Annotated in this window: 53 protein-coding genes (1 of these 53 only partly in view); 39 read left to right on the forward strand and 14 right to left on the reverse strand. The window is 57.0% G+C overall.

What is annotated here, in order from left to right; all coding sequences use genetic code 11:
* A protein-coding gene (gene mrcA, locus F3J31_RS20145) for a peptidoglycan glycosyltransferase/peptidoglycan DD-transpeptidase MrcA (RefSeq protein ID WP_045909338.1) crosses the window boundary here: on the reverse strand, positions 1 to 953 show its start. It extends 1,600 nt beyond the left edge of the window; only the first 953 of its 2,553 coding nucleotides appear in the window; the start codon lies at positions 951 to 953; the stop codon falls past the left edge of the window.
* Between the two features lie 120 nt (positions 954 to 1,073).
* On the opposite strand from mrcA, the gene pilM reads away from it, so the two are divergent.
* The 12 genes from pilM to trpS all read left to right on the forward strand — a co-directional run bounded on the left by pilM (position 1,074) and on the right by trpS (position 11,042).
* On the forward strand, positions 1,074 to 1,850 hold the full coding sequence (gene pilM, locus F3J31_RS20150) for a pilus assembly protein PilM (RefSeq protein WP_167214925.1): 777 nt from the start codon (positions 1,074 to 1,076) through the stop codon (positions 1,848 to 1,850).
* A complete protein-coding gene (locus F3J31_RS20155) occupies positions 1,847 to 2,341 on the forward strand; it encodes a PilN domain-containing protein (protein WP_167214928.1) in 495 nt (164 codons plus the stop codon). The genes pilM and F3J31_RS20155 overlap by 4 nt, the downstream gene beginning before the upstream one ends.
* A 3-nt stretch (positions 2,342 to 2,344) precedes the next feature.
* On the forward strand, positions 2,345 to 2,800 hold the full coding sequence (locus F3J31_RS20160) for a HofO (protein WP_167214931.1): 456 nt from the start codon (positions 2,345 to 2,347) through the stop codon (positions 2,798 to 2,800).
* Complete coding sequence (locus tag F3J31_RS20165; protein WP_167214934.1) at positions 2,790 to 3,194, forward strand: HofP DNA utilization family protein; 405 nt, start codon at positions 2,790 to 2,792, stop codon at positions 3,192 to 3,194. Before F3J31_RS20160 ends, F3J31_RS20165 begins: the two co-directional genes overlap by 11 nt.
* The gene (gene hofQ, locus F3J31_RS20170; protein ID WP_167214937.1) at positions 3,106 to 4,344 is read left to right on the forward strand and encodes a DNA uptake porin HofQ; all 1,239 of its coding nucleotides are present in this window, start codon (positions 3,106 to 3,108) and stop codon (positions 4,342 to 4,344) included. The genes F3J31_RS20165 and hofQ overlap by 89 nt, the downstream gene beginning before the upstream one ends.
* Before the next feature lie 286 nt (positions 4,345 to 4,630).
* Positions 4,631 to 5,152: a shikimate kinase AroK gene (gene aroK / locus F3J31_RS20175; RefSeq protein WP_003861630.1), complete on the forward strand. Its 522-nt coding sequence runs from the start codon at positions 4,631 to 4,633 to the stop codon at positions 5,150 to 5,152.
* A gap of 57 nt (positions 5,153 to 5,209) precedes the next feature.
* Positions 5,210 to 6,298, forward strand: coding sequence for a 3-dehydroquinate synthase (aroB, locus tag F3J31_RS20180; RefSeq protein ID WP_024907920.1), 1,089 nt, complete (start codon positions 5,210 to 5,212; stop codon positions 6,296 to 6,298).
* A 92-nt stretch (positions 6,299 to 6,390) separates the two neighbouring features.
* Complete coding sequence (damX, locus tag F3J31_RS20185; RefSeq protein WP_048027685.1) at positions 6,391 to 7,692, forward strand: cell division protein DamX; 1,302 nt, start codon at positions 6,391 to 6,393, stop codon at positions 7,690 to 7,692.
* 67 nt (positions 7,693 to 7,759) lie between these two features.
* Positions 7,760 to 8,572, forward strand: a complete 813-nt coding sequence (dam, locus tag F3J31_RS20190; protein WP_045909331.1) for an adenine-specific DNA-methyltransferase — start codon at positions 7,760 to 7,762, stop codon at positions 8,570 to 8,572.
* A gap of 41 nt (positions 8,573 to 8,613) precedes the next feature.
* On the forward strand, positions 8,614 to 9,291 hold the full coding sequence (gene rpe / locus F3J31_RS20195) for a ribulose-phosphate 3-epimerase (protein WP_167214940.1): 678 nt from the start codon (positions 8,614 to 8,616) through the stop codon (positions 9,289 to 9,291).
* Positions 9,284 to 10,045, forward strand: coding sequence for a phosphoglycolate phosphatase (gph, locus tag F3J31_RS20200; protein ID WP_167214943.1), 762 nt, complete (start codon positions 9,284 to 9,286; stop codon positions 10,043 to 10,045). The genes rpe and gph overlap by 8 nt, the downstream gene beginning before the upstream one ends.
* The gene (gene trpS, locus F3J31_RS20205; protein ID WP_045909329.1) at positions 10,038 to 11,042 is read left to right on the forward strand and encodes a tryptophan--tRNA ligase; all 1,005 of its coding nucleotides are present in this window, start codon (positions 10,038 to 10,040) and stop codon (positions 11,040 to 11,042) included. Before gph ends, trpS begins: the two co-directional genes overlap by 8 nt.
* 143 nt (positions 11,043 to 11,185) lie before the next feature.
* On the opposite strand, the gene F3J31_RS20210 is transcribed toward trpS, so the two are convergent.
* From F3J31_RS20210 to nirB, 4 genes are all read right to left on the reverse strand, one after another.
* Positions 11,186 to 11,356 carry a YhfL family protein gene (locus F3J31_RS20210; protein ID WP_008503029.1) on the reverse strand — a complete coding sequence of 57 codons (171 nt, stop codon included), beginning with the start codon at positions 11,354 to 11,356 and terminating at the stop codon, positions 11,186 to 11,188.
* 137 nt (positions 11,357 to 11,493) lie between these two features.
* The gene (gene cysG, locus F3J31_RS20215) at positions 11,494 to 12,867 is read right to left on the reverse strand and encodes a siroheme synthase CysG (RefSeq protein WP_167214946.1); all 1,374 of its coding nucleotides are present in this window, start codon (positions 12,865 to 12,867) and stop codon (positions 11,494 to 11,496) included.
* A 134-nt stretch (positions 12,868 to 13,001) separates the two neighbouring features.
* Positions 13,002 to 13,328, reverse strand: a complete 327-nt coding sequence (gene nirD, locus F3J31_RS20220; RefSeq protein ID WP_008503027.1) for a nitrite reductase small subunit NirD — start codon at positions 13,326 to 13,328, stop codon at positions 13,002 to 13,004.
* Positions 13,325 to 15,868 carry a nitrite reductase large subunit NirB gene (gene nirB, locus F3J31_RS20225; RefSeq protein ID WP_167214949.1) on the reverse strand — a complete coding sequence of 848 codons (2,544 nt, stop codon included), beginning with the start codon at positions 15,866 to 15,868 and terminating at the stop codon, positions 13,325 to 13,327. Before nirB ends, nirD begins: the two co-directional genes overlap by 4 nt.
* A 239-nt stretch (positions 15,869 to 16,107) precedes the next feature.
* On the opposite strand from nirB, the gene F3J31_RS20230 reads away from it, so the two are divergent.
* Positions 16,108 to 17,409, forward strand: coding sequence for a cytosine deaminase (locus F3J31_RS20230; RefSeq protein WP_167214952.1), 1,302 nt, complete (start codon positions 16,108 to 16,110; stop codon positions 17,407 to 17,409).
* An 18-nt stretch (positions 17,410 to 17,427) separates the two neighbouring features.
* Here the strand turns inward: F3J31_RS20230 and tsgA are convergent, their stop codons facing one another.
* Positions 17,428 to 18,612 (reverse strand): MFS transporter TsgA, encoded by a 1,185-nt coding sequence (gene tsgA / locus F3J31_RS20235; protein ID WP_021242206.1) that lies wholly within the window; start codon positions 18,610 to 18,612, stop codon positions 17,428 to 17,430.
* Positions 18,613 to 18,890: 278 nt separating this feature from the next.
* Between tsgA and ppiA the strand changes: the two genes are divergently transcribed.
* The 4 genes from ppiA to F3J31_RS20255 all read left to right on the forward strand — a co-directional run bounded on the left by ppiA (position 18,891) and on the right by F3J31_RS20255 (position 22,058).
* Positions 18,891 to 19,463, forward strand: coding sequence for a peptidylprolyl isomerase A (gene ppiA, locus F3J31_RS20240; RefSeq protein ID WP_014885514.1), 573 nt, complete (start codon positions 18,891 to 18,893; stop codon positions 19,461 to 19,463).
* 106 nt (positions 19,464 to 19,569) lie between these two features.
* The gene (locus tag F3J31_RS20245) at positions 19,570 to 20,154 is read left to right on the forward strand and encodes a putative adenosine monophosphate-protein transferase Fic (protein WP_167214954.1); all 585 of its coding nucleotides are present in this window, start codon (positions 19,570 to 19,572) and stop codon (positions 20,152 to 20,154) included.
* A 30-nt stretch (positions 20,155 to 20,184) separates the two neighbouring features.
* The gene (pabA, locus tag F3J31_RS20250) at positions 20,185 to 20,748 is read left to right on the forward strand and encodes an aminodeoxychorismate synthase component 2 (RefSeq protein WP_045909324.1); all 564 of its coding nucleotides are present in this window, start codon (positions 20,185 to 20,187) and stop codon (positions 20,746 to 20,748) included.
* Between the two features lie 86 nt (positions 20,749 to 20,834).
* Positions 20,835 to 22,058 (forward strand): aspartate aminotransferase family protein, encoded by a 1,224-nt coding sequence (locus tag F3J31_RS20255; protein WP_205246299.1) that lies wholly within the window; start codon positions 20,835 to 20,837, stop codon positions 22,056 to 22,058.
* Here the strand turns inward: F3J31_RS20255 and F3J31_RS20260 are convergent.
* Together F3J31_RS20260 and crp are read right to left on the reverse strand one after the other, a co-directional pair.
* Positions 22,055 to 24,142 carry a YccS/YhfK family putative transporter gene (locus F3J31_RS20260; protein ID WP_045909322.1) on the reverse strand — a complete coding sequence of 696 codons (2,088 nt, stop codon included), beginning with the start codon at positions 24,140 to 24,142 and terminating at the stop codon, positions 22,055 to 22,057. The two genes, F3J31_RS20255 and F3J31_RS20260, sit on opposite strands and share 4 nt — an antisense overlap.
* Before the next feature lie 57 nt (positions 24,143 to 24,199).
* Entirely contained in the window at positions 24,200 to 24,832 is a 633-nt protein-coding gene (gene crp, locus F3J31_RS20265) for a cAMP-activated global transcriptional regulator CRP (RefSeq protein WP_000242758.1), read from the reverse strand.
* A 311-nt stretch (positions 24,833 to 25,143) separates the two neighbouring features.
* Here crp and F3J31_RS20270 point away from each other — a divergent pair, with 311 nt between their 5' ends.
* Positions 25,144 to 25,548: an OsmC family protein gene (locus F3J31_RS20270; RefSeq protein WP_014885509.1), complete on the forward strand. Its 405-nt coding sequence runs from the start codon at positions 25,144 to 25,146 to the stop codon at positions 25,546 to 25,548.
* 87 nt (positions 25,549 to 25,635) lie between these two features.
* On the opposite strand, the gene F3J31_RS20275 is transcribed toward F3J31_RS20270, so the two are convergent.
* Genes F3J31_RS20275 through F3J31_RS20285 form a run of 3 tightly spaced genes read right to left on the reverse strand, consistent with a single transcriptional unit; the run spans position 25,636 to position 27,773 of the window.
* The gene (locus tag F3J31_RS20275; RefSeq protein WP_008503017.1) at positions 25,636 to 26,505 is read right to left on the reverse strand and encodes a phosphoribulokinase; all 870 of its coding nucleotides are present in this window, start codon (positions 26,503 to 26,505) and stop codon (positions 25,636 to 25,638) included.
* Positions 26,506 to 26,535: 30 nt separating this feature from the next.
* On the reverse strand, positions 26,536 to 26,754 hold the full coding sequence (locus F3J31_RS20280; RefSeq protein WP_008503016.1) for a YheU family protein: 219 nt from the start codon (positions 26,752 to 26,754) through the stop codon (positions 26,536 to 26,538).
* Complete coding sequence (locus tag F3J31_RS20285; protein WP_045909321.1) at positions 26,751 to 27,773, reverse strand: hydrolase; 1,023 nt, start codon at positions 27,771 to 27,773, stop codon at positions 26,751 to 26,753. Before F3J31_RS20285 ends, F3J31_RS20280 begins: the two co-directional genes overlap by 4 nt.
* A gap of 228 nt (positions 27,774 to 28,001) precedes the next feature.
* On the opposite strand from F3J31_RS20285, the gene mdcA reads away from it, so the two are divergent.
* The 8 genes from mdcA (at position 28,002) to mdcH (ending at position 35,047) form a co-directional block, all read left to right on the forward strand.
* A complete protein-coding gene (gene mdcA, locus F3J31_RS20290; RefSeq protein ID WP_167214961.1) occupies positions 28,002 to 29,657 on the forward strand; it encodes a malonate decarboxylase subunit alpha in 1,656 nt (551 codons plus the stop codon).
* Positions 29,657 to 30,514: a triphosphoribosyl-dephospho-CoA synthase gene (locus F3J31_RS20295; protein ID WP_047072445.1), complete on the forward strand. Its 858-nt coding sequence runs from the start codon at positions 29,657 to 29,659 to the stop codon at positions 30,512 to 30,514. Before mdcA ends, F3J31_RS20295 begins: the two co-directional genes overlap by 1 nt.
* 9 nt (positions 30,515 to 30,523) lie before the next feature.
* A complete protein-coding gene (gene mdcC / locus F3J31_RS20300) occupies positions 30,524 to 30,823 on the forward strand; it encodes a malonate decarboxylase acyl carrier protein (protein ID WP_023294711.1) in 300 nt (99 codons plus the stop codon).
* Complete coding sequence (locus F3J31_RS20305; RefSeq protein WP_167214963.1) at positions 30,816 to 31,649, forward strand: biotin-independent malonate decarboxylase subunit beta; 834 nt, start codon at positions 30,816 to 30,818, stop codon at positions 31,647 to 31,649. The genes mdcC and F3J31_RS20305 overlap by 8 nt, the downstream gene beginning before the upstream one ends.
* Positions 31,649 to 32,449 carry a biotin-independent malonate decarboxylase subunit gamma gene (gene mdcE / locus F3J31_RS20310; protein WP_167215004.1) on the forward strand — a complete coding sequence of 267 codons (801 nt, stop codon included), beginning with the start codon at positions 31,649 to 31,651 and terminating at the stop codon, positions 32,447 to 32,449. The genes F3J31_RS20305 and mdcE overlap by 1 nt, the downstream gene beginning before the upstream one ends.
* Before the next feature lie 122 nt (positions 32,450 to 32,571).
* Positions 32,572 to 33,531, forward strand: a complete 960-nt coding sequence (locus F3J31_RS20315; protein ID WP_021242215.1) for an AEC family transporter — start codon at positions 32,572 to 32,574, stop codon at positions 33,529 to 33,531.
* A gap of 2 nt (positions 33,532 to 33,533) precedes the next feature.
* The gene (locus tag F3J31_RS20320; protein ID WP_167214966.1) at positions 33,534 to 34,151 is read left to right on the forward strand and encodes a malonate decarboxylase holo-ACP synthase; all 618 of its coding nucleotides are present in this window, start codon (positions 33,534 to 33,536) and stop codon (positions 34,149 to 34,151) included.
* Positions 34,151 to 35,047 (forward strand): malonate decarboxylase subunit epsilon, encoded by an 897-nt coding sequence (mdcH, locus tag F3J31_RS20325; protein ID WP_167214968.1) that lies wholly within the window; start codon positions 34,151 to 34,153, stop codon positions 35,045 to 35,047. Before F3J31_RS20320 ends, mdcH begins: the two co-directional genes overlap by 1 nt.
* Before the next feature lie 93 nt (positions 35,048 to 35,140).
* On the opposite strand, the gene F3J31_RS20330 is transcribed toward mdcH, so the two are convergent.
* On the reverse strand, positions 35,141 to 36,073 hold the full coding sequence (locus F3J31_RS20330; RefSeq protein ID WP_167214971.1) for a LysR family transcriptional regulator: 933 nt from the start codon (positions 36,071 to 36,073) through the stop codon (positions 35,141 to 35,143).
* A gap of 15 nt (positions 36,074 to 36,088) precedes the next feature.
* On the reverse strand, positions 36,089 to 37,993 hold the full coding sequence (locus F3J31_RS20335) for an ABC transporter ATP-binding protein (protein WP_167214974.1): 1,905 nt from the start codon (positions 37,991 to 37,993) through the stop codon (positions 36,089 to 36,091).
* A 135-nt stretch (positions 37,994 to 38,128) separates the two neighbouring features.
* On the opposite strand from F3J31_RS20335, the gene kefG reads away from it, so the two are divergent.
* From kefG to slyD, 4 genes are all read left to right on the forward strand, one after another.
* On the forward strand, positions 38,129 to 38,683 hold the full coding sequence (gene kefG / locus F3J31_RS20340; protein ID WP_021242220.1) for a glutathione-regulated potassium-efflux system ancillary protein KefG: 555 nt from the start codon (positions 38,129 to 38,131) through the stop codon (positions 38,681 to 38,683).
* A complete protein-coding gene (kefB, locus tag F3J31_RS20345) occupies positions 38,683 to 40,488 on the forward strand; it encodes a glutathione-regulated potassium-efflux system protein KefB (protein WP_045909312.1) in 1,806 nt (601 codons plus the stop codon). Before kefG ends, kefB begins: the two co-directional genes overlap by 1 nt.
* A gap of 13 nt (positions 40,489 to 40,501) precedes the next feature.
* Complete coding sequence (locus tag F3J31_RS20350; RefSeq protein ID WP_010436300.1) at positions 40,502 to 40,702, forward strand: YheV family putative zinc ribbon protein; 201 nt, start codon at positions 40,502 to 40,504, stop codon at positions 40,700 to 40,702.
* A 94-nt stretch (positions 40,703 to 40,796) separates the two neighbouring features.
* Complete coding sequence (slyD, locus tag F3J31_RS20355; RefSeq protein WP_167214977.1) at positions 40,797 to 41,387, forward strand: peptidylprolyl isomerase; 591 nt, start codon at positions 40,797 to 40,799, stop codon at positions 41,385 to 41,387.
* Positions 41,388 to 41,438: 51 nt separating this feature from the next.
* Here the strand turns inward: slyD and F3J31_RS20360 are convergent, their stop codons facing one another.
* The gene (locus F3J31_RS20360) at positions 41,439 to 41,657 is read right to left on the reverse strand and encodes a protein SlyX (RefSeq protein WP_008503009.1); all 219 of its coding nucleotides are present in this window, start codon (positions 41,655 to 41,657) and stop codon (positions 41,439 to 41,441) included.
* A 238-nt stretch (positions 41,658 to 41,895) separates the two neighbouring features.
* Here F3J31_RS20360 and fkpA point away from each other — a divergent pair, with 238 nt between their 5' ends.
* The 9 genes from fkpA to F3J31_RS20405 all read left to right on the forward strand — a co-directional run.
* Complete coding sequence (gene fkpA, locus F3J31_RS20365) at positions 41,896 to 42,714, forward strand: FKBP-type peptidyl-prolyl cis-trans isomerase (RefSeq protein WP_008503008.1); 819 nt, start codon at positions 41,896 to 41,898, stop codon at positions 42,712 to 42,714.
* Between the two features lie 166 nt (positions 42,715 to 42,880).
* Positions 42,881 to 43,603, forward strand: coding sequence for a transcriptional regulator (locus tag F3J31_RS20370; RefSeq protein WP_045330517.1), 723 nt, complete (start codon positions 42,881 to 42,883; stop codon positions 43,601 to 43,603).
* Positions 43,603 to 43,989 carry a sulfurtransferase complex subunit TusD gene (gene tusD, locus F3J31_RS20375; RefSeq protein ID WP_023294706.1) on the forward strand — a complete coding sequence of 129 codons (387 nt, stop codon included), beginning with the start codon at positions 43,603 to 43,605 and terminating at the stop codon, positions 43,987 to 43,989. Before F3J31_RS20370 ends, tusD begins: the two co-directional genes overlap by 1 nt.
* Positions 43,989 to 44,348 carry a sulfurtransferase complex subunit TusC gene (gene tusC / locus F3J31_RS20380; RefSeq protein WP_032648384.1) on the forward strand — a complete coding sequence of 120 codons (360 nt, stop codon included), beginning with the start codon at positions 43,989 to 43,991 and terminating at the stop codon, positions 44,346 to 44,348. The genes tusD and tusC overlap by 1 nt, the downstream gene beginning before the upstream one ends.
* A gap of 7 nt (positions 44,349 to 44,355) precedes the next feature.
* On the forward strand, positions 44,356 to 44,643 hold the full coding sequence (tusB, locus tag F3J31_RS20385) for a sulfurtransferase complex subunit TusB (RefSeq protein WP_045909310.1): 288 nt from the start codon (positions 44,356 to 44,358) through the stop codon (positions 44,641 to 44,643).
* A 124-nt stretch (positions 44,644 to 44,767) separates the two neighbouring features.
* Entirely contained in the window at positions 44,768 to 45,142 is a 375-nt protein-coding gene (rpsL, locus tag F3J31_RS20390; RefSeq protein WP_000246815.1) for a 30S ribosomal protein S12, read from the forward strand.
* A gap of 96 nt (positions 45,143 to 45,238) precedes the next feature.
* Entirely contained in the window at positions 45,239 to 45,709 is a 471-nt protein-coding gene (rpsG, locus tag F3J31_RS20395) for a 30S ribosomal protein S7 (RefSeq protein ID WP_004106370.1), read from the forward strand.
* A gap of 96 nt (positions 45,710 to 45,805) precedes the next feature.
* Complete coding sequence (gene fusA / locus F3J31_RS20400) at positions 45,806 to 47,920, forward strand: elongation factor G (protein WP_008503004.1); 2,115 nt, start codon at positions 45,806 to 45,808, stop codon at positions 47,918 to 47,920.
* Positions 47,921 to 47,989: 69 nt separating this feature from the next.
* On the forward strand, positions 47,990 to 48,326 hold a 337-nt coding region (locus F3J31_RS20405; RefSeq protein ID WP_019725119.1), incomplete at its 3' end, for a GTP-binding protein.

Raw genomic sequence — 48,326 nt, forward strand, 5'->3', positions numbered from 1 at the left:
CCGCGATAGCCGTGACGCATATCGTAGTCCATCACGTTGTTGCGTACCGCTTCCTGCGCCGCCTGCTGCACTTTACGGGTGACGGTGGTGTACACGCGATAGCCATCTTCATAGGCCTTGTCGCCATAGCGATTCACCATCTCCTGGCGAACCATTTCGGTCAGGTAAGGCGCAGAGAAGGCGATCTCCGGGGCGTGGTAGTTAGCGTCAATGACGTCGTTGCGCGCCTGGTCATACTCGCTCTGGCTGATATAGCCTTCGCTCAGCATACGTGACAGAACGACGTTACGACGGGCAGTGGCGCGGTCGAGCGAGTAGAGCGGGTTAAATGTGGACGGCGCTTTTGGCAAACCGGCGATGGTGGCCATTTCGCTTAGGGTGAGCTGCTCAACAGGCTTACCGAAGTACACCTGCGCGGCCGCCCCCACGCCATAGGCACGGTAGCCCAGGTAGATTTTATTGAGGTACAGCTCAAGGATCTCGTCTTTGCTCAGCAGCTGCTCAATACGGATCGCAAGGAACACCTCTTTGATCTTACGGGTCAGCGTCTTTTCAGGGCTGAGGAAGAAGTTACGCGCCAGCTGCTGCGTAATGGTGCTCGCCCCCTGAGAGGCGTGACCTGAGAACAGCGCAATGCTCGCGGCACGGAAAATCCCCACCGGATCGACACCGTGGTGCTCGTAAAAACGGCTGTCCTCCGTGGCGATAAAGGCTTTCACCATCACCGGAGGGATTTGGTTTAAGGTCAACGGAATACGACGCTTCTCGCCATACTGCGCCATAAGCTCGCCATCGGCGCTATAGACCTGCATCGGGATCTGGAGACGCACATCGCGAAGCGTGGCGACATCAGGTAGCTGTGGCTCAATATATTTGTACAAACCGTAAATCGAGCCTGCTCCCAGCAGAATGCAACAGACTGCAAGGATGAATAAATACTTTACGAACTTCACCGGAGATTTCCCATTTGGTTTCACTTGGGCAGTTTCTAAACAATCGCGCGGTAGTATAAAGGCAAGCCTGATTCATTGATATAGCCGTCAGGGCGACGGGCGATAAGGAGATCGTGAAGCATGGCCTTCAAAACATGGCAAACGGGCGTTCATATTCAACAGGATAGGGTGCTGATCGTGGCGCTGGCCCGGGAGAAGACCGGCTGGCGTCTGCGGCGCTGGTGGGCAATCCCGCTGGCCAAAGACATCATTCGTGACGGCAAAATTTGTCAGCCAGAACAGCTGGTTGATGTGTTACGCGACTGGCGAAAAACGCTGCCGCACGCCCATCGGGTGTTCCTCTCTTTCCCGGCAGCACGCACCCTGCAGCGGTCACTTCCCCGTCCAACCGTTGCGCTGCGCGACAGCGAGCAGCTCTCATGGCTTGGCGCCGCGCTCGCCCGCGAACTGGAGATGTCTGCCGATACGCTCTGTTTCGATTACGCGCAGGATACTTTCAGCAATACCTTTCAGGTGACGGCCGCACAAAACAACGAGGTCGACACCCTTCTGGCGCTGGCGAAAACGCTGCGTTTGCGGCTGGTGACCATTACCCCGGATGCCAGCGCGCTGACGAATCTTCTTCCTGCGCTGGCACCGGCGCAGTGCGTCGCCTGGCGGGACGATCGGCAGTGGCTCTGGGCGATGCGCCACCAGTGGGGACGCCGCTTAACTACCGAAGCAGAAAACGTGGCCGCGCTGGCGGCGCTGCTGGCTCTGGAGCCAAATGACATCGCGCTGTTTGATCGCCAACGTGATCCGTGGGAAATCCTGGCGCGCTGCCAGGCTCCGCTGCCGGAATGCGGCGCTGATTATACCGTTGCGCTGGCGTTGGCCATGAGCGAGGTGCCCGAATGAGCATCCTGAACTTTCTGCCCTGGCGACAGCAGCGGCGCGCACGATGCCTGCGTTTCTGGGGCGCAATGTGTGTCGGCACAGTGCTGTTGCTGTTCGTGGTCTTTTTCTGTTTGCGGATGAACCATCTCGTGAGGCTGCGCGCGCTGCAAACGGATCTGACGGGAATGCAGTCCGTGCAGCACGCGCTTGTCGCCCGACAAAGACTGACCGCACAGGCGCAAATGCCCGTGCAGACCCTGCAACGACGCGCATGGCAACCGGTGCTGTCCTCCCTTTCCAGCGCCATTCCGGCACAGGTCTGGCTGACAGAGCTGCGCTATCAGCCGCCTGCGCTGATATTGACCGGTTATGCCATCACCCTGCCGGCCCTCTCTGCCCTGCGCGATGGGCTGGGACAACTCGCGGGCTTTACGTCCGGGACAGCGGGCGAGCTTCGACAGGATAGCCGGGGGCACTGGCTGTTTACGCTTCATCTCAAAAGCGAGGAGTAACGCGTGAATACCCTGGTAGAACGCTGGTGCGAAAGCCGTTCCCGGCATCGGGTACTCTGCTGGTGCCTGGGGAGTCTCCTGGCAGGACTGGTCGCGTGGGGGGCGTTGCTCAGACCGGTAGACAAGCAGTGTGCTGAACAACAACGCCAGTTGATTGAAGATGTGAGGACGAACGCAGCGTTATGGCCTGCCGTCAGAAAGATGCCGTTTCGTCCGGACGCTGTAAAAACACGGGCGATGACGCCGTTCTCCCCCCTCGATTTTCAGGGCGATAAAACGACGCTGGTTCACTGGAAGCCGCTGCAAAATGGAGGGGAGCTGGCGCTGGATGCGGAGTGGCAGGCCATTCCGGAACTTTTTTCCCGGCTGGCACAGCAGGATGTGCAGATCGCGGCTTTCACGATTTCGCCACAAGGTTCGGCGTTACGCCTGCGGCTGGAGCTGGAACATGCGAAATAGCGCGCGATTTTTGCTGGTTTGCTCAGTGCTGCTATTAACCGGTATGCGCGATCCGTTTCGTCCCCCGGACGATCCTTGCGCCATTGGCGAGCTGGCGCAGTGGCACTTTCGCGGCATGGTGGAAGGGCAGGAGACTATCGGCATTATACAGGATGGGCAAAAGCGCTGGTACCGGCTGAAAACGCATGAGCGCTTCCCGTCAGGCTGGAGGATAACAGCCATCAATGCAGCGGAGCTGGCAGTTGATGTGGGTGACACCTGTGACCCGGGAAAATGGACGTGGCAACGAGAAGGAACGGACAAAAATGAATTTACGGATAATGCTGTGGCTGCTGGCGTTCAGCCATCCTCTGTGGGCCGCCGAGCCAAAACCGGTCACGCTGGTGGTGGATGACGTTCCTGTGGTTCAGGTGTTACAGGCCCTGGTCGCACAGGAGAACCGTAATCTGGTGGTATCGCCTGATGTCAGCGGCACGCTTACGCTAAACCTGACGCGCGTCCCCTGGCGGCAGGCGTTACGGACGGTTGTCACCAATGCCGGACTCGTCTTGCGCGAGGAAGGCGGCATTTTTTATGTGCATACCGCGGCCTGGCAGCGTGAGCAGCGGGAGCGTTCAGAGCAGGAACAGGCGCGTCGACAGCTTGATGCCCCGCTGGTCACGCAGGGCATTCCCTTTTCCTATGCCGACGCCGGGGAGTTGCAAAAAGCCGCGGAAAAACTCCTGAGCCCAAAGGGGAGTTTGTCTGTCGACACGCGTACCAACCGTCTGCTGATCCGCGATAACCAGACGGTGGTGGAAACGCTGCAGCGCTGGGCCGCCCAGATGGATATTCCCATCGAGCAGGTCGAACTGGCGGCGCATATTGTGACCATTAACGAAAAAAGCCTGCGTGAGCTGGGGGTGAAGTGGAATCTCGCCGACGCTACCGACGCGGGCAAGGTTGGACAGCTCACGACGCTGGGCAGCGATCTTTCCGTCGCCAGCGCCGCCAGCCACGTGGGTTTTAATATCGGGAGGATCAATGGTCGGCTGCTGGATCTGGAGCTCTCAGCGCTGGAGCAAAAACAGCAGGTCGATATCATCGCCAGCCCGCGGCTGCTGGCCTCGCACGGGCAACCGGCCAGTATCAAACAGGGCAGCGAAATTCCGTATCAGGTCTCAAGCGGGGAAAGCGGCGCCACCTCCGTTGAGTTTAAAGAGGCGGTACTCGGAATGGAGGTCACACCGGTGGTCTTACCGGGGGGACGCGTGCGCCTGAAACTACACATCAGCGAAAATATGCCGGGACAGGTTCTGCAGCAGGCCGATGGCGAAACGCTGGCTATCGACAAGCAGGAGATAGAAACCCAGGTGGAGGTAAAAAGTGGAGAAACGCTGGCGTTGGGCGGAATTTTTTCCCAGAAGAACAAAACCGGCAGTGACAGCGTACCCGGTCTGGGAAGCATCCCCTGGATTGGGTCGCTTTTTCGTCATGACGGGAAAGACAACGAACGGCGTGAATTAGTGGTGTTTATTACACCACGTCTGGTCGGTATTCGCTGACGGGTAACGATCCCCGCAATGATTTTGCATTCAGTTTGTTGCAGATGTTTGACGTGGGGCATGAATTAGCATACAAGGAGTACCGATTTGAGTTGGACTTACGTCTTATTACCTTATGCGCCCGGCGCGGTGATTTAATCAGTTGCCAAACAAGCCGGAGTATTGAGATAATTTTTAGTCTGACTCTCGCTCTATTGCATATGAGGTTTCAGTTCATGTCCTGCTACGCCGGGTGTCTGCGAAGCGGGGATTACCATTAACGAATAGTCTTAGTAGTACCGATAAAATGGCAGAGAAACGCAATATCTTTCTGGTTGGGCCTATGGGTGCCGGCAAAAGCACTATTGGGCGTCAGTTAGCTCAACAACTCAATATGGAATTTTACGATTCTGATCAAGAGATTGAGAAACGAACCGGAGCTGATGTGGGCTGGGTTTTCGACGTAGAAGGCGAAGAAGGTTTCCGTGACCGAGAAGAAAAAGTGATCAACGAACTCACGGAAAAACAGGGCATCGTTCTGGCAACAGGCGGCGGCTCTGTGAAATCTCGCGAAACCCGCAACCGTCTCTCCGCCCGTGGCGTAGTGGTCTATCTTGAGACGACCATTGAGAAACAGCTGGCACGTACGCAGCGCGATAAAAAGCGCCCGCTGCTGCAGGTTGAAACGCCACCACGCGAAGTTCTGGAAGCGTTGGCCGATGAACGCAATCCGCTGTATGAAGAGATTGCTGATGTGACCATTCGTACTGACGACCAGAGCGCTAAAGTGGTTGCAAACCAGATTATTCATATGCTGGAAAGCAACTGATTCTGGCTTTATATACACTCGCCTGCGGGTAAAAGCATTAAAGGTGGATGTCGCGTCATGGAGAGGATTACAGTTACTCTCGGGGAACGTAGTTACCCTATCACCATCGCGGCTGGTTTGTTTAACGACCCAGCTTCCTTTTTACCACTGAAAGCGGGTGATCAGGCGATGCTGGTCACCAATGAGACGCTGGCTCCGCTTTATCTCGACCGTGTGCGCCACCTGCTTGAGCAGGCGGGCGTAAAAGTCGACAGTGTGATTCTCCCCGATGGCGAGCAGTATAAAAGCCTGACGGTACTGGATACCGTCTTTACCGCATTGCTGCAAAAACCGCATGGTCGCGATACAACACTGCTTGCCCTGGGCGGCGGTGTTGTGGGCGATCTGACCGGCTTTGCGGCCGCAAGTTATCAGCGTGGCGTCCGTTTTATTCAAATCCCAACCACGTTGCTGTCCCAGGTCGACTCCTCTGTCGGTGGCAAAACGGCAGTGAACCATCCGCTCGGTAAAAACATGATTGGCGCGTTCTACCAGCCCGCGTCGGTGGTGGTGGATCTCGACTGTCTGAAAACGCTGCCGAAGCGCGAACTGGCTTCGGGTCTGGCGGAAGTGATCAAATACGGCATTATTCTGGACGGTGAGTTCTTTAGCTGGCTTGAAGAGAATATGGATGCGTTGCTGGGCCTCGATGAGGCTAAACTGGCATACTGCATTCGTCGTTGCTGTGAGCTGAAAGCAGAAGTTGTTGCCGCAGACGAGCGTGAAACGGGCTTACGTGCTTTACTGAATCTTGGGCATACGTTTGGTCACGCGATTGAAGCCGAAATGGGCTACGGCAACTGGCTGCACGGTGAAGCCGTCGCGGCCGGCATGGTGATGGCTGCCCGCACCTCTGAACGTCTCGGACAGTTCAAACCGGAAGAGACGGCACGTATCATTGCGCTACTTGAGCGTGCTGGTTTGCCGGTGACCGGGCCGCAGGAGATGTCGGCGCAAGCGTATTTACCCCACATGATGCGCGATAAAAAAGTATTGGCAGGTGAGATGCGTCTTGTACTCCCGCTTGCAATAGGGAAGAGTGAAGTACGCGGCGGAGTGCCGCACGATGTCGTTCTTGGCGCTATCGCTGACTGTCAGCAGGCGTAACAACTAGAAAGGTCAGGCCACTGTCGCAGGTGGTCGTTTAGCTTCAGGTGAAATGCAAAGTCGTTGGCATAAGCCTTTGAGTGGGGTGTTAAATGGATGAATTCAAACCAGAAGACGAGCTGAAACCCGATCCCAGCGATCGTCGTACTGGTCGTTCTCGTCAATCTTCAGAACGTGATAACGAGCCGCAGATCAACTTTGACGATGTTGATCTGGATGCAGACGATCGTCGTCCTTCGCGCAGCCGCAACGCGCACGAAGAGCGAGCAGAAGAGGATTATGAGTCCGAAGAAGATTCAATGGACGAACAGCCTGTAGAGCGTCGCCCGCGTAAACGTAAAAAAGCCGCTGCGCCAAAACCGGCTTCCCGCCAGTATATTATGATGGGCCTTGGCGTTCTGGTGCTTGTGCTGCTGATTGTCGGCATTGGCTCCGCGCTTAAAGCACCGTCAACGAACACAACCGAGCAAACGGCTTCCGCTGAGAAGAGCATCAACCTTTCCGGTAACGATGCGTCCGACCAGGCGAATGGTGCACAGCCAGCGCCGGGTGCCACTTCTGCTGAGCAGACCGCAGGGAACACCACAGCGCCGCAGGATGTTTCTCTGCCGCCTGTTTCTTCAACCCCTGCTCAGGGTCAGGCACCTGCTGCGCCTGAAGGTCAGCAGCGTGTGGAAGTTCAGGGAGACCTGAACAATGCGCTGACGCAGCCGCAGAACCAGCAGCAGGTTGATAACGTCGTGGTTAACTCTACGCTGCCAACTGAACCTGCAACCGTTGCCCCGGTTCGCGGTGGTAACGCTCAGCCGCAAACGGCTGCGACGGAAACCAAGCCGCGCCAGACGCAGACTGCGACACGTCCTGAACGTAAGCAGGCGGTGATTGAGCCTAAGCGTGAAACCAAACCTCAGGCAGTGGTGAAGGCGCCTGAAGTGAAAGCTGTTCCGGCGCAGCCGAAACACACTGAAACGGCTGCGGTGAGCGAGCCTGCTAAAGCGCCCGTCACGCAGACTGCGCCGAAAGCCACGGCGACCACCACAGCACCGGCTGCCACAGCGGCGCCAGCAGCGACGGCAACAGCCTCCAGCAGCGCGGCAGGTAAAACGGCTGGCAACGTTGGATCGCTGAAATCTGCGCCATCCAGCAACTACACGCTGCAGCTGAGCAGTTCGTCTAACTATGACAACCTCAACAGTTGGGCGAAGAAATCAAATCTGAAAAACTACGTTGTTTATCAGACGACCCGTAACGGTCAGCCGTGGTATGTGCTGGTGAGCGGTGTTTATTCGTCCAAAGATGAAGCAAAACGTGCCGTAGCGGCGCTGCCAGCTGACGTTCAGGCGAAGAACCCATGGGCGAAGCCGATTCATCAGGTTCAGGCCGATCTGAAGTAATGTTTAAAGCGCAGGATGCTGTCGGAGCTTTCTCCACAGCCGGAGAAGGTGTAATCAGTTAGTCAGCATGAAAAAAAATCGCGCTTTTCTGAAATGGGCAGGAGGGAAATACCCCCTGCTCGATGATATTAAAAAGCACCTGCCTAAAGGCGAGTGCCTTATCGAACCTTTCGTGGGTGCGGGATCGGTGTTCCTCAACACCGATTTTTCTCGTTATATCCTGGCGGATATCAACAGCGACCTTATCAGCCTCTATAACATCGTTAAGCTGCGTACCGATGAGTATGTCGCCGAGGCGCGCAAACTGTTTACGCCCGAGAACAATAACCCGGACGTTTACTACCAGTTCCGCGCGGAGTTTAACCAGAGCCAGGATCCGTTCCGCAGAGCTCTGTTGTTCCTCTATCTCAACCGGCATGGTTACAACGGCCTGTGCCGGTATAATCTTCGTGGGGAATTTAACGTGCCGTTTGGCCGCTATAAGCGCCCGTATTTCCCACAGGACGAGCTGTATCACTTTGCCGAAAAAGCGCAGAACGCGGAGTTCCATTGCCTCTCCTATGAAGAGTGTATGGAGCTGGCTGGCGTCAATTCGGTGGTTTACTGTGACCCGCCATACGCGCCGCTGTCTGCGACGGCGAACTTCACCGCCTATCACACTAACAGCTTCAGCCCTGCCGAGCAGGCGCGCCTGGCGGAGATGGCGGAAAAGCTGGTCAGCAAAAGAATTCCGGTGTTAATTTCGAATCACGACACGCCTGATACGCGCGAATGGTACAAAGCCGCGAAGCATTTTCAGGTTAAGGTGCGGCGTAGCATTAGCAGCAACGGCGGCACACGTAAAAAGGTGGACGAACTCCTGGCTCTTTATCGCCCCTGAGCCGTTTTGCCCGCCGGTAAACACATTTCAAGGAGAAGCGGATGAAACAGTTTTTGATTGCTCCCTCAATTCTGTCGGCCGATTTTGCCCGCCTGGGTGAAGACACTGCCAACGCACTGGCGGCTGGCGCGGATGTCGTCCATTTCGACGTGATGGATAACCACTACGTTCCAAACCTGACCATCGGTCCGATGGTGCTCAAGGCGCTGCGTAACTATGGCATTACCGCCCCGATCGACGTTCACCTGATGGTGAAACCGGTTGATCGCATCGTGCCTGACTTCGCCGCGGCGGGTGCCAGCATCATCACCTTCCATCCAGAAGCCTCTGAACATGTGGATCGCACGCTGCAGCTGATCAAAGAGAACGGCTGTAAAGCGGGTCTGGTGTTTAACCCGGCCACGCCGCTGAGCTATCTCGACTATGTCATGGACAAGCTGGACGTGATCCTGCTGATGTCCGTTAACCCGGGCTTTGGCGGCCAGGCATTCATTCCTCACACGCTGGATAAGCTGCGTGAAGTCCGCCGTCGTATTGACGAGTCAGGCTACGATATTCGTCTGGAAGTGGACGGCGGCGTGAAAGTGAATAACATTGGTGAAATTGCGGCGGCAGGCGCGGATATGTTCGTTGCCGGTTCAGCCATTTTCGACCAACCGGATTACAAAAAAGTCATCGATGAAATGCGCTGCGAGCTGGCGAAGGTAAGTCATGGATAAATTACAGGCTATTCGGGGTGTGGCATTCGACCTCGACGGCACGCTGGTTGACAGCGCGCCGGGCTTAACGAGCGCCGTTGACCAGGCGCTGTATGCACTTGAACTCCCCGTTGCGGGTGAAGAGCGTGTCGTCACGTGGATTGGCAACGGCGCCGATGTTCTGATGGAGCGCGCGTTGACGTGGGCGCGTCAGGAGCGTGCGTCACAGCGTTCCGCCCAGGGGAAACCGAGCGTCGATCACGCGGACATCCCGCAGGAAGAGCAGCTTCGTATTCTGCGCAAACTGTTCGATCGTTTCTACGAAGAGACCGTCGAGGAGGGCAGCTTCCTGTTCCCGGACGTTCAGGAAACGCTGAGTGCGCTGCACGCGAAGGGCATCCCGCTGGGTCTGGTGACCAACAAACCTACGCCGTTTGTCGCACCGCTGCTCGACGCGCTCGATATCGCGAAGTATTTCTCCGTGATTGTGGGCGGCGACGATGTGCAAAACAAAAAGCCCCATCCGGAACCGCTGCTGCTGGTGGCAGGAAAATTATCCTTAACGCCTGCGGAGCTGCTCTTTGTCGGCGATTCCCGCAATGATATTCTGGCTGCCCGCGCGGCCGGGTGTCCTTCCGTGGGGTTAACCTATGGCTACAACTACGGTGAAGCCATCACGCTGAGTGAGCCGGACGTCGTTTTCGACCACTTCAAAGATTTGTTGCCCGCACTCGGGCTTTCGCACAGTGAACATCAGGAATTGAATAATGACTAAGCCCATCGTTTTTAGTGGCGCACAGCCTTCAGGTGAATTGACCATTGGTAACTACATGGGTGCGTTACGTCAGTGGGTCAGCATGCAGGATGACTATCATTGCATTTACTGCATCGTCGATCTCCATGCGATTACCGCGCGTCAGGATCCTGAGAAGCTGCGCAAAGCCACGCTGGACACCCTGGCGCTGTATCTGGCCTGCGGTATTGATCCAGAGAAGAGCACTATCTTCGTTCAGTCTCACGTGCCGGAGCATGCGCAGCTGGGCTGGGCGCTGAACTGCTACACCTATTTCGGCGAGCTGAGCCGCATGACCCAGTTCAAGGATAAATCCGCGCGCTACTCTGAAAACATCAACGCCGGTCTGTTTGACTATCCGGTGCTGATGGCGGCAGACATTCTGCTGTACCAGACTAACCAGGTCCCGGTGGGTGAAGACCAGAAGCAGCACCTGGAGCTGAGCCGCGATATCGCCCAGCGCTTTAACGCGATCTACGGCGATGTGTTTAAAGTGCCTGAGCCTTTCATTCCGAAGTCCGGCGCGCGCGTGATGTCGCTGCTGGAGCCGACCAAGAAGATGTCCAAGTCTGACGATAACCGTAACAACGTTATCGGCCTGCTGGAAGATCCGAAATCGGTGGTGAAAAAACTCAAGCGCGCGGTGACCGATTCCGACGAGCCGCCTGTTGTGCGCTACGACGTGCAGAACAAAGCGGGCGTCTCCAACCTGCTGGATATCCTCTCCGGCGTCACCGGCCAGAGCATCCCTGAGCTGGAAAAACACTTCGAAGGCAAGATGTACGGCCACCTGAAAGGCGAAGTGGCAGATGCCGTTTCCGGCATGCTGACCGAGCTGCAGGAGCGTTATCACCGCTACCGTAACGACGAAGCTTTCCTGCAGAAAGTGATGAAAGAGGGCGCGGAAAAAGCCAGCGCGCGCGCGTCCGAAACCCTGAAAGCGGTGTACAACGCGATTGGGTTTGTTGCGAAGCCTTGAGTCTGCTTGCCGGGTGGCGCTAACGCTTACCCGGCCTACAGGATCGTGTAGGTCGGGTAAGGCAAAGCCGCCACCCGACAAAAAACACACTCTCCAAAACTAAAAAACCGGGACACCCCGGTTTTTTTACGCCTGTAAAACGCTTACTGCTGCGCTGCCGGGCCGCAACCACCGATGATTTTCGAAATGGAGATCGCCGGGTGCAGCAGATAATCGTAGCTGCAATTATTTTTGGTGTTCTGTACGTGACCGGTGCAGGCCGTCAGCGTCGATAACAGGCCAACCAGAACGGCGGCTTTTGCCAGTTTGAACATATGCATTCCTTGTCTAAAAAATGGATGTAATACGAGGGAATAAATGGAAAAGTTCCACTATGCGGGCGGTATGTTATCGGTAGGCGTAAGAGGGGAGTAGTCCGCTTAAGGACTACTCCAGGAAGGGAGAATATGCGTTAGTGATTCGAGAACCAGTTCAGTTTGTCGCGCAGTTCAACCACGCGACCTACCACGATCAGCGCCGGGCTTTCAACCTGCTGCGCCAGCTCGCCTAACTGCGTCAGTACACCATCCACCACGCGCTGCGTAATGGCGGTGCCGTTTTCGACCAGCGCGACGGGCATATCCGCATTCATACCGTGCTCCAGCAGCTTCGCCTGAATCGTGGCGGCCTGATTGAGCCCCATGTAGAACACCAGCGTCTGCTTTTCGGCGGCCAGGTTATGCCAGTCCAGCTCGCTGCCGGTCTTCAGGTGGCCCGTCACCAGACGCACGCTCTGAGCGTAGTCGCGATGGGTCAGCGGAATGCCAGAGTACGCTGAACAGCCGGACGCCGCCGTAATGCCGGGCACGACAGAGAACGGAATGCCGGCGTCGCACAGGGTTTCCAGCTCCTCGCCGCCGCGACCAAAAATAAACGGATCGCCGCCCTTAAGGCGCACTACGCGTTTACCTTTCTGCGCCTCGCGCAGCAGGATCTGGTTGATCTCCTCCTGCGGCACGCAGTGGTAGCCCGCCCGTTTGCCCACGAAGACGCGGTCGGCATCGCGACGGACCAGATTCATGATGTCATCGGACACCAGACGGTCGTACACCACGATATCGGCCTGCTGGATCTGCTGTAGCCCTTTCAGCGTCAGCAAGCTCGCATCACCGGGGCCTGCGCCCACCAGCACCACTTCGCCGCGATGGTCCAGCGGTTCGCTCAGCAGCTGTTCGGTCGTCTCTTCAACGGCTTTGGTGTCCTGATTCGCCAGCGACTGCGCCAGCCTGTCGTTCACAAAGAATTTTTCCCAGAAGCGACGGCGCTCGCCCACGGTCGCGAAGGTTTGCTTCACGCGTGAACGCAGCTGCCCGGCATAATGCGCAATCTGGCCAAGATGCTGGGGCAACAGGGCTTCCAGTTTTTCCCGCAGCAGACGCGCGAGAACCGGCGAACGTCCCCCGGACGAGACCGCAATCATCAGCGGCGAGCGGTCGATAATCGACGGCATGATAAAGCTGGCCTCTTTCGGCGCATCCACCACGTTGCAGAAGATACGGCGCGCTTCGCAGGCGTCGCTCACGCGCTGGTTCACTTCATCGTCATCCGTCGCGGCAATGGTCAGCCAGCAGGTATCCAGCAGGGATTCATTAAACGCGCCCTGTTCCAGCGTGAGCATCCCTTCCTGGGCCCAAACCTCAAACTGGGGGGCGAAGGAAAGGGCATTCACGGTCAGGCGGGCGCCAGCCTCTAACAGCAGGCGCGCTTTGCGCTCGGCCACGTCGCCGCCGCCCACGAGCAGGCAGTCGCGGTTGCGTAATTGACAAAAAATCGGCAGGTGATCCACGACGTTACCTCACAGCATTCATGGCGGGGGAAGAATTGACGTCAGGATAACAGCAGGAATCGTACAGAACATACGGTTTTTCCTGCCGTTACCCATAAGGGGTCATAAGCCTTTCCTGTTGAAAAGGCGAGGGGTTACGCTTTCAGCTGCACCTCGCCGTCCTTCACGCGGACGTCGTAGTGTTTGACCGAGAAGCTTTCATCTTCCATGCAGAGTCCGTCGGTTAAGCGGAAACGCTGCTTTTTCAACGGGCTGGCGACCCACAGTTCACCCTGGTGCTCGGCAATCAGGCCGCGGGAGAGCACGCTGGCCTCAAAGAACGGGTCGATATTGCTGATGGCAAAAACCTGTTCATCGTGGCGAGGGCGGAAAATCGCCACCTGCTCGTTGCCCAGCAGCGCACAGACGCCGGTGGCGGGGAGAATGTCGTTAATATTGCAGATGTTTACCCACTGGCTCATGCGTTTTCCTCCACCAGCGTGACCGGAATACGTTCATACGGCGTCGCCGGACGATGCTGTTCGCGCTCCGGCACAACCTGTACGTTCGGGTCGCGCTGGGTGCTGTTGATAAAGTGTTTGAAGCGCGTCTGCGCCGCCGGGGTGTTGACGGTTTCCGTCCACTCGCAGATCACCGCCTCGCGCAGGCGTGCCATTTCCGCTTCCAGATGTTCGTTCAGGCCCAGCTTGTCGTCGATAATGACTGATTTCAGGTAGTCGATGCCGCCCTCGAGGTTATCGAGCCAGGAGGCGGTACGGGTCAGCTTATCGGCGGTACGGATGTAGAACATCATGAAGCGATCGAGATACTGAATCAGCGTGTCGCGATCGAGATCCGCCGCCAGCAGGTCCGCATGGCGCGGTTTCATCCCGCCGTTGCCGCACACATACAGGTTCCAGCCTTTCTCGGTGGCAATAATACCCACGTCTTTACCCTGCGCTTCCGCACATTCGCGGGTACAGCCGGAGACGCCGAACTTCATTTTGTGCGGGGTACGGATGCCTTTGTAGCGGTTTTCCAGCTCAACGCCGAAGCCCACGCTGTCGCCGACGCCGTAGCGACACCAGGTGCTGCCCACGCAGGTTTTCGCCATGCGCAGCGCTTTAGCGTACGCGTGGCCGGTTTCGAAGCCCGCCTCAATCAGCTGACGCCAGATTTCCGGCAGGTCGTCCTTCTGCGCGCCAAACAGGCCGATACGCTGGGAGCCGGTAATTTTGGTGTAGAGGTTAAATTCACGTGCGATACGGCCCACCGCGACCAGCCCTTCCGGCGTAATTTCACCACCCGCCGAGCGTGGAATCACGGAGTAGGTGCCGTCTTTCTGGATGTTGGCCAGGAAGTTGTCGTTGGTGTCCTGCAGCGGCGTATGCTCGGGCTTGAGCACGTACTCGTTCCAGCAGGAGGCCAGCAGGGAGCCGACGGTCGGTTTACACACTTCACAGCCGTAGCCCTGGCCGTGCTTCGCCAGCAGTTCGTCGAAGGATTTGATGCCTTCCACGCGGATCAGGTGGTACAGCTCCTGGCGAGAATACGCGAAGTGCTCGCACAGGTTGTTGTTCACATCGATGCCCTGTTTCGCCAGTTCGGCGTTCAGCACCTGAGTGACCAGCGGAATACAGCCGCCGCAGCCGGTACCGGCTTTGGTTTCCGCTTTCAGCGCCGCAACAGTGTGGCACCCTTTGTTGATCGCGGAGATCAGCATGCCTTTGGTCACGTCGAAGCAGGAGCAAATCTGCGCGCTGTCCGGCAGTTTATCCACGCCGATGGACGGCTTGCCGCTGGAGGCGTGCGCCGGGAGGATCAGCGCGTCCGGGTTTTCCGGCAGCTCAATGGCGTTGAGCACCAGCTGGAGCAGGTTACCGAAGTCGCTGGTGTCGCCCACCAGCACCGCGCCGAGCAGGGTTTTGTTGTCCTGGCTGACGATGAGTCGTTTGTAGACCTCTTTGCTTTCGTCCAGATAGACGTAGCTGCGGGAATTCGGGGTGCGGCCGTGCGCATCGCCAATACCGCCTACATCCACGCCCAGCAGCTTCAGCTTGGCGCTCATGTCTGCGCCGGTGAAGGCGTTTTCGCTGCCGAGGATATGATCCACGGCGACCTGCGCCATTTTGTAGCCCGGCGCCACCAGGCCGTATACGCGGTTGTTCCAGCTGGCGCATTCGCCGATGGCGTAGATATCCGGATCGGAGGTCTGGCAGGTGTCGTTAATCATGATCCCGCCGCGCTGCGCGACGGCCAGACCGCACTGCGTCGCCAGCTTGTCGCGCGGACGAATACCGGTGGAGAAGACGATGAAGTCCACCTCCAGCTCGCTGCCGTCGGCAAAGCGCATGGTTTTGCGCGCTTCAGTCCCTTCCTGAACGATCTCTTTGGTGTTCTTGCTGGTGTGAACCTTCACGCCCATGCTTTCGATTTTACGACGCAGCTGGTCACCACCCATGTGGTCGAGCTGTTCGGCCATCAGCATCGGGGCAAATTCGATGACGTGGGTTTCCACGCCGAGGTTTTTCAGCGCGCCTGCCGCTTCCAGACCCAGCAGGCCGCCGCCGACAACCGCGCCGCGTTTGCTTCTACGCGCACAGGATTCGATAGCGTTGAGATCTTCAATGGTACGGTAAACGAAGCAATCCTGTGTTTCCGAGCCTTTAATTGGCGGGATCCACGGGTACGAGCCTGTCGCCATGATCAGCTTGTCGTAAAAAACCGTACGGCCAGCACTGGAGTGGATCACTTTTTCCTGACGGTTGATGGTGATAGCGCGTTCGCCCACCAGCACTTTTACGCCATGCTTCTCGTAGAAACCTTCGCGCACCAGAGAGAGCTCTTCGGCGGTATGATGGGAGAAGTAGGAAGACAAGTGCACACGATCGTACGCCTTGCGGGGTTCTTCACAGAACACGGTAATATCGAACTGCTCAGCATCGGCCTTATCGAGAAGATCCTCAATAAAGCGGTGGCCGACCATACCGTTACCGATGATAGCGAGTCTGACTTTGCTCATTATTGCCTCGATTTCTTTTCTATTATTGCCTACCTTAACGATTCAGCAGGGGCGCTTATTGATGCAAATCAAATACGTCTTCGCCTACTCCTTAGGTGGTATATGACTGATTTGTCAGGATTTTTATAAGTAGCGGAAATCGCAGGCTTTTCGTGTTCGTTGAATTTGTGTACAACTCAGGGGCGGTTTTGCAAAAATCGATACGCCTGAATATCAGCTGCGTTTATGAGGGGAAAGGTATGTCTACATCACCGTTATGGCTTGTTCAGAATGTACGTTTACCGGGTCGGGATGGGCTGTGGCAACTTGCCATCGAGAACGGGCGATTTGGTGACATCACCCCCATGGACGATACCCACGCCGAAAGTTATGAGGTACTGAACGCGCGCGGTGGGCTTGCTCTCCCGCCGTTCATCGAGCCGCATATTCATCTTGATACCACCCAGACGGCGGGGGAGCCGAACTGGAACCAGTCCGGCACGCTGTTCGAAGGCATTGAACGCTGGGCGGAGCGCAAGGCGCTGCTCAGCCATGAGGATGTGAAAGCACGCGCCTGGAAAACGCTGAAGTGGCAAATCGCTAATGGCATCCAGTTTGTTCGTACCCATGTGGATGTCTCTGACCCGACGCTCACCGCCCTGAAGGCGATGCTGGAGGTGAAGCAGGAGGTGGCGCCGTGGGTAACGCTGCAAATCGTCGCGTTTCCGCAGGAAGGTATTCTCTCTTACCCGAACGGCGCGACGCTGCTGGAAGAGGCGTTAAAACTGGGGGCCGACGTGGTGGGGGCGATCCCGCACTTCGAATTTACCCGGGAATATGGCGTCCAGTCGCTGCACATCGCTTTTGAACTGGCGAAGAAGTATGACCGACCGCTGGATATCCACTGCGATGAAATTGACGACGAACAGTCGCGGTTTGTCGAGACGGTGGCCACGCTGGCGTATGAGGCTGGCATCGGCCCGCGCGTGACGGCCAGCCACACCACCGCCATGCACTCCTACAACGGCGCTTACACCTCGCGGCTTTTCCGCCTGCTGAAGATGTCGGGGATTAACTTCGTTGCTAACCCGCTGGTCAACATCCACCTGCAGGGGCGCTTTGATGACTATCCGAAGCGTCGCGGTATCACCCGCGTGAAAGAACTGCAGGAGGCGGGCATTAACGTCTGCTTCGGTCACGACGACGTCTTCGACCCGTGGTACCCGCTCGGCACCGGCAACATGCTGCAGGTGCTGCATATGGGGCTACACGTCTGCCAGATGATGGGCTATCCGCAAATCGACAGCGGCCTGAACCTGATCACCCATAACAGCGCCCGTACCTTCGGCCTGAGCGATTACGGTATTGAAACGGGAAATCCGGCAAATCTGATTATTTTGCCTGCGGAGAGCGGGTTTGAAGCGGTGCGCTGTCAGGTGCCGGTGCGCTGGTCGATTCGTCAGGGGCGGATTATCGCCACCACGCAGCTGGCGCAGACCTGGATCCAGATGGATACCGGAGGAGAAGAGGTCAGTTTCGCCAGAAACAGCCCCTCTGCATAATGCAAAGGGGCGCAGGGTTTAGTGCGATGCCGCTGCCGCGTTGTGCTGGCGGTGGCGGGTCACAAAGCCCAGGATGAAGCACATGATGAACACCACGGCGTACAGACCGTTCGCGGTGTGCAGCGCGGCCAGCGGGCCGCTGTGGGCAACGATCGGGCCCGTCACCACGAAGGTCAGCATAGTGCCGATGGTGCCGCAGGTCAGAACGAAGTTAACCAGCTTCGGCGAGGCCACTTTGGTCTGCAGAGAGCCCAGGGTGATGATCGAGGTGTAGATCGCGCTGGAGAAGAAGCCCAGGGTCAGAATGAACCACGGCATATGTTCCGGGGAGCCGTTGATGAACAGATACATCAGCACGGTCGCCAGACCTGCCAGCACGGTCAGAATGCGCTGCAGGTCAAAGAAGCGCAGGATGAAGCTAAACGCCCACATGCCGAACATGTAAGACATCCAGAAATCGCTCACCAGTTTACCCGCATCGTTCAGGCTCATGCCCAGACCTTTGGCGTATTCCGGTACCCAGGAAATAAAGCCCAGCTGGCCCAGGATGTAGCACAGGGCGGCGATGGAGAGGAACAGCACGCCGATACCCCATTTCTCTTTCGCCACAGGCTCTGCCGTGGTTTGCGCTTTCTTGCCCAGTACCGGGAACTCGCAGCCGAAGGTCAGAATAAAAATCGCCACGTAGACCAGACCAATGCAGGCATAGACCCAGTACCATTCAATGCTGCGGGCCAGCAGAACGGCCGCGACCATCGGGAAGATCATGCCGGCCATGCTGAAGAAGGAGTCGGTAAACAGCAGGCGCGCGCCGCGCTGGCGGCCTTCATACATATGGGTAATCAGGAACGTACCGATCGACATGGTGATCCCGCTAACCAGGCCGAGCACGAACATGGCGGCAGAGAACAGGGCGATGCTGTGGCTCAGCATCAGCCCCGCCACGGCGGCGACCATCAGCACAAAGCCGAAGCGAAGCTGGGTTTTCAGCGGCACGATTTCCATCAGCCAGGCATTCAGGAAGATAGAGATCAGGATCCCCGCGTTGAGGAAGGTGAAGGTGTTACTCATGCTGGAAACGGGCAGCTGGAAGTAGTCTGCGATATTCCCCATCACCATCCCGGTGACGATCACCAACGCGCCGGTCAGGGCGTAGGAGAAGAAGCTGATCCATGTGAGCTTGATGCGATTGCTGTTAGTCATGTCTGGCCTGTTCAGAAAAAGAAAAGCGCCCATGGGGCGCTGAGAGCGGGCAGATTTTAGACATTAAAGTGATCTATTCATATCTTTTAAGAGAAATTAGACGTTCATTGCAGGTTTTTATGTGATCGTGATCACATAAAAAGGCGATAAAACCAATCGTTTGCGTGGTTACAACTGTTTCAATTTCGTAAAATTAGGTAAAAGGCTGGTCTCCGTTCATACTGCTCTTTAGAATCAAGCCATTCGCTTTTTATACTGCGCTTTGTTAAGGAATTCTCATGCTCAAATCAACACTGGCGGCTGTCGCAGCTGTGTTTGCTCTTTCTGCCGTTTCCCCTGCTGCGCTGGCAGCAAAAGGGGACCCTCACGTTCTGCTGACCACCTCCGCCGGGAATATTGAGCTGGAACTGAATAGCCAGAAAGCTCCGGTTTCTGTGAAAAACTTCCTCGACTATGTGAACAGCGGCTTCTACAACAACACCACCTTCCACCGCGTGATCCCGGGCTTCATGATTCAGGGCGGCGGCTTCAACGAGCAGATGCAGCAGAAACAGCCGAACCCGCCAATCAAAAACGAAGCGGATAACGGCCTGCTGAACAAGCGCGGCACGATCTCTATGGCGCGTACCGCGGACAAAGACAGCGCGACCAGCCAGTTCTTCCTTAACGTGGCGGATAACGCCTTCCTCGACCACGGTCAGCGCGACTTCGGCTATGCCGTTTTCGGTAAAATTGTGAAAGGGATGGACGTCGCCGACAAGATTTCTCAGGTGCCTACTCACGATGTCGGTCCGTACCAGAATGTGCCGTCAAAACCTGTCGTGATCCTCTCAGCAAAAGTTCTGCCGTAATTCTTCTGAACGCGGGCTTCTCCTGCCCGCGTGATGTCGCCCTCCCTGCGAAAGCGCGTTTTGCTGCTTATACTTGTGGCAAACGGACTATTCAGGGAGGCGTTAAGTGAAAAAACTCACCGACAAGCAAAAATCCCGTCTCTGGGAGCAGCAGCGTAGCGTCAACTTTCAGGCCAGTTGTCTCCTTGAGAAAGGTAATGGTCCATCGGAGCCCGACATTGAGACCCTGGAGCTTGGGCCTTCCGCGCCCGGGTTACCCCATCTATGCCTTATTCACCGCCATCTCTACCTCAGAGAGATGAAGCGGGCAGGGGAGTTCCGTACCGACGATATTTTCAAGGGGGATATTCCCTTCTGCCATTTCGAATACATCGAGAAGATGGGGAATGAACTGATGGCGGCGCTGGAAAGCGAAAAGTATCTTGTGGGTCTTGAGAAAGCGGCGTTTGTTGACCGGGTTAGCCACTATTACTGCGAAATCAACATGCTGCACCCGTTTATGCGCGGCAATGGCATTGCCCAACGGGTGTTCTTCGAGCAGCTGGCGCTTCACGCGGGTTACGCGCTGGACTGGCGCGATATCGATCCTGAGCAGTGGGTGACCGCTAACCGCAGCGGCGCAACGGGGGATTTAACCGCGCTAAACGCTATCTTTGCCAAAGTAGTGAGCGAAGCGCGGGAATCTGAGTAGAATAGGGCGGCATTTTTTTCGGGAGCCGCCATGATTCTGCTGATTGATAACTACGATTCCTTCACCTGGAACCTTTACCAGTATTTTTGCGAACTGGGTGCAGAGGTGGTTGTTCGTCGCAACGACGAGATCGAGCTCGCCGATATCGAGACGCTGGCTCCGCAGAAAATTGTGATTTCACCCGGCCCCTGCACCCCGTCGGAATCGGGTATTTCGCTGGAGGTTATCCAGCACTATGCCGGCAGGCTGCCGATCCTGGGCGTCTGTCTGGGTCATCAGGCGATTGCCCAGGCGTTTGGCGCCACCATCGTACGGGCCGCCAAAGTGATGCACGGTAAAACCTCGCCGGTTACGCACGCGGGCACCGGGGTGTTTACGGGGCTCAATAATCCGTTAACCGTGACGCGCTACCACTCGCTGGTGATTGACCCGCCGACGCTGCCTGACGGCTTTGAGGTGACCGCCTGGAGCGATACGCAGGAGATCATGGGGATTCGCCACCGCGAATGGGATCTCGAAGGCGTGCAGTTCCATCCGGAAAGTATCCTCAGCGAGCAGGGGCACGCGCTGCTGGCAAATTTCCTCCATCGCTGAATATCTGTTGCCTTGCTGTGATTTTTTATGCATATTTTGTGATTATATTTTCACAATCAATGTGACATAAAATGGATGGGCATGACATGGCAACTGAACAACCAGCAATTACCCGCGCAACATTTGATGAAGTGATCCTGCCGATTTATGCACCGGCTGAGTTTATCCCGGTGAAGGGGAAAGGCAGCCGCGTCTGGGATCAGGAGGGTAAAGAGTATGTGGATTTCGCGGGCGGAATTGCGGTCACGGCGCTGGGTCATTGCCATCCCGCGCTGGTGGAGGCGCTGAAAACCCAGGGTGAAACCCTGTGGCACACCAGCAACGTCTTTACCAACGAGCCGGCGCTGCGCCTGGGCCGCAAGATCATTGAGGCGACCTTTGCCGAGCGCGTGCTGTTTATGAACTCCGGCACCGAAGCCAACGAAACCGCCTTTAAGCTGGCGCGCTACTACGCGACTACGCGCCACAGCCCGTATAAAACCAAAATCATCGCCTTCCATAACGCTTTCCACGGGCGCTCCTTCTTTACCGTCTCCGTTGGCGGCCAGCCGAAGTATTCCGACGGGTTTGGCCCGAAACCGGCCGACATCGTCCACGTGCCGTTTAACGATCTGCACGCGGTAAAAGCGGTGATGGACGATCACACCTGCGCGGTGGTGGTGGAACCTATTCAGGGGGAAGGCGGCGTGACCGCGGCAACCCCGGAGTTCCTGAAAGGGCTGCGCGCGCTGTGCGACGAACATCAGGCGCTGCTGGTCTTTGATGAAGTGCAGTGCGGAATGGGACGTACCGGGGACCTGTTTGCCTATATGCACTACGGCGTGACGCCGGATATTCTGACCAGCGCGAAAGCGCTCGGCGGTGGATTCCCGGTAAGTGCGGTCCTGACGACGCAGGAGATCGCCTCCGCGTTCCACGTCGGTTCTCACGGCTCAACCTACGGCGGTAACCCGCTGGCGAGCGCCGTGGCGGGTGCCGCGTTCGACATCATCAACACACCAGAGGTGTTGAACGGCGTTAGCGCGAAGCGCGAGCTGTTTGTGAAACACCTGAAAAAGATTGATGAGCAGTTCGACGTGTTCAGCGAGATCCGTGGGATGGGGCTGCTGATTGGCGCTGAGCTGAAGCCGCAGTACAAGGGCCGCGCGCGTGATTTCCTGCACGCCGCCGCTCGCGAAGGGGTGATGGTGCTCAACGCCGGGCCGGACGTGATGCGCTTTGCGCCGTCGCTGGTGGTGGAAGATAAGGATATTGAAGACGGATTAACCCGCTTTGGCGCGGCGGTTGCGAAGATCGTCCAGCAGAATTAGTACGGCGTTCGTTTCAACACGCGCGTTAACCAAACCCCATGATGCGGACGCTGACGCCATGCCACCGACGAAATGGTGTGCATGGTGTTCAGATGCCCCAGCACGCGCTGTAAATGCTGTTCCAGGGTGCTCATTGGGCCGTGGGTCAGCGTTTCCGGCGCTTCCAGAATATTTGAATCCCCCGACTCACCCGGCGAGTCATACTCCAGACGCTGCTGACACCGCTGCAACGCAATTTCACACGACTGCAAATAGCGCTGCGCCAGATCCGGCGTGAGCATCGTGTGCTCGCGCGCCAGCGTGGTCATGGCGTTAATGTGCTCGACGATAAACTGGCTGTGCGTCACCCAGAGCTTCATATCGGCCAGATAGTGCGAGTTAAAGCCCGGCTCCTGCATCGCCTGATTGAGCGAGTTAAACAGGGCGTTGTGCGCCTGGTTGACCTTCATGCGCTGATACGCCAGCGGGGAGGGCTGCGGGTCGTCGCTCAGGATCAGGCGAATGGCCTGCTGGTCGGCTTCCAGCGCGTCGTGGGCGTTCTGCCTGAGCAGTCCGCTTTGCCACTGCGGCCAGAGCCAGACCATACCGCCGAAGGCAATCAGGCAGCCGATCAGGGTATCGATCAGCCTGGCGACAATAAACTGTTCGCCATTGAGCGTGAGTAGCTGCAGGGTGTATACCGCCGTCACCGTGAAGCCCACCATCGCCCAGCCGTAGTTTTTGCGGATAATCAGGTAACTCACCAGCGTGATCGCCAGCATCCCTGCCAGGGTGTAGCCTTCCGGCACGTGGAAGTGCAGCGTCACGCCCGCAATGATCAGCCCGGCCATGGTGCCGCCCGCCCGATGCAGAATACGCACCCGCGTGGCGCCGTAGCCGTTCTGGGTGACAAACAGCACGGTCATTAAGATCCAGTAGGGTTTCGGCAGATGCAGCGCCATGCCCATCAGGCTGGCGGTACTGAGCATCACGCTAATCCGTGCGGCGTTGCGCAGGGCGGACGATTTAAGCGACAGATAGCTCCTGAGCGCGGGCAATAACGGCAGTCGTTTTTGCTTATCCGCCATCAGATCGCGCGGATAGAGCGGGCGCTGGGTGCGCAGCACGCGGGCGATGCGGCTGAAGTGCCAGGCGGCAAACTGGCCGACCGGGTTATCCGGATGCTGACGGGCGATTTTCTCCAGCGCGCCGAGCTGTTTTTCCATGTTAAAGCGCGTGGGGTAGCGGTGGTAAAGAATATCGTCAGCCAGCACCCGCAGTCGTGCCGAGACGGTCTGCGCGTTCCAGCGGATCACCGCTTCGGCGTGGCTGCGCTCGACCAGCTTTTGCACCTCCTGCGGATGGTGCAGGCTCACGGAGATATGCTCCTGCAGGTCCAGCCCGACCTGGAAGGTGCGCAGCAGCCGTTTGTACTCGTGGTTCTTGTTGGCGGCGAGCATATGCAGCTGCTGATAGCACTGGCTTATCAGATCCACCACCTTCTGCTGGCGCGTCAGCAGCGGGGGTAAGGCTTTTTCCGGATCGGTATGCTGGGTCAGCAGGGTGTATTTGGCTTCGCAGTACTCCGCTAGCTGCACATAGAGCAGGCTCAGGGATTCGCGCAGCGGCTGTTCCCGCCACAGCCAGAACCAGAACCAGTTGAACAGCCCGTACCACAGTGTCCCCAGGGCGTAGATCAGCAGCGGCTCCCACACCGGCATATTCCCGGCGAGGCTTAGCGTGAAGATGGCCGCAATCAGCGACGCGGGAAGCAGGCGAGCGTGCAGCGAACTGATTTCCGCCGTGACGCCGAGCGTCATCGCCAGCACGGTCAGGATCAGCGGCAGCGGGATATCACGAGCCAGTAACAGCTGTACGGCGAGGCTACAGCCGGCAAACAGGCAGCCACCAATAATCAGGCGTTTGAAAAAGCGCTTATGCGGCGTGTCCAGACCGGCGATGTTGCAGCAGGCGGGCACGAGGGAAAACAGCAGGCCTTGCTGAAGATGTCCGAGGATCAGGCCTATGGCCACGGGAAGACACAACACCAGCGTTTGTCGCAGTGCGTAGTTAACTTCCGGGTGATAGATCAGCCTGCGCCACATGGGGAGAAGAGACAAAAACGGCGTGACACCTTGCGATGGCACGCCGTTTGAGCGGAATTAACGCGTTCCGTAGACCACGATGGTTTTACCGTGGGCGGAAATCAGGTTTTGATCTTCCAGCATTTTCAGGATACGGCCCACTGTTTCACGGGAGCAACCAACGATCTGACCAATTTCCTGACGGGTAATTTTAATTTGCATGCCGTCCGGGTGGGTCATGGCGTCCGGCTGTTTCGCCAGGTTCAGCAGAGTTTGTGCGATGCGGCCCGTCACGTCCAGGAAGGCGAGGTTGCCCACTTTCTCTGAGGTGACCTGCAGGCGGCGCGCCATCTGGGAAGAGAGACGCATCAGAATGTCAGGGTTAACCTGAATCAGCTGACGGAACTTCTTGTAAGAAATTTCAGCCACTTCACATGCTGTCTTTGCACGAACCCAGGCGCTACGTTCCTGGCCCTCTTCAAACAGGCCCAGTTCACCGATGAAATCGCCCTGGTTCAGATAAGAAAGGATCATCTCTTTCCCTTCTTCATCTTTGATCAGCACTGCCACCGAGCCTTTAACGATGTAATACAACGTTTCCGCTTTTTCACCCTGGTGAATCAGCGTGCTCTTCGATGGGTACTTATGAATGTGGCAATGAGACAAGAACCATTCGAGAGTCGGGTCTGTTTGCGGTTTGCCAAGCACCATGCGCTGTTATCCTCTGTTATAAGCTGTCACCAGAGTCATCAGATGCATCCGGACTCTGGGGTTGCAATCGAATTCTTACCCATACCCTGGGAAGTCGGCTACCGTAACGTTTCGCAGCCAGTAAAGTTTGATGTCCTCTGCATACATGTGTAACGTCAATGTATTACTGTAGCATCCTGAGTGTTTTAGCATAGCTTTCGCCGCGTGTCTCCTGGTGTCTCGCTTCAGCATGATGCAGGTCGCCTTCCATTGCGAGAAATGTAACGCACGCGTAATCTGTCACCAAAAATGCAACGTTGGAGTTTAAGAATATGCAAGCGCGCGTGAAGTGGGTTGAAGGTTTAACGTTCCTGGGCGAATCCGCGTCAGGGCACCAGATTTTGATGGACGGTAACTCCGGCGATAAAGCGCCCAGCCCAATGGAAATGGTGCTGATGGCGGCAGGGGGATGCAGCGCCATTGACGTGGTGTCGATTCTGCAAAAAGGCCGTCATGACGTGACGGATTGTGAGGTGAAACTGACGTCAGAACGTCGCGAAGAGGCGCCACGCCTGTTCACCCACATTAATCTGCACTTTGTGGTCACCGGTAAAGCGCTGAAAGACGCGGCAGTTTCACGTGCGGTGGACCTGTCTGCCGAGAAGTACTGCTCTGTGGCGTTAATGCTGGAGAAAGCGGTAAAAATCACCCATTCGTATGAAGTGATCGAGGCTTAAAAATAAAGCCCGGTGGCGCTGCGCTTACCGGGCCTACAACTGCACGAACGTAGGCCGGATAAGCGAAGCGCCATCCGGCAACAGACGTCACGCAATCTGCTTTCCTTCCATCAACCGCTCCACCAGCGGCGTCATGATGAGCTCCATCGCCAGCCCCATTTTTCCGCCCGGCACGACCAATGTATTCATGTGAGAAATAAATGAGCCCTGCAGCATCGCCAGCAGCCAGGGGTAATCAATGCCTTCGAGATTGCGGAAATGAATCACCACAAAGCTCTCATCCAGGGATGGGATACTTTTGGCCGCGAACGGGTTGGAGGTATCCACCGTCGGCACGCGCTGGAAGTTGATATGGGTGCGGGAGAACTGCGGCGTCAGGAAGTTGATGTAATCTTCCATGGAGCGCACCACCGAGTCCATCACCGCCTCTCGCGAATGGCCGCGTTCGCTCATGTCACGCGTCAGCTTCTGGATCCACTCCAGGTTAACGATAGGCACCACGCCAACCAGCAGGTCCACGTGGCGCGCCACGTCGTGTTGCGGTGTGACCACGCCGCCGTGTAATCCTTCGTAAAACAGCACGTCGGTGGGTTCCGGCAGGGGCTGCCAGGGGGTAAAGGTGCCCGGCACCTGATTCCAGGGAACGGCTTCATCATAGGTATGCAGATACTTGCGGGACTGCCCTTTGCCGCTCTGACCGTACTCAATAAAGGTTTGTTCCAGCAGGCCGAAGTCATTGGCTTCCGGACCGAAGTAGCTGATGTGTTTTCCCAGATCGCGCGCCTTACGGATGGCCATGTCCATCTCCGGACGCGTGTAGCGGTGAAAGCTGTCGCCTTCGACCTCCGCCGCGCGGAGATTCAGCTGGGCGAAAATCTTGCGAAATGCGAGGCTGGTGGTGGTGGTTCCCGCACCACTTGACCCCGTAACGGCAATAACCGGATGTCTGGCAGACATAGCAACTCCCTGACTGAAAAGGGTGGAAGATCAGCCGTGAAACGCGTTGCGGGGCATGATATTGACCGTCTCATGCAGTTCTGACCACACCAGCACCACGTCGCCGCTTTTCAGCTGGCGCTTTACATCGTTGACCTTTTGCTCAAGCGAGCGTTCCTGTTCACCATAATCGGTGCCTTCGCGTAATACAAAGCTTTCAATCAGATTATCGAGCGTTTCGGGAGCCAGATCCTGCCAGGGAATAATCATGTTGCACCGTCCAGATAAGGGGTTAGCCAGTCAGGAATACGCGTCTCAAGCCACATTTTCGGGCGGCGCAGCGTGCCGCCGATAAACCCGACGTGGCCGCCGTGCTCGGTCAACTGATAGTGAACGTTGTCGGGCAGGAATTCCTGAGCGGGAATCGAGTGATGATCCATAAATGGGTCATCTTTGGCATGAATGATCAGCGTCGGCTGCGTGATCTTGCTGAGCAGCGGCATGGCGCTGCACTGACGATAATAGTCAATCGCATCGGCGAAGCCGTGAATTTTCGCGGTGATCAGATCGTCGAATTCGCGAATGCGGCGCACTTTTTTCAGCTGGCGCAGGCTGACCGGGAGGGTGTCCGGGTAGGCCTTCAGCTTACGCGCCGCGTTGGCCTTCAGCAGGTTGAGCAGGTAGCGCTGATAGACGCGGGAAAAGCCTTTATCCATGTGGTAGCTGCACTGCTCCAGCATGAACGGGGCGGAGACGATGACGGCGGCATCCAGCGGAACGCTTTCCCCCTCTTTAGCCAGCAGGCAGGCCAGCATATTTCCGCCCAGCGAGTAGCCTACGGCCGCGGTGGGTACGGTGCCGAAGTTGTCCCGCAGCCAGTGTAAAAACCACGTGCCGTCTTCGGTTTCACCCGAGTGATAGATGCGTTTCTGACGATTCGGTTCGCCGCTGCAGCCGCGAAAATGCATCACCACGCCGAGCCAGCCGCGCGCTTTGGCCGCCTCAATTAACCCGTGCGCATACGGGCTGTGCAGGCTGCCTTCCAGACCGTGAAAAACCACCAGCCGCGGCTTATGGCGAGCCTGATCCGGCGCTTCGCTCCAGGCGAGATCCAGAAAGTCACCGTCTGGCAGGTCTAGCCGCTGCCAGTGTGGGGTGAATTGCACCTTGCGGCGGATCAGCCGCGGCAGCATGGTCTGCAAATGGCGATTAGCGACGCCGCGCATAGGCACGAACTCAGTGCTGTCTTCGGCTGCAATCTCGAAGCCTGATGGAATGATTTGGGTCATAAGCGCGATGCTGATTCTTGTCGGAAATTAACGATACTTTCCGAATTGTACCCCGTTTAGCCTGGTTTTCCGAAACATGAACTGATCCCGATCACAAATATTTACCTTGATTATTACTCTCAGGCTAATGATTCAGCTCTACGCTTAATTGATGCCTTTCTCACCAGAGCGCACACTTTACTCAACGTTAAGCAAATCAAAATAATTAGCTGAATCAGGAGGTTAATAATGTTATCTGGGCAAACACCCACCCGGCAATGGAACACGCGACGCAGCGAAAAAGCGCGTCGTCTGGCCTCCGTACCGGTGCAGGGCAAGGTACTGCCAACCGGCGATCTCGTCGCCATGCTGGAAAAACTGATCGCGCCAGGCGACAAGGTCGTGCTGGAAGGTAACAACCAGAAGCAGGCCGATTTCCTTTCCCGCTCGCTGGCCGAAGTGAACCCGCAGATCGTCCACGACCTGCATATGATCATGCCGAGCGTTGGCCGTAGCGAACATCTGGATATCTTTGAGAAAGGCATCGCCCGCAAGCTGGATTTCTCCTTCTCCGGGACGCAGAGCCTGCGCATCTCCCAACTGCTGGAGGATGGTCAGCTCGAAATCGGCGCGATTCATACCTATATCGAACTCTATTCTCGTCTCTACGTCGACCTGTCGCCCAACGTGGCGCTGATTGCCGGCTTTAAAGCTGACCGCAAAGGCAACCTCTATACCGGGGCGAGCACCGAAGATACCCCGGCGCTGGTGGAAGCCGCCGCGTTCCACGACGGCATCGTCATCGCGCAGGTGAACGAGCTGGTGGATGACGAGTGTGACCTGCCGCGCGTGGATATTCCGGGCTCGTGGATTGACTTCGTGGTGGTGGCCGATAAGCCGTTCTTTATCGAACCGCTGTTTACCCGCGACCCGCGCCTGATTAAACAGGAACACATCCTGATGGCGATGATGGCCATCAAGGGTATTTATGCGGAACACCAGGTGCAGTCCCTGAACCACGGGATCGGCTTTAACACCGCGGCGATCGAGCTGCTGCTGCCTACCTACGGTGAACAGCTCGGGCTCAAAGGCAAAATCTGTAAACACTGGACGCTGAACCCGCATCCAACGCTGATCCCGGCCATTGAAAGCGGCTGGGTCGAGAGCGTGCACTGCTTCGGCGGCGAGCTGGGGATGGAAGATTACATCCGCGCGCGTCCGGACGTCTTCTTTACCGGTGCCGACGGCTCCATGCGCTCCAACCGCGCGTTCTGCCAGCTGGCAGGTCAGTACGCGGTGGATATGTTCATCGGCTCTACGCTGCAGGTGGACGGCTACGCCAACTCCTCAACCGTGACCCGTGGTCGTCTGTCCGGCTTCGGCGGTGCGCCAAACATGGGTCACGACCCGCACGGTCGTCGCCACGCCACGCCAGCCTGGCTGAACATGATCACCGAACCTGACCCAATGCAGCGCGGCAAAAAACTGGTCGTGCAGATGGTGGAAACCTTCCAGGCGGGCGTGAAGCCGACCTTCGTGGAAAAACTCGATGCCATTGACGTGGCGAAAGCCTCCGGTATGCCGCTGGCGCCGGTGATGATCTACGGCGATGACGTCACCCACGTGCTGACGGAAGAGGGGATTGCCTACCTCTATCGGGCGAAAGATCTGGAAGAGCGTCGTGCCATGGTCGCCGCCGTCGCGGGGATCACCGACATCGGTCTGGGCGTGGATGCCAAACGCGTGGCGGAACTGCGTCAGAGCGGCAAGGTGCTCTATCCGGAAGATATGGGGATTCGCCGCACTGATGCCACCCGCTCTCTGCTGGCGGCAGGCAGCGTGTCTGATCTCGTGGAATGGTCCGGCGGTCTCTATAACCCACCTGCGAAATTCCGGAGCTGGTAATGAAACTTCTCCCCCAGATTCAGGTTGAAGGCGGTGCCGAATGGCTGGCGCGAACCGCCACGCAGTGTCTGATTGACGAAGCACGTTTAAGCCCGAAACCCGGTCTGGTGGACAGTCGGGGGAACGGCGCGCACCACGATTTATCCCTTGCGCTGATGGAGCGCTCCGCGCACAGCCTGACCTCCACGTTTCAGGCGCTGGCGCTGCAAAGCTGGCAGCGCCCGGCAGATATCGCACTTCGGCAAACCGTCGGGCGACTCGGTCGAGAAGGCGAGCAGCAGATGATGGCCGCAACCGGTGGCGTAAACACCCATCGCGGCGCGATTTGGGCGCTGGGGCTGCTGGTCAGCGCGGTGGCGATGCTCGGCGGTGATGCCAGGGCGCAAGACGTCGCCCGCACCGCCGCGCAGCTGGCGAGACTGCCGGACGACGCGGCGCCGAAGGTGTTCAGTAAAGGCCTGCGCGCCACGCACCGTTACCGCGTGCCGGGCGCGCGTGAAGAGGCGCAGCAGGCGTTTCCGCACGTTATGCAGCGCGCGCTGCCGCAGCTTCGTCTGAGCCGCCTCAACGGCAGCAGCGAAACGCACGCCAGGCTCGACGCGCTGATGGCCATCATGACCTCACTCACCGACACCTGCGTGCTGTCACGTGCCGGAATGGAAGGGCTTGATGCTATGCAGGACGGCGCCCGTGCGGTGCTGAATGCCGGTGGCAGCGCAACGCCTGCGGGCCAGCAGGCGCTGGCGAGGTTAGACCGTCAAATGCTGGCGCTCAACGCCTCACCGGGCGGCGCTGCCGACCTGCTTGCCGCCACGCTGTTTCTCGACCGTGTCGAAACGCCAAATTCAAAGCATTAAGAGGATGTTATGGAAAAAATCACATTGACCGTGCCAGCCAGCCGCACGTTAAGCGGCAGGGCGCTGGCAGGGGTAGTCGGTTCCGGGGATATGGAGGTGCTATTCACCGCCGAACCGGGCCAGACGTTAACCATTGATATCACCACCTCCGTGGACAACAGCCGGGGGCGCTGGGAGGCGCTGTTCAACCGTCTGCAAACCGTCAGCAGCCTGCCCGCAGGGAAGCTGACCATCCACGACTTCGGCGCGACGCCGGGCGTGGCGCGCATTCGTATCGAACAGGTTTTTGAGGGGGTGAGCCATGCGTGATGACAGCAGCTTTATCGAACTGAAAGCGCGCCAGCGCGCGCAGGCCCTGCTCGATGAGGGCAGCTACCGCGAACTGCTGGATCCGTTTGAAGGCATTATCTCTCCGTGGCTTGGGCCACAGGGCATTGTGCCGCAGGCGGACGACGGCATGGTGGTGGCGAAAGGCACCATCAACGGCAAGCCTGCCGTCGTCGTGGCGATTGAAGGCGCGTTCCAGGGCGGCAGCATGGGCGAAGTGTCCGGCGCCAAAATGGCGGCGGCGCTGGAGCTGGCGGCGGAAGATAACCGCAACGGCATTCCGACTCAGGCGGTGCTGTGTCTCGAAACCGGCGGCGTGCGTCTGCAGGAGGCGAACCTCGGCCTGGCGGCGATTGCCGATATCCACGCGGCGATTGTTGACCTGCGCCGCTACACGCCGGTTATTGGCATTGTGGCCGGAACCGTGGGCTGCTTCGGCGGGATGTCCATCGCGGCGGCGCTCTGCAGCTACCTGATTGTGACCCGCGAAGCGCGTCTTGGCCTCAACGGCCCTCAGGTTATCGAGCAGGAGGCAGGCATTGAGGAGTACGACTCCCGCGATCGTCCGTTTATCTGGAGCATGACCGGCGGCGAAGTGCGCTATCAAAGCGGGCTGGTGGATGCGCTCGTCGGCGACGGTATCAACGCGGTGAAACAGGCGATGAACGACGCGATTGCTAAAGGCGTTCCCGCGAAACATCGCACCGATAACTACGACGATTATCTGAACCGTCTGACCCATTTCGACACCCGCAAACAGGCTGATGCCGAACAGATTAACGCGCTTTTTGCCCGGGAGGTGAAATGATGAGTAACGCAATGAGCCGTGGCGAACGCTGGCTGGACATCCTCGCCCCGAACGCCAAACGTATCGAAGGGCTATGCCCGTCCGTGCAGGCGGCAGACGGCGAGCTGAACGGTGAAACGGTACGTTTTGTTGCCGTCGTCCCGGATGCCAACAACCACTTCCCGCGCGCGGCGAAAGGGGAAGTCGGTCTGCTGGAAGGCTGGACCCTGGCGAAAGTGGTCAGTGAAACCGTCGCGGCGGATGCTGACAAACCCGTGAAGCGCCCGATTGTGGCGGTGATCGACGTCCCAAGCCAGGCCTATGGCCGACGCGAAGAGGCGTTTGGGATTCATCAGGCGCTGGCCGGTGCGGCAGCAGCCTATGCGAATGCCCGCCTGGCCGGTCACCCGGTGATTGGGCTTATCGTCGGCAAGGCGATGTCCGGCGCGTTCCTGGCGCACGGCTACCAGGCTAACCGTCTGATCGCCTTTAACGACAAAGGCGTGCTGATCCACGCGATGGGCAAAGAGTCTGCGGCGCGCATCACGCTGCGTACCGTCGAGGCGCTGGAAAAACTGGCGGCGACCATTCCGCCAATGGCCTACGACATCAGCAACTACGCCACGCTGGGGCTGCTCTCTAACCTGCTGGATATCAGCAACCCGGATGCCCCCTCCGATAACGATCTGACGCTGGTGAAATCCACCCTGCAACAGGCCATCAGTGACGCTCGTCAGGACACCACGTTGAAAAACCGTCTGGGTGCTGACAATCGCCGCAGCTCGGCGCTCGTACGCGAACGTATGCGAGCCAGCTGGTAAGTAAAAAGAGACCTGCCAGATGCATCAACCCGTGGGCGCTGTCACGCGCCCACGCGGGAACCTGCATCCTGAAAATAATAATCATCGCGCCAGTGCTAAAACTTTTTTACTACAGGTGATTTATGACTTACGTAATTGTTCATGCTCTTGCACCGATTTTCGTCATCATGCTGCTGGGATTCTGGGCCGGCAAGGCAAAGATGGTCGATAACAAAAATGTTTCCCTGCTTAATATCTTCGTAATGGATTTTGCACTCCCTGCCGCGCTGTTCAGCGCCACCGTGCAAACGCCGTGGACCGGCATCGTTGCCCAGTCGCCGCTGATTCTGGTGTTGACGCTGGCGATGTGGATCACCTATGCGGTCATCTACTTCCTCGCCACCGGCGTCTTTAAGAAATCGCCACAGGATGCGGCCGTGCTGACGCTCACCGTCGCGCTGCCCAACTATGCAGCGCTGGGTCTGCCGATTCTGGGCAGCGTGCTGGGCGAAGGTTCCTCTACGTCGCTCTCCGTCGCGGTCTCCATCGCCTGCGGTTCGGTGCTGATGACCCCGTTCTGCCTGCTGATCCTGGAGCGTGAAAAAGCGCGCGCTGAGGGCAATAGCTCCGGCTCAACGCTCTCGATGCTGCCGGTGCTGATGTGGCGCTCCATTAAAAAACCGATCGTGATGGGCCCGCTGCTGGGCGTGATTTTGTCCGCCATCGGCATCAAAATGCCGGAACTGGTGCTGGCGGCGATCAAACCGCTGGGACTGTCCGCGACCGCTGCGGCGCTGTTCCTGACCGGGGTGATCCTTTCTGCCCGTAAGCTGCAGATTAATACCATGGTCATCACCTCCACGATCGCCAAGCTGCTGATTCAGCCAGCCATCGCCTGGGGTATCGTCTTGATCTTTGGTCTGCACGGCTCCGTGGCGATCACCGCTATCCTGATGATTGCGCTGTCTGCGGGCTTCTTCGGCGTTGTGTTCGGTAACCGCTTTGGCGTGCAGTCGCCGGATGCAGAAGCCGTGCTGCTGTTAAGCTCCGTCCTGTGTATCCTGTCGCTGCCGCTGTTTATCTCGCTAACTTCAGGAATGTAACCATGACCACCCCATTACGCCCGCACGACCTTATCTGGCTTACTTCCCGCGATGCGCTGGAAGGCATCACTGAATCCTGGGTGGAGGCCGCCTGGCATACCGGCCTGCCGGTGGTGGTGCGGCGTGATGTGGATAGCGAAGGCCGGATCCCCGTTGGCGTGCGCGGTTTACGTCGCGACCAGCGGGCGGCCGGATGGGTGAAGCCCGAAAACGTGTTACGCGTGGTTTCACCGGAAGATCTGAGCGTTGCGGCCGAACTGCTGCGCTCGCCCTTTGTGACTCAGCCACCCGTTCAGGTGGCGCTTCAGCTTTCTCAGCAGGCGTGGCCGTGGACGTGGGGCATTACCGGCAGTACCGGCTACGCGCTGGCGACCGGTATCCCGGTGATCCATGCCGACAGCGATCTCGATCTGCTTATCCGCGCTCCGCTGCCGATCTCACCGGACGCCCTGACGACGTGGCAGTCCCGGCTAAGCCGTGCGCTGTGTCGTGCCGATACGCAGGTGGATACGCCCGAGGGCGGTTTCGCGCTGGCGGAGTGGCTGCGCGACGGCAAAACGCTGCTGAAAACCCACCGTGGACCGCGCCTGGTGGTGGATCCGTGGCGCAGGGAGGAGTGATGAAAATAGTGTTTACCTTTCCGGGGCAGGGCACGCAGCACGAAGGCATGCTGCAAAACCTGCCGGGAACGGAACTGGCTCAGGCGCGTGAGGTGCTTGGCGCCGTAATGGATACGCTGGATAGCGCAGACGCGTTAACCCACACCCGCGCGGTTCAGCTTTGCCTGCTAATTACCGGCGTGGCCTGGGCGCGCGAGCTGGAACGGCGCGGCGTGGCGCCGGATATCGTCAGCGGGCTGTCCATCGGCGCTTATCCGGCGGCGGTCATCGCAGGCGCGCTGGACTTCACGGATGCGCTGAAGCTGGTGGCGCTGCGTGGCGATCTGATGGAGCAGGCGTACCCGCACGGCTACGGCCTGACGGCAATTATGGGGCTCACTCTGCCGCAGGTGGAAGACCTTATCCAGGGCACCGGGACCTACATAGCCAACCTGAATGCCGAAACGCAGATCGTGATTGCCGGAGCCGATGAAGGAATGGCGCAGGCGGCGTCGCGCGCGCTGGCGAAAGGGGCGAGCAAGGCCAAACGGCTGGCGGTCAGCGTGCCGTCGCACTGCGAACTGCTGACAGCACCCGCGCAAAAGCTGGCAACGGCGTTTGAATCGGTCACGCTTTCACGCCCACGCTGCGCCTACCTGAGCGGCAGCACCGGACGCGTGCTGTGGCAGCCGGAAAAGATCGCCGACGATCTGGCGATGAACATGGCGCGTACGGTGCGCTGGCAGGAGGCGATGATTTCAGCGAATGAACGCGAAGCCCGGCTGGCGATCGAGATGCCCCCCGGCGGCGTACTGACCTGCCTGACGCGTCAGGCGCCGTGGGAAGGAGAGACGATTTCACTGGAGCGCAGCGGGGTGGACGTGGCAGTACATCTGGCGAAGCGACTCCGTGCGTGATGGTTTAGCCCGGTGGCGGCTGCGCCTTACCGGGCCTACAACTGCACGAACGTAGGCCGGGTAAGACGCGACGCGTCGTCACCCGGCACGACCTCAGGCTCCGTCCTGCAAACTGCGGGCATACATCCGCCCTTCGGCGGCCAGCGCCCGCAGGCCTGGATCCTGCTCGCGGTTGCGGGCAAAGACGATGGCGATCAGCTGTTGCATCTGGTATGGCTCGGCAAGCTTCAGGAGCTGCACGGAATTCTCATAGACCTTTTTCATCCTGCCCGGCATCAGCGTAAAGCCCACTCCCGCCTGCACCAGACTGAGCATGGAGAAAATGTCATTCACCCGGGTAACAATCTCCGGTTCGAACCCGGCGATATGAAACGCCTCCTGGAAGCCTGCATAGGTGGCGAACCCTTCCGCAAGAGAGACAAATTTCCGATCTTTATAGTCGCGCAAATCGGCCGGGCCGCGGGTATTGAGCGTCGCCGAGGCCGGTGCGGCAAGGAAAATATCGTCGTGGAACAGGGGGAGCACTTCGAGGCTGTTACGGTCGATATCGCTCTCGGAAATGGAGATAAGAATGGCGTCCAGCGAGCCTTCATCCAGCATGTGCAGCAGGGTTTCGTTGGAGCCCATCGTCAGATCCATTTCCAGATCCGGACGGCGTAGCTTCATGCCCATGATCAGGCGCGGCACGGTTTCTAGGGTGAGCGAGTAGAGCGTGCCCACGCGCAGCCGCCCCTGGCCGATGCCGGCAATTTTGCGCGACGCTTCCAGCCCGCGCTCCATCACCTGCATCACTTCCTGGCAATATTCCAGCAAGGTCCAGGCGGAAGGGAGAGCAATCAGGTTACGCCCCTTGTGGGTAAAGAGCGGGCAGCGCACGTTCTCTTCCAGCGTGTGCAGCGCACGGTGAACGCTGACGCCGCTCAGGCCCAGAGTTTCGGCGGTACGCGCGATATTCCCCTTCTCCATAAACGTCATGAAGATGCTGAGCTTGCGGAATGTAATCTCGCTCGTGTTATCGAAACTCATAGCCCTCCCGGTGGATCAGTCAGCCTGTAGCATCGCTTCCAGCTGTTCCTGCGCGTCCAGCCACGCCATCTCGCACTCTTCGAGGCTGGATTTGGTTTTCGCCTGGGTTTGCAGGCAGTCCGTCAGTTCGGCTTTACGGCTCTGGTCATACAGACCGCTGTCGCCGAGCTTCTCTTCAACGGTAGCAAGCGTGGCGTTGAGCTTTTCCATCTCTTTTTCGAGACGGGCAATCTCTTTACGCAGCGGCTGCGTCTGAGTGCGCAGCTCCGCTTCACGGCGCTTCTGGTCTTTACGTGCCTGCGCGCTGTTGGCGTTGTCTTTCGTCGACTCCTCCGGTTGGTTCTCCTGCTTCTGCACGTCCGTCAGCCACTGCTGGTAGTCTTCCAGATCGCCGTCGAACGGTTCGACTTTGCCATCGTGCACTAAGTAGAGATCGTCCGTGGTGGAGCGGATCAGGTGACGGTCGTGCGAAACCACCACCAGTGCGCCTTCGAACTCAATCAGCGCTTCGGTCAGCGCCTGACGCATATCGAGATCCAGGTGGTTGGTCGGTTCATCGAGCAGCAGCAGGTTGGGTCTCTGCCAGACGATCAGCGCCAGCACCAGACGGGCTTTTTCGCCGCCCGAGAAACGCTCGGTGTTTTCGGTGACCTTATCGCCCTGGAAGCCGAAGCCGCCGAGGTAGTCGCGCAGCTTCTGCTCCATCTCCTGCGGCGCCAGACGCGCGAGATGCTGAATCGGGGATTCATCCGCGCGTAAAAATTCCAGCTGATGCTGGGCGAAGTAACCCAGCTTGATGCCCTTCGCCAGGCCGATTTCACCCTTGACCGGGTTAAGCTCGCCCGCCAGCAGTTTGATCAGCGTCGATTTACCGGCACCGTTGCGTCCCAGCAGACCAATACGTGAACCCGGCACCAGGTTGAGCTTGATGGAGTCGAGAATAATGCGGTCGGCATAGCCCGCGCTGACTTTTTCCATTTTCAGCAGCGGATTTGGCAGGCTTTCCGGGGCGCGGAAGCTGAAGTGGAACGGATTGTCGACGTGCGCCGGGGCGATCATCTCCATGCGCTCCAGCATCTTGATGCGGCTCTGGGCCTGCTTTGCTTTTGACGCTTTGGCCTTGAAGCGATCAACAAAGCTCTGCAGGTGCGCCACGCGCTGCTGCTGGCTTTCGTACATTGACTGCTGCTGGGCAAGACGCGTCGCGCGCTGGCGCTCGAAGGAGCTGTAGTTGCCGGTGTACTCGAACATCGTTTGCTGTTCGATATGAATGATTTTATCCACCACCGGGTCGAGGAAGTCTCGGTCGTGGGAGATCAGAATCAGAGTGCCCTGATAGCTCTTGAGCCACTTCTCCAGCCAAATAACCGCATCGAGATCGAGGTGGTTAGTCGGTTCATCGAGCAGCAGCAGGTCAGAGCGGCAGATCAGCGCCTGCGCCAGGTTGAGGCGCATGCGCCAGCCACCGGAGAAGTCGCTGACCGGGCGTTCCAGCTGTTCGTTGCTGAAGCCCAGGCCGTGAAGCAGGCTGGAGGCGCGGGAGCGAATGGTCCACGCGTCAATGGCGTCCAGCTTGCCGTGAACGGTGGCGATGGCGTGACCGTCGTTGCGCTCGTTAGCGGCGTTAAGTTCCGCCTCGAGCTTGCGGTATTCCCGGTCGCCGTCAATAACATAGTCGAGTGCCGGTTCGCTCAGGGCTGGTGTCTCCTGGTTCACCCAGGCGAGCTGCCAGTTCCCCGGGAAGGTGAAGTTACCGCCATCCGCGCTAATCTCGTTTTTCAGCAACGCCAGCAGCGTGGATTTACCACAGCCGTTTTTGCCGACCAGACCCACTTTTTGGCCTGGGTTGATGGTAGCAGTGGCGTTATCCAGCAGGACGCGCACGCCGCGACGAATTTGTAACGAGGAGAAAACAATCATAGAAGCGCCGTATGTTCCGACTATGTTAATTTGTCATTATGATAATGTAAGGTGTGGGCCATTTTCCGCACCGGGCCGCCATGGTAGCCCAAAACAACAACGATACACAAAAACAGAAACAAGACCGGGAGGGGAATGATGTCTCAGACAGCAAAAGTGCTGCTGCTGTATGCCCATCCGGAATCTCAGGACTCGGTGGCAAACCGGGTGCTGCTTAAGCCGGCCACACAGCTCAGTAATGTGACGGTGCACGATCTCTACGCGCACTATCCTGATTTCTTTATTGATATTCCTTACGAGCAGGAACTGCTGCGTCAGCATGACGTGATTGTGTTCCAGCATCCGCTTTATACCTACAGCTGTCCGGCGCTGCTCAAAGAGTGGCTGGACCGCGTGCTGAGCCGGGGCTTCTCCAGTGGGGTGGGGGGCAACCAGCTGGCGGGAAAGTACTGGCGTAGCGTGATTACGACCGGTGAACCCGAAAGCGCTTACCGCCACGACGGGCTGAACCGTTATCCGATGAGCGACATTCTGCGGCCTTTCGAGCTGACGGCGGCAATGTGCCGTATGCACTGGATGAGCCCGATTATTGTCTACTGGGCCCGACGTCAGGATCCGAAAGAACTGGCCAGCCACGCCAGAGCCTATGGTGAATGGCTGGCGTCACCGATTCCGGCAGGAGGTCGTTAATGGAAGGATCGAATTTGCTCCTCGCCGGGGTGCTGTTTTTATTTGCGGCCGTCGTCGCGGTGCCGCTTGCTGCGCGTATTGGTATCGGTGCGGTACTGGGGTATCTGCTGGCGGGGATCGCGATTGGCCCCTGGGGACTGGGATTCATCAGCGATGTGGATGAAATTCTTCACTTCTCCGAACTGGGCGTGGTGTTCCTGATGTTCATCATCGGCCTTGAGCTCAACCCTTCTAAATTGTGGCAGCTCCGACGCTCCATCTTTGGCGTGGGTGCCGCGCAGGTGGTGTTCAGCGCCGCGATTCTGGGTGGCCTGTTAATGCTGACGAATTTCTCCTGGCAGGCGGCGGTGATAGGGGGGATAGGCCTTGCGATGTCGTCGACGGCGATGGCCCTGCAGCTGATGCGCGACAAGGGGATGAACCGCAACGAAGCCGGTCAGCTGGGTTTTTCGGTGCTGCTGTTCCAGGATTTGGCGGTCATCCCGGCGCTGGCGCTGGTGCCGCTGCTGGCGGGCTCCGGCGACGACCACTTCGACTGGGCGAAAATCGCGATGAAGGTGCTGGCCTTCGCGGGGATGCTGATTGGCGGACGTTTCCTGTTACGTCCGGTGTTCCGCTTTATTGCCGCATCCGGCGTGCGCGAGGTGTTTACCGCCGCGACGCTGCTGCTGGTGCTGGGGTCGGCATTGTTTATGGATGCGCTGGGGCTGTCGATGGCGCTCGGGACCTTTATCGCCGGGGTGCTGCTGGCGGAAAGTGAATACCGGCACGAGCTGGAAATTGCCATCGATCCCTTTAAAGGGCTGCTGTTAGGCCTGTTCTTTATTTCGGTGGGGATGGCGCTCAACCTTGGCGTGCTCTATACCCATCTGCTGTGGGTTGTGGTGAGCGTGGCCATCCTGGTGGCGGTGAAAACGCTGGTGCTGTACGTCATGGCGCGCATTTACGGCTTGCGCAGTTCGGAACGCATGCAGTTTGCCAGCGTGTTAAGCCAGGGAGGCGAGTTCGCGTTTGTGCTGTTCTCTACCGCCTCCTCCCAGAAGCTGTTTAAAGACGATCAGATGGCGCTTTTGCTGGTGACGGTCACGCTGTCAATGATGACCACGCCGCTGTTGATGAAGCTGGTGGATAAACTGCTGTCGCGCCGCCTGAACCCGACAGACGATGAAGACGAAGCGCCGTGGGTGGAGGATGATAAGCCCCAGGTGATCGTGGTGGGCTTTGGCCGCTTTGGACAGGTGATCGGGCGTTTGCTGATGGCGAACAAAATGCGCATTACGGTGCTGGAGCGGGATATCAGCGCGGTCAACCTGATGCGCAAATACGGCTACAAGGTTTACTACGGCGATGCGACCCAGCTCGAGCTACTGCGCTCGGCGGGGGCAGAGGCGGCAGAGTCCATCGTCATTACCTGTAACGATCCGGAAGACACGATGAAGCTGGTAGATCTCTGCCAGCAGCATTTCCCGCATCTGCATATTCTGGCGCGTGCGCGGGGACGTGTTGAAGCTCACGAATTATTGCAGGCGGGTGTGAAACACTTCTCCCGTGAGACGTTCTCCAGTGCGCTGGAGCTGGGGCGCAAGGCGCTGATCTCGCTTGGCATGCATCCGCATCAGGCGCAGCGTGCTCAGATGCACTTCCGCCGGCTGGATATGCGGATGCTGCGCGAGCTGATGCCGGTACATACCGATACGGCGCAGATCTCCCGCGTGCGGGAAGCGCGTCGCGAGCTGGAGGAGATCTTCCAGCGCGAGATGCAGCAGGAACGACGCCAGCTCGATGGCTGGGATGAATTTGAATAAAGGGTAACGAAAGATGGCTGTACGTAAACGCTTTATCGCGGGTGCAAAATGCCCGACCTGCCAGGCGCAAGATACCCTGGCGATGTGGCGGGAAAATAATATTGATGTTGTTGAGTGTGTTAAGTGCGGTCACCAGATGCGTGAGGCCGACAAAGAGGCCCGCGATCACGTTCGCAAAGAAGAGCAAGTTATCGGGATTTTTCATCCGGACTAGCGATATGCCCTGAGTTTTTTTAAGCTAAAGGGTACACAGGTGCAGATTTCCGCTACAATCTGCGCCAGCAATTTTCCCACGCTCAGGAGATATCATGAAAGTAGCAAAAGACCTGGTGGTCAGCCTGGCCTATCAGGTACGTACAGAAGACGGTGTGTTGGTTGATGAGTCTCCGGTGAGTGCGCCGCTTGACTACCTGCATGGTCACGGTTCCCTGATTTCCGGCCTGGAAAACGCGCTGGAAGGTCATGAAGTTGGCGACAAATTTGACGTTGCTGTAGGCGCGAACGACGCTTACGGTCAGTATGACGACAACCTGGTTCAGCGCGTTCCTAAAGACGTGTTCATGGGCGTTGACGAACTGCAGGTTGGCATGCGCTTCCTGGCTGAAACCGACCAGGGCCCGGTTCCAGTTGAAATCACCGAAGTGGAAGACGACCACGTCGTGGTTGACGGCAACCACATGCTGGCTGGCCAGAACCTGAAGTTCAACGTAGAAGTTGTTGCGATCCGTGAAGCGACCGAAGAAGAGCTGGCTCATGGCCACGTTCACGGTGCGCACGGTCACGACCATGACCACGATCACGGCCACGATGGCTGCTGCGGTGGTCACGGCCACGACCATGGTCATGACTACGGCCACGGTAAAGGTGGTTGCGGTAACGGCGGTTGCGGCTGCCACTAATTCCGTCATGCGGAAAATAAAAAAGCGGGATAATCCCGCTTTTTTTACGCCTCAATAATGAGGAGGTGGCGTCTCTTCCGACTGAGAGGCAATGTTCGACGGCTGCGTAGCCTTCAGCTTTTCCGTCAGCAGGCGCATATGATCCCGCAGTTTCGCCATTTCGAGCTCATGTGCGGTCACGGTCTGGTTTAGCTCTTCGATGGTGATGTCCTGAAAAGCCAGGCGGCTTTCCAGCTCAGCCATTCTCGCTTCTATCGTTGTATCCTTCATCATTCACCTCGTTTATTTCAGATTCGCCATAATGGCCCAGCGGCGGCGCAGTTTAACTGAGTTTATCCTTAAGTACAGTTCGCATCCCTCTGGCAAGAAACTTATTTAAACAAAAATAGTCTGAAAAGTGGCGAGAATTGGACGTGTCTGTCTGTAGATTTCTTCTGCAACGTTTTATAGTACGTCACTCATTTACGTTTAACGCTGGGGTGAGAGTCCCCAGGCCCTGGAGATATGGATGAAATCACTGTTTAAAGTAACGCTGCTGGCGACGACGATGGCTGTTGCGCTGAACGCGCCGCTGTCATTCGCTGCTGATACTGCTGCGAAGCCTGCTGCCACTGCAGACAGCAAAGCGGCGTTCAAAAATGACGACCAGAAATCCGCCTACGCACTGGGCGCATCTCTGGGTCGTTACATGGAAAACTCTCTGAAAGAACAAGAGAAACTGGGCATCAAACTGGATAAAGCTCAGCTGATCGCGGGCGTTCAGGACGCATTTGCCGATAAGAGCAAGCTGTCTGACCAGGAAATTGAACAGACTCTGCAGGCGTTCGAAGCGCGTGTGAAGGGCGCCGCGCAGACCAAGATGGACGCGGACGCTAAAGACAACGAAGCGAAAGGCAAAGCCTACCGCGATGCCTTTGCTAAAGAGAAGGGTGTGAAAACCTCTTCGACTGGCCTGGTGTACAAAGTTGAGAAAGAAGGCACCGGCGATGCGCCTAAAGACAGCGATACGGTTGTCGTGAACTACAAAGGTACGCTGATCGACGGTAAAGAGTTTGATAACTCTTACACCCGTGGCGAGCCGCTCTCCTTCCGTCTGGATGGTGTGATCCCTGGCTGGACTGAAGGCCTGAAGAACATCAAGAAAGGCGGCAAGATCAAGATGGTTATCCCACCGGATCTGGCCTATGGCAAAACCGGCGTTCCGGGTATCCCTGCCAACTCTACGCTGGTCTTTGACGTAGAGCTGCTGGACATCAAACCGGCACCGAAAGCGGATGCCAAGGCAGACGCACCGGCTGACGATAAAGCCGCTGCCGCTAAGAAGTAATGCTGAAAAAAAACCGCCGCCTTTAAGGCGGCGGTTTTTTATTGTGGGGCAGGTATAATTAACACTGGAAAGCGTTAGGCACGCTGTATTAATTTAGTTGTCCGTGTAGATAATGAGCCTGCCCTGAAAACCTAACGACAGGCTCCTGAAAAGGAGTGTTTTTTTCATGTCCAGGTCGCTTTTAACCAACGAAACCAGTGAACTTGATTTACTGGATCAACGTCCTTTCGATCAGACCGACTTCGATATTCTGAAATCCTATGAAGCGGTAGTGGACGGGTTAGCGATGCTCATTGGCTCCCACTGCGAAATCGTATTGCACTCCCTGCAAGATCTGAAATGTTCCGCCATCCGCATTGCGAATGGTGAGCATACTGGCCGTAAAATTGGTTCGCCAATTACCGACCTTGCATTGCGTATGTTGCATGACATGACCGGCGCGGACAGCAGCGTCTCCAAATGCTATTTCACCCGCGCCAAAAGCGGCGTGCTGATGAAATCTGAAACCATCGCGATTCGAAACCGCGAGCATCGCGTGATTGGGCTGCTGTGCATCAACATGAACCTTGATGTGCCTTTCTCGCAGATCATGAGCACCTTTGTTCCACCCGAAACGCCGGATGTTGGCTCTTCTGTTAACTTTGCCTCTTCCGTCGAAGATCTTGTGACGCAGACGCTGGAGTTCACTATTGAAGAGGTGAATGCCGACCGCAACGTCTCGAACAACGCCAAGAATCGTCAGATCGTGCTCAATCTCTATGAAAAAGGGATTTTTGATATTAAAGACGCCATCAACCAGGTGGCCGATCGTCTGAACATCTCCAAGCACACGGTCTATCTCTATATTCGCCAGTTCAAAAGCGGTGATTTCCTGGGACAAGACAAGTAATGCGTTTTGCGTTAATGGTGACAGGCCCGGCGTACGGGACTCAGCAGGCCAGCAGCGCGCTGCAGTTTGCGCATGCGCTGCTGGCAGCCGGACATGAGCTGGCGAGCGTCTTCTTCTATCGGGAAGGGGTGTATAACGCGAACCAGTTTACGTCACCGGCGAGCGATGAGTTTGACGTGGTGCGCGGCTGGCAGGCACTAAACGAAAAGCAGGGCGTAGAACTGCATATCTGCGTCGCGGCGGCACTGCGCCGCGGCGTGACAGATGCAACCGAAGCCGCGCGTCTTGGTTTATCGGGTTCTAACCTGCAGCCCGGTTTTTCGTTAAGTGGCCTGGGCGCGCTGGCACAGGCGGCGTTAACCTGCGACAGAGTGGTGCAATTCTGATGAAGCGCGTGGCATTTGTTTTTACGTCTGCGCCGCACGGTAGCGCTTCAGGCCGCGAAGGGCTGGATGCGTTACTTGCTACGTCCGCGCTGACTGAAGATATCGGCGTCTTCTTTTTGGGGGACGGGGTGTTTCAGCTTCTGGCGGGTCAGCAGCCACAGGCCATTCTGGCGCGGGATTACATCGCGACCTTCAAAGTGCTGCCGCTGTACGACATTGAAACCCTGTATGTATGCGCCGACTCGCTGGCCGCTCGCGGTTTGGATGAGAAGACGCCTTTCGTGCTGGATGTGACCGTCCTGTCTTCTGCGGCATTGCGCGAACACCTTTCCCACTACGACACCGTTCTGACTTTCTGAGGCTGCCATGCTCCATACTCTGAGCCATTCACCATGGCAATGTGACATCGACGCGTTACTGAGTATGCTGCGCGACGGTGATGACCTGCTGCTGATTCAGGACGGCGTGCTTGCCGCACTTGAAGGCAGTCGTTTCGTTGAAATTCTCACGAATGCCCCCATAACAGTCTCTGCGCTGAAAGACGATCTGGATGCGCGGGGTCTTTCTGGTCAAATTTCAGCCAAAATTGACGTGGTTGGCTATACTGATTTCGTCAATCTTACTGTGACACACGCCAGTCAAATGAACTGGTGATTTGAGATCGCTGTATATTTCTTGACACCTTTTCGACGTAGCCCTAAAATTTCGCGTCCTCATATTGTATGAGGTCGTTTTATTACGTGTTTACGAAGCAAAAGCTAAAACCAGGAGCTATTTAATGGCAACAGTTAACCAGCTGGTACGCAAACCACGTGCACGCAAAGTTGCGAAAAGCAACGTGCCTGCGCTGGAAGCCTGCCCGCAGAAACGTGGCGTATGTACTCGTGTATATACCACCACTCCTAAAAAACCAAACTCCGCACTGCGTAAAGTATGCCGTGTGCGTTTGACTAACGGTTTCGAAGTGACTTCCTACATCGGTGGTGAAGGTCACAACCTGCAGGAGCACTCCGTGATCCTGATCCGTGGCGGTCGTGTTAAAGACCTTCCGGGTGTTCGTTACCACACCGTTCGTGGTGCGCTGGACTGCTCAGGTGTTAAAGACCGTAAGCAGGCTCGCTCCAAGTACGGCGTGAAGCGTCCTAAGGCTTAATGGTTCTCCGTTAAGTAAGGCCAAACTGATTTATCTTAATGTCACACTAAACTCTTTGAGTTTTGGACAATCCTGAATTAACAACGGAGTATTCCCATGCCACGTCGTCGCGTCATTGGTCAGCGTAAAATTCTTCCAGATCCGAAATTCGGATCAGAACTGCTGGCAAAATTTGTCAATATCCTGATGGTAGATGGTAAAAAATCTACTGCAGAAGCAATCGTATACAGCGCGCTTGAGACCCTGGCTCAGCGTTCTGGTAAAAATGAACTGGAAGCTTTCGAAGTCGCTCTCGACAACGTTCGCCCAACTGTAGAAGTTAAGTCCCGCCGCGTTGGTGGTTCTACTTATCAGGTTCCAGTTGAAGTTCGTCCGGTTCGTCGTAATGCCTTGGCAATGCGTTGGATCGTTGAAGCTGCTCGTAAACGCGGTGATAAATCCATGGCTCTGCGTCTGGCGAACGAACTTTCTGATGCTGCAGACAACAAAGGTACTGCAGTTAAGAAACGTGAAGACGTTCACCGTATGGCAGAAGCCAACAAGGCGTTCGCACACTACCGTTGGTAATCCCTTCGGAGTCTTAGTCACCAGGCGGGCGCTTCAGAGAAGCCGCCCGCTCTGGGTAACTTAACTGAACGCCTAAAGATATAAACGAGGAATCAAATGGCTCGTACAACACCCATCGCACGCTACCGTAACATCGGTATCAGTGCGCACATCGACGCCGGTAAAACCACTACTACCGAACGTATTCTGTTCTACACCGGTGTAAACCACAAAATCGGTGAAGTTCATGACGGCGCAGCCACCATGGACTGGATGGAACAGGAGCAGGAGCGTGGTATCACTATCACCTCCGCAGCGACTACTGCATTCTGGTCAGGTATGGCTAAGCAGTACGAACCGCATCGCGTAAACATCATCGACACCCCAGGGCACGTTGACTTCACCATCGAAGTTGAACGTTCCATGCGTGTTCTTGACGGCGCGGTAATGGTTTATTGCGCAGTTGGTGGTGTTCAGCCACAGTCTGAAACCGTATGGCGTCAGGCGAACAAATATAAAGTTCCACGCATCGCGTTCGTTAACAAAATGGACCGTATGGGTGCTAACTTCCTGAAAGTTGTTGGTCAGATCAAAACCCGTCTGGGCGCGAACCCTGTTCCGCTGCAGCTGGCAATTGGTGCTGAAGAAGGCTTCACCGGCGTTATCGACCTGGTGAAAATGAAAGCCATCAACTGGAACGATGCAGACCAGGGCGTTACCTTCGAATACGAAGATATCCCAGCTGCAATGCAGGACCTGGCTGACGAATGGCACCAGAACCTGATCGAATCCGCTGCTGAAGCTTCTGAAGAGCTGATGGAGAAATACCTGGGTGGTGAAGAACTGACTGAAGAAGAGATCAAAAAAGCTCTGCGTCAGCGCGTTCTGAACAACGAAATCATCCTGGTAACCTGTGGTTCTGCGTTCAAGAACAAAGGTGTTCAGGCGATGCTGGATGCGGTAGTTGACTACCTGCCATCCCCAGTTGACGTTCCTGCGATCAACGGCATCCTGGACGACGGTAAAGATACCCCGGCTGAGCGTCACGCAAGCGACGAAGAGCCATTCTCTGCACTGGCGTTCAAAATTGCTACCGACCCATTCGTGGGTAACCTGACCTTCTTCCGCGTTTACTCTGGTGTGGTTAACTCCGGTGACACCATCCTGAACTCCGTGAAAGCGGCGCGTGAGCGTTTTGGCCGTATCGTACAGATGCACGCTAACAAACGTGAAGAGATCAAAGAAGTTCGTGCGGGCGACATCGCTGCAGCTATCGGTCTGAAAGACGTGACCACTGGTGACACCCTGTGTGACCCGGATCACCCGATCATTCTGGAGCGTATGGAATTCCCAGAGCCGGTAATCTCCATCGCAGTTGAACCAAAAACCAAAGCTGACCAGGAAAAAATGGGTCTGGCTCTGGGCCGTCTGGCGAAAGAAGACCCATCATTCCGCGTATGGACTGATGAAGAATCTAACCAGACCATCATCGCTGGTATGGGTGAACTGCACCTGGACATCATCGTTGACCGTATGAAGCGTGAATTCAACGTTGAAGCGAACGTGGGTAAACCTCAGGTTGCTTACCGCGAAGCGATTCGCGCGAAAGTTACCGACATTGAAGGTAAACACGCTAAGCAGTCTGGTGGTCGCGGTCAGTACGGTCACGTTGTGATCGACATGTACCCACTGGAGCCGGGCTCTAACCCGAAAGGTTACGAGTTCATCAACGACATCAAAGGTGGTGTAATTCCTGGCGAATACATCCCAGCCGTTGATAAAGGCATCCAGGAACAGCTGAAAGCGGGCCCTCTGGCTGGCTATCCGGTTGTTGACATGGGTGTTCGTCTGCACTTCGGTTCTTACCACGACGTTGACTCCTCTGAACTGGCGTTTAAACTGGCTGCGTCTATTGCCTTTAAAGAAGGCTTTAAGAAAGCAAAACCAGTTCTGCTTGAGCCAATCATGAAGGTTGAAGTAGAAACTCCTGAAGAGAACACCGGTGACGTTATCGGTGACTTGAGCCGTCGTCGCGGTATGCTGCGTGGTCAGGAATCCGAAGTAACTGGCGTTAAGATCCACGCTGAAGTTCCGCTGTCTGAAATGTTCGGATATGCAACTCAGCTGCGTTCTCTGACCAAAGGTCGTGCATCATACACCATGGAATTCCTGAAGTATGATGATGCGCCTAACAACGTTGCTCAGGCCGTTATTGAAGCCCGTGGTAAGTAATCCACAGGATTAAAACCTAAGTCCCGTGCTCTCTCCACAGGGGAGAGCACTATAGTAAGGAATATAGCCGTGTCTAAAGAAAAATTTGAACGTACAAAACCGCACGTCAACGTTGGTACTATCGGCCACGTTGACCATGGTAAAACTACCCTGACTGCTGCAATCACTACCGTTCTGGCTAAAACCTACGGTGGTTCTGCTCGTGCATTCGACCAGATCGATAACGCACCAGAAGAAAAAGCTCGTGGTATCACCATCAACACTTCCCACGTTGAGTATGACACCCCGACTCGCCACTACGCACACGTAGACTGCCCAGGCCACGCCGACTATGTTAAAAACATGATCACCGGTGCTGCGCAGATGGACGGCGCGATCCTGGTTGTTGCTGCGACTGACGGCCCAA

It is taken from the genome of Enterobacter sp. Acro-832, assembly GCF_011752745.1.
Taxonomy (GTDB): Bacteria; Pseudomonadota; Gammaproteobacteria; order Enterobacterales; family Enterobacteriaceae; genus Enterobacter; species Enterobacter quasiroggenkampii.

Bases quoted from the DNA above. Each gene is read 5' to 3' on its own strand.
- dam (WP_045909331.1), top strand. From the start codon at position 7,760: ATGAAAAAAAATCGCGCTTTTCTGAAATGGGCAGGAGGGAAATACCCC.
- trpS (WP_045909329.1), top strand. From the start codon at position 10,038: ATGACTAAGCCCATCGTTTTTAGTGGCGCACAGCCTTCAGGTGAATTG.
- kefG (WP_021242220.1), top strand. From the start codon at position 38,129: ATGATGTCTCAGACAGCAAAAGTGCTGCTGCTGTATGCCCATCCGGAA.
- gph (WP_167214943.1), top strand. From the start codon at position 9,284: ATGGATAAATTACAGGCTATTCGGGGTGTGGCATTCGACCTCGACGGC.
- pilM (WP_167214925.1), top strand. From the start codon at position 1,074: ATGGCCTTCAAAACATGGCAAACGGGCGTTCATATTCAACAGGATAGG.
- damX (WP_048027685.1), top strand. From the start codon at position 6,391: ATGGATGAATTCAAACCAGAAGACGAGCTGAAACCCGATCCCAGCGAT.
- nirB (WP_167214949.1), bottom strand. From the start codon at position 15,868: ATGAGCAAAGTCAGACTCGCTATCATCGGTAACGGTATGGTCGGCCAC.
- crp (WP_000242758.1), bottom strand. From the start codon at position 24,832: ATGGTGCTTGGCAAACCGCAAACAGACCCGACTCTCGAATGGTTCTTG.
- F3J31_RS20155 (WP_167214928.1), top strand. From the start codon at position 1,847: ATGAGCATCCTGAACTTTCTGCCCTGGCGACAGCAGCGGCGCGCACGA.
- F3J31_RS20360 (WP_008503009.1), bottom strand. From the start codon at position 41,657: ATGAAGGATACAACGATAGAAGCGAGAATGGCTGAGCTGGAAAGCCGC.
- F3J31_RS20270 (WP_014885509.1), top strand. From the start codon at position 25,144: ATGCAAGCGCGCGTGAAGTGGGTTGAAGGTTTAACGTTCCTGGGCGAA.
- F3J31_RS20305 (WP_167214963.1), top strand. From the start codon at position 30,816: ATGCGTGATGACAGCAGCTTTATCGAACTGAAAGCGCGCCAGCGCGCG.
- tusB (WP_045909310.1), top strand. From the start codon at position 44,356: ATGCTCCATACTCTGAGCCATTCACCATGGCAATGTGACATCGACGCG.
- mdcA (WP_167214961.1), top strand. From the start codon at position 28,002: ATGTTATCTGGGCAAACACCCACCCGGCAATGGAACACGCGACGCAGC.
- F3J31_RS20165 (WP_167214934.1), top strand. From the start codon at position 2,790: ATGCGAAATAGCGCGCGATTTTTGCTGGTTTGCTCAGTGCTGCTATTA.
- F3J31_RS20370 (WP_045330517.1), top strand. From the start codon at position 42,881: ATGTCCAGGTCGCTTTTAACCAACGAAACCAGTGAACTTGATTTACTG.
- tusD (WP_023294706.1), top strand. From the start codon at position 43,603: ATGCGTTTTGCGTTAATGGTGACAGGCCCGGCGTACGGGACTCAGCAG.
- F3J31_RS20230 (WP_167214952.1), top strand. From the start codon at position 16,108: ATGTCTACATCACCGTTATGGCTTGTTCAGAATGTACGTTTACCGGGT.
- fusA (WP_008503004.1), top strand. From the start codon at position 45,806: ATGGCTCGTACAACACCCATCGCACGCTACCGTAACATCGGTATCAGT.
- aroB (WP_024907920.1), top strand. From the start codon at position 5,210: ATGGAGAGGATTACAGTTACTCTCGGGGAACGTAGTTACCCTATCACC.
- hofQ (WP_167214937.1), top strand. From the start codon at position 3,106: ATGAATTTACGGATAATGCTGTGGCTGCTGGCGTTCAGCCATCCTCTG.
- F3J31_RS20350 (WP_010436300.1), top strand. From the start codon at position 40,502: ATGGCTGTACGTAAACGCTTTATCGCGGGTGCAAAATGCCCGACCTGC.
- tsgA (WP_021242206.1), bottom strand. From the start codon at position 18,612: ATGACTAACAGCAATCGCATCAAGCTCACATGGATCAGCTTCTTCTCC.
- F3J31_RS20285 (WP_045909321.1), bottom strand. From the start codon at position 27,773: ATGACCCAAATCATTCCATCAGGCTTCGAGATTGCAGCCGAAGACAGC.
- fkpA (WP_008503008.1), top strand. From the start codon at position 41,896: ATGAAATCACTGTTTAAAGTAACGCTGCTGGCGACGACGATGGCTGTT.
- nirD (WP_008503027.1), bottom strand. From the start codon at position 13,328: ATGAGCCAGTGGGTAAACATCTGCAATATTAACGACATTCTCCCCGCC.
- mdcH (WP_167214968.1), top strand. From the start codon at position 34,151: ATGAAAATAGTGTTTACCTTTCCGGGGCAGGGCACGCAGCACGAAGGC.
- F3J31_RS20315 (WP_021242215.1), top strand. From the start codon at position 32,572: ATGACTTACGTAATTGTTCATGCTCTTGCACCGATTTTCGTCATCATG.
- F3J31_RS20320 (WP_167214966.1), top strand. From the start codon at position 33,534: ATGACCACCCCATTACGCCCGCACGACCTTATCTGGCTTACTTCCCGC.
- F3J31_RS20255 (WP_205246299.1), top strand. From the start codon at position 20,835: ATGGCAACTGAACAACCAGCAATTACCCGCGCAACATTTGATGAAGTG.
- tusC (WP_032648384.1), top strand. From the start codon at position 43,989: ATGAAGCGCGTGGCATTTGTTTTTACGTCTGCGCCGCACGGTAGCGCT.
- rpsL (WP_000246815.1), top strand. From the start codon at position 44,768: ATGGCAACAGTTAACCAGCTGGTACGCAAACCACGTGCACGCAAAGTT.
- aroK (WP_003861630.1), top strand. From the start codon at position 4,631: ATGGCAGAGAAACGCAATATCTTTCTGGTTGGGCCTATGGGTGCCGGC.
- F3J31_RS20210 (WP_008503029.1), bottom strand. From the start codon at position 11,356: ATGTTCAAACTGGCAAAAGCCGCCGTTCTGGTTGGCCTGTTATCGACG.
- F3J31_RS20260 (WP_045909322.1), bottom strand. From the start codon at position 24,142: ATGTGGCGCAGGCTGATCTATCACCCGGAAGTTAACTACGCACTGCGA.
- slyD (WP_167214977.1), top strand. From the start codon at position 40,797: ATGAAAGTAGCAAAAGACCTGGTGGTCAGCCTGGCCTATCAGGTACGT.
- F3J31_RS20295 (WP_047072445.1), top strand. From the start codon at position 29,657: ATGAAACTTCTCCCCCAGATTCAGGTTGAAGGCGGTGCCGAATGGCTG.
- ppiA (WP_014885514.1), top strand. From the start codon at position 18,891: ATGCTCAAATCAACACTGGCGGCTGTCGCAGCTGTGTTTGCTCTTTCT.
- F3J31_RS20275 (WP_008503017.1), bottom strand. From the start codon at position 26,505: ATGTCTGCCAGACATCCGGTTATTGCCGTTACGGGGTCAAGTGGTGCG.
- rpsG (WP_004106370.1), top strand. From the start codon at position 45,239: ATGCCACGTCGTCGCGTCATTGGTCAGCGTAAAATTCTTCCAGATCCG.
- rpe (WP_167214940.1), top strand. From the start codon at position 8,614: ATGAAACAGTTTTTGATTGCTCCCTCAATTCTGTCGGCCGATTTTGCC.
- mdcE (WP_167215004.1), top strand. From the start codon at position 31,649: ATGAGTAACGCAATGAGCCGTGGCGAACGCTGGCTGGACATCCTCGCC.
- kefB (WP_045909312.1), top strand. From the start codon at position 38,683: ATGGAAGGATCGAATTTGCTCCTCGCCGGGGTGCTGTTTTTATTTGCG.
- mdcC (WP_023294711.1), top strand. From the start codon at position 30,524: ATGGAAAAAATCACATTGACCGTGCCAGCCAGCCGCACGTTAAGCGGC.
- F3J31_RS20330 (WP_167214971.1), bottom strand. From the start codon at position 36,073: ATGAGTTTCGATAACACGAGCGAGATTACATTCCGCAAGCTCAGCATC.
- pabA (WP_045909324.1), top strand. From the start codon at position 20,185: ATGATTCTGCTGATTGATAACTACGATTCCTTCACCTGGAACCTTTAC.
- F3J31_RS20335 (WP_167214974.1), bottom strand. From the start codon at position 37,993: ATGATTGTTTTCTCCTCGTTACAAATTCGTCGCGGCGTGCGCGTCCTG.
- F3J31_RS20280 (WP_008503016.1), bottom strand. From the start codon at position 26,754: ATGATTATTCCCTGGCAGGATCTGGCTCCCGAAACGCTCGATAATCTG.